8 protein-coding genes and 2 pseudogenes are annotated in these 41,367 nt (G+C 60.1%); all 10 read right to left on the reverse strand.

The annotated features are described in order from the left end of the window. Positions 1–474 precede the first annotated feature (474 nt). A pseudogene (locus BUB78_RS17130) lies at positions 475–798 on the reverse strand (transposase); the annotation flags it as partial. Between the two features lie 62 nt (positions 799–860). Next, on the reverse strand, positions 861–1,568 hold the full coding sequence (locus BUB78_RS17135; RefSeq protein WP_073200196.1) for an IS6 family transposase: 708 nt from the start codon (positions 1,566–1,568) through the stop codon (positions 861–863). A gap of 230 nt (positions 1,569–1,798) precedes the next feature. Beyond that, positions 1,799–31,588, reverse strand: a complete 29,790-nt coding sequence (locus tag BUB78_RS17140) for an LEPR-XLL domain-containing protein (RefSeq protein WP_073200198.1) — start codon at positions 31,586–31,588, stop codon at positions 1,799–1,801. Between the two features lie 349 nt (positions 31,589–31,937). Continuing rightward, entirely contained in the window at positions 31,938–32,750 is an 813-nt protein-coding gene (locus tag BUB78_RS17145) for an efflux RND transporter periplasmic adaptor subunit (RefSeq protein WP_073200201.1), read from the reverse strand. Next, positions 32,747–34,732, reverse strand: a complete 1,986-nt coding sequence (locus BUB78_RS17150; RefSeq protein ID WP_073200202.1) for a preprotein translocase subunit SecA — start codon at positions 34,730–34,732, stop codon at positions 32,747–32,749. Before BUB78_RS17150 ends, BUB78_RS17145 begins: the two co-directional genes overlap by 4 nt. A gap of 14 nt (positions 34,733–34,746) precedes the next feature. Beyond that, positions 34,747–35,550 carry a SapC family protein gene (locus BUB78_RS17155; RefSeq protein WP_073200205.1) on the reverse strand — a complete coding sequence of 268 codons (804 nt, stop codon included), beginning with the start codon at positions 35,548–35,550 and terminating at the stop codon, positions 34,747–34,749. 33 nt (positions 35,551–35,583) lie between these two features. Further along, positions 35,584–37,680, reverse strand: coding sequence for a peptidase M50 (locus BUB78_RS17160; RefSeq protein WP_245813558.1), 2,097 nt, complete (start codon positions 37,678–37,680; stop codon positions 35,584–35,586). 68 nt (positions 37,681–37,748) lie between these two features. Next, complete coding sequence (locus BUB78_RS17165; protein WP_073200209.1) at positions 37,749–39,617, reverse strand: GAF domain-containing protein; 1,869 nt, start codon at positions 39,615–39,617, stop codon at positions 37,749–37,751. Between the two features lie 527 nt (positions 39,618–40,144). Continuing rightward, a pseudogene (locus BUB78_RS17170) lies at positions 40,145–40,450 on the reverse strand (DDE-type integrase/transposase/recombinase); the annotation flags it as partial. Positions 40,451–40,507: 57 nt separating this feature from the next. Next, entirely contained in the window at positions 40,508–41,215 is a 708-nt protein-coding gene (locus BUB78_RS17175) for an IS6 family transposase (protein ID WP_073200211.1), read from the reverse strand. Positions 41,216–41,367 lie beyond the last annotated feature (152 nt).

Consider the following 41,367-nt stretch of genomic DNA (forward strand, 5'->3'; position numbering starts at 1 on the left):
TCTCACCGCCATCGTGAATGGGCATCGGCAAAGCCAGATCGGTGAACTCCTGCCTTGGCACTACGCACAAACCGTGTGATCGGAACACCGCTTACGCTGACATAATGTCCAGAAGATAAAAAGGCTGACACATTTTGGCACACTAGGGACACAGTATGTGCCAGCAATACCTAAGAAACCTCGGAAGTGGCCGTTAAGTGCTTGGTTTTATGAGGGAAAAGAGCGTGGTGGGTGATAAGGGATTTGAACCCTGACTTATATGAATGAAATCATTAACTTAGATGTATATTTGTAACCGTGTAACCGCCCTAAAATTGGACCAAATGACTTGGCGTAAGCTTGAATGAGAAAACCCGCCGGAATGATCCAGCGGGTTTATGGTGGTCGTGGTCTGGTGGCGAGTGTTAGGCGGCTTCCAACTCGGGAGTATCCGAAACTCTGTGTATGAGGCTTAGCCCATGCGTTTGAAACGGATCATTTGTTGAACCGTTCTGGGTATAGGATAGCGAACTGGTTGCGGGCGGCAACCCATTCCCTGACGCAGTGGCCAGCCTTCTCGAAGCTGCGGATCGCCAGATAGATCAGCTTGCTGGCGGCATCGTCCGTTGGGAAGCTGCCGCGCGTTTTGGTGGTTTTGCGGATGACCCTGTTGAGGCTTTCGATCTCATCCGTGGTGTAGATTATTTTGCGCACGGCTGGCGGGAAGGCAAAGAACGGGATGACCTCCTGCCATGCCCGCCGCCATGAGGGCGCGATTGAAGGGTATTTCTGACCCCACTCAGCTTCAAAATCATCAAGGGCTTTGGCGGGTGCTGTCAGACGGATTCGAACCCGTCTCTGGAAGGACAATGAAGCTGCCCTTATACCGCGCCAAGGACGCGCCACTCGGCGAGAGCGGCGGCACGGTTAAGCTTGAAATTGCCGCGTGAATAAAGGTGGCGCTCCTGGTTGAAATGATTGCAGACAGAAGAATGAACAGCGGCGAATTTCTGTAAACTGCGCATACTGCGCAACCATTGCATGGCCCGTTCTCGTCGTCGAAACGGCAGGTGCGAATTCTCCACCCGATTATTTTCCCAGCAGCCCGTTTCCTGCCGGTCAGCGTTGCCAACGACTTTCAGCGCAGCACCGTAGGATCGAAGTTTGTCGGTGACCAGAATATGAGGGCGGCCATGGCGCTTCATTGATTTCTTAAGGAATTTCAATGCTGCTCTGCGATCCCGTCGCTTAGTGACGAAGGACTCCAGCACTTCACCCTCGTGATCAACCGCGCGCCACAGGTAGTGACGCTCGCCGTTGATCTTCACGAAAACCTCGTCCAAGTGCCACTTCCAGTTCGAATAAGACCGCATCTGATGCACGCGTTTTCGGCGGATTTCAGCGGCGAACATCGGGCCAAATCTATTCCACCAGTACCGCACTGTTTCGTGGCTGATGTCGATGCCGCGTTCGTGCAGCAGATCCTCGACGTTTCGGAGCGAAAGCGGAAATCGAACGTACATCATGACCGCCAGGCGGATAATCTCGGGGCTGCTGTGAAAGCCCTTGAAAGGGTCAGTTTTCGTCATGAGCAAAGGCTACGAAATCACCCTGCTCGCCTCAACCCAATTTGTTCTGACAAAGCCGCCTGTTCAAATCAGAAATAAGTCTCAGCTTGCGACAGACTTTCAAACGAAATGGCGCTGTCGCTCTTGCCGAGTGGCGCGGCCTCAGCAAGGCATAGGGGACAGTACCTCTATCCTTGCTGAGACCGGCTCGGCTTTGCCTGACAGAACCCTTTGACCTAATGCAGCAGGTCTCAAGCAGTGCGACGGAACCATTTGGCCAGGCGTTTGGCCGCTGACTCGCGTGGTTTTTGCTGCTGCGCTTCAACCCGGCTGACCTTGGCCAATTTGTGGCTGGCCATTGCCAGTACACCAGCGGCGAGTGCAGCATCGTCGGTTTTCCGCGAGGCAAAGAGCTGTTGCGCCTCATCGCCATCAACCAGTTCACCGGTTGCCGCATCAAAGACCAAAGCAGCGGATTTCTTACCCTTGCCGCCGGTTGCCGCCGGATCGGAAACGGCAGTGCCGTCACCGGTTTCGCCTGTGTCAAAGCTTCCCGATGAACTATCCGGAGCAGCCTCGGTCACCGAAACGCGCGTGGCGGCGTCCAGCTCCCCGGACATAACAGCAAGCTCATCATGCTCCAGACCCAGCAGGTGGCCGATTTCGTGGCGCAGCACCGTCAGCAGATCGACACCGGAACTGATACCGCCGGACTGGTCGACATCGTCGCCCTCTTCCGGTTCGATATACCAGCCGGCACCGGCCGCGTTCACGTCGATCATGATCGTGTCAGGCTCGACCGCGCGGGCCAGTGTATCGCCCTCCAGATCGCGCACCACAAGATTGATCTCAGCCAGCGCCTCCGCCTCGTCTGAGGTGACATAGCCAGCTTCGATCCAGTCGGTCAGCGCTTCGTCATAAAGACGCTGCAGATCGGCCTCTTCCAGCGTTTCACCGGCGATATATTCATCGCTGGCAACCGCCGCTGCGCTTTCAGCCGCCAGACGCAGCGCATCCTGGAACTGGGCATCATCGGTCGCCAGGCGGAATTCTTCGAACTCGGCCGCTCCGGAGAGAACAATCAGGCCGAAGTCGCCATCGACCAGCGCCGAGTTGAACCCGAATGAAGCGATTTCAGCGCCATTGAGCGTGATATCAAGCCCTGCCCCCTGCATCGTAACCTGAAGACGTGCCGCCTGGTTCGGGTTGAGGTTCACCGCATAGCTCGCGTCTATCACCTGGCCGTCTTCGGCGGTCGTATGCCCCACCACGATGCGGTCATTGACCGTGTCGAGCGCCAAGAACTTGTAATCGAGCGCATCGTAGCGATCAAAGACAAAGCCCGCCATGCCATCGGTTTTGATGTCGGCATTCATCTCAAGTATCGAGTTGGCCAGAAGACCGACTCCCAGATCGACAGTCTGGACCGCCGGGGCCGTGCCAATGACGGTGCCGTTCAGCGTGCCCGACGACTCGACCCACTCGGCGGACTGGATGACACGGGGCAGTTCTGACACTGGCGGCAGGAAGTCATCTGTTTCCTCCAGCGTCCAGTCGGGTGGCAAAACCTGCACCTTGAAGTTGTCGATCCGGCCCTTGGACCCGTCCATGCCCACGCCCACAAGGCCACGCGACAGCGGCACGGGATCGCCATAGACATCAAGCCGTGGTGTGTAGTCGTAGCTGAACCAGTTCACGCCCGCGACCGCGACGGTGACGTTGTTGCCGTTGACGGCAACCATCATGTCATAGTTGCGGTTGGGTTTGAGTTGGACAGGCTTGTTGGATTGCTGGACATAGTGCCAGCCGGCCTCGTCGACATAGCCCATTTCGATCTTGTTGGTCGAAATGTTGATACCGGCGAATTTGAAATCCGTGTCCGAATAGTAATCGAACACGACATAACCGTTCGATTTCCAGCCGCCCGTGGGTTTGTCCATGTTGAAGGTCGCTTCGACCTCGAAATAGCTCGGCTTGTAATCGTCGAGCAGGAACACAGCCGAGGCAGTACTGTCGGACGTGTCCGAGCCGATCTCCATGACACCAGCCGTGGCGGTAAACTGCCCCCGATCCACTGCGAAGCCGTCACCTGAACGGTCGTTAAAGTCCGCCGTGCGCAGGATGTCGCGCCGTCCGCCTGGGATGTTGCCCGCCTGCGGATCGCTGGGGGGACCGGACTGGTCCTGCCAGAAGCCGCGGTCGCGTTGAGTCACAAGGCCGATCTCGCCATGCGGATTGCCCTGCTGCTGGATCACCGCCGAATAGCGGCTGTCCTGGTAGCTAAACGCGTTGGTATCGGCCGTGCGGGTCATGTCCACACCGTCCGAGGCAGCCTGCGCAGTCAGGAAATCCCAAAGCTGCGGCGGCACCTGACGGCTGACCGTGGCGATGCCGAACGGTGCAAAGGGCACGATATAGCTGTTAAATTCGCCCAGGTGGTCGATCAGGCGATCACCGCCGGTATTCCCGATCAGGATGTCCAGACCGGCACCGCCGAATACGCGATCCTCCCAGCTCAGATGCGTCTCTGGCGTGAAGTTCAGACCGCTGTCTCCGCCGGGATTATCGGCAGAGCCGAAATTTCCGTTGTCATAGGAGTTACCCGGCCCGCCCATCACGTCGTCGGCATTCATAAGATCATTGCCGAAGCCGCCGTAGATATGGTCGCGTCCCGTACCGCCAACGATCCAATCGTTGCCCATGTCACCGAATATCGCGTCGTTACCGTCGCTTTCCACGGCCACTTCATCACCGACCGGGGTGCCATTGGGTTCGAATTCAACATGGCTGAGTTCCAGGCGGCCCTCGTTGTCGGTCGCGTTCAGGAAATACTGCTTGATGTCTGCGGGCGGTGCTACCGGATTGTCGGCGTCGCCTTCTTTCCAGAGTGTACCGTCATCGTTGAACAGTATCACGCGGCGCGGGTCGTATTCATCATAAAGATAGAATTCACCGGTACGCTGCTGAACCGGGTTGGGTTCATTCCAGTGTTCATCGCCATCACCGAAGAGCAATATATTGCCCGGATTCCACGGACGGGTGAAATCAGTCCGCACAAGGATCATACCCGTGCCGCCATTTTCGGGATTGTCGACGCTGGAGGTCGGCAGATCGCCTTCGAACCAGACCATGTAGCTATCGCCGAGCGCCTCATGGCCGCCAATCGCGTCGTTGCCGGATCCACCATGCAGGAAGTCATCCCCCAGACCACCAAAGATCACGTCATCGGCGAAGGCCGGGTTGTGGCTGGTGGGATCGGCGGAGGTGATCGCCTCAATTGACGAGTCGACGATGTCGAACGGGCTCAGATCGACCGATTTGACTAGCTCGCCCGCCCGGTTGATCAGCGCGCGTTGAACCTGGCCGGGCGTGTAGATCTCCTCGTTGAGGACGATACCCTGGCTGGTGCGGTTGTCGGGATCGACTGTCAGCAGGCTCCAGATACCGAAGAGGCTTTCGGCATATTCAGTCGCCTCGCCATGATCACCGTAGTTACCGAAGGAACGGGTGTTGCCCTTGAGGCTGACAGAGCCGTTATCCAAGAGGCCGATGTTGCGGCTGGTGAAAATCCGGCCATCGTCGCCGATCACCCCGTCATTGCCGGTGCCGCCAGAGATCCAGTCATTGCCCCAGCCGCCGATGATGTCGTCATGATCGGCATCGCCGAACATGATGTCATCCCCGCCGCCGCCATAGGCGATGTCGTCGCCAGCGCCACCATGAATTTCATCGGCACCGCCGATATCGGTCAGCGACCAGAAGCCAAATGTGTCACGCCAGATGTCTCCCTCGACCGGTGAGGGCTGCGGCACTGTATCGTCCAGTACATATTGCCCGTCATTGCCCGCATAGTCAGGCCCGCCCGCAAGGTAATCAAGCGTGGTCACACCGCGCACGATGATGCGTTCTCCGCCTTCGTCGTTATAGCCGGTATCCCGAACGAACACGTTGACCTCGGTTCCGCTCAGTCCCTGGAACGCGTCGAGGTTCACATCATAATCATAGGCCAGATAAAGTCCACCAGTCATATAGGCCGTTCCATCCCCGGCAATTGCGCCGGTCGAGCGCGTCAGGTATTTGCTGCCGTAAAGCGCGCTATCCGGGCTCGAGAAAACGATCCCATGCGGACCGAAGCCGCCGCTGTCGATGTCGTTGTAGCCATCGGCATCGGTGTCGAGAACATCAATGCTGTTGATGCCGACGATACGGATGATGTTGCCGTTGTCACCGACGATGGTGTCGGCGTCGCGGGCGTTGCGGCCAGAGCCAATCACCTCGTCACCTTCCGGCGTGATACCGACTTCGAAACCGGTCGTTGTGCCGTCATCCAGCGTTTCTTCGTTGTTGCGGCTGATAAGAGCGCCGGTTCCGCCAAACAGCTTGTCTTCGCCATCCGGGCGCAGATCGGGATCGGACAAGCTGAAAAAGTCCGACGAACCGCCCACGATATCATCCTGGCCAAGACCGCCAAACACCACGTCACAGCCGCCGCCGCCTTCGATATAGTCATTTCCATCGCCGCTATGGCCGGCACCTTCGAACGTGGCCGCAACCACCTTCAGCGCACCGATCGGGTCGGTGGTTTCGGGCAGTTCGCGGGCCGCGCCGACATAGCGCGTCGGGACGATCAGACCGCCAAAGTTCGGGTTCTCTGGATCATCGCCAATCGCGGTCCCATCCCCCCTGGTGGCCACGGCGCCGTCGATGGTGCCGTCGCCCTGAATAATGTCATTGCCGAGCTGACCGAAGATTTGGTCACTGCCCGCGCCACCCGCGATGTAGTCATTGCCGAACGACCCTTCACCGGTCAGACCGTCATTCATATCGAACGTGTGATACTCGGCAAAGTCGATTGCATATTCGGCCCACCAGCTTGGCCCGTTCGGATCGCGATAATCACGGGCAACCGGGTTGCCAAACTCGTCGAGCGTCACCATCAGCGTGCCACTGTCGGGTCCGAAATTGCCCAGTTCCTCATAACCCTCGCTGAGCGCCCGATCCGAGCGGGAATACATCAGCGTCCCGGCCAGTGTCTGGAAGCGCAGGCTGGTGATGTCGCCACCATTGACGCCACCGCGGCGATCAAGGTTGACGTTATCACCAAAGATCATGTCATCGCCTTCGCCGCCGTCGATCAGGTCATTGCCGGCGCCACCGATCAGGATGTCGTCAATCTCGGACCCCAGGATGATATCGTCACCGCCGGTCTGCGGCTCGACCGAGTTGATCTCGAGGATGCTGCCCAGAACCGTCGTCTGGATCTTCTGCGGGATACCCGCAAAGACGATATCGCCACGATATTCCTGGCCTACCGGGTCGGGCAGGTTCGGATCGATCACGAACTGGATCACTTCGCCATGATCCCCAAAGATCACGTCGGGCGTGCCGTCGGCGAGGCCCGAACCATTGCCGTCGATCAGATCGTCACCGGCACCGGGCACCGCGCCAAACTCGTTGAATTGATCAAGCTGTTCCGCCCGGTCAGATACGCGGTCGCCGAGAAGGTCGGCAACAGGGCTGGCCGAGGGAGACAGAGTCGTGGTGCTCGCGGGATCGTTTTCATCCGCGGTCGGCGCCGGGCTGTCGTTGTTCGTGGCCACGTGCAGCGCACGGGTCAGAATATTCACGTTAAGGCCGCTATCACCATAGATATGGTCTGTCCCACGGTTACCGATGATGGTGTCATCACCGGAACCACCAGCCAGATGATCCCCGGTTTGCGAGCCGATAATCAGGTCGTTACCCATACCGCCATAGGCGGTGATGCCGACCGACATGGTCTGCGCGGCGATCGTGTCAGGCAGATCGTCTCCATCCATGTCATCAAACAGGGCCGAGGCATCAATGATGTCGTTGCCGTGAAGGTCAAACTCATTGGCAAGCGCAAAGACCCATTCGTCATCCTCGTTCTCGCCATCTGGCAGATCCGGGAACGGGTTGAACGGTTTCTGGCCGAATTCGATGCCACGGGCATTGTCAGACTGGCCTGAATACCACACGCCATCCTGGCTGGTATCGCCATAGATCACCAGCGGGCTGTCGGGCCCTGCCCCGCCGGTGACGACGAAATGATCGCCGCCCACGCGCTGTCCACCGGAGCGGGTGATGTCATAGCTGCTGAACCGAAGCGTCGCTTCGCCATCGTGGTTCGTGCAGTCCTCAATTGCGGCATCGCGCAGTTGCAGCTCGTTGCCATCAATTGCGGCGATCTGGAACCCACCGGGATAGCCCTCGATGAAGAGCACGCCACCTTCGGCATAACCCAGACCGGTCCATGTCTCACCGGCATCATCGCCGATCAGCGTGACATAGGTTTCAATTGTGTCGCCACGCTCCAGCACCTCGATCAGAACGTTGAGAACTTCGCTGGTCTCCAGCGCCTCGGCCACATGCAGCAGCAGATCGGTATTGGTGGCATCGCCCAGCACAACAACCCCCGGCGATGTTGCCAACGGATCACTCAGAACCAGGACCGACCCCGTACCCCAGCTTTCAAACGGGGCCGGATTAGTGTCCGGATCCGGGAAATAGGCCGATTGGTCGGCATTTTCGATCGCGAGGATCTCGCGGGTATGGGTCTCATCGCCCAGCTGGATGATCTGGCCAACCTCAAATCCGGCCTCGGCATAGTCGCGTCCGTCGCGGCGGGTCAGCTCATTCTCGGAGGTATCGAAATCGAAGGTGCCATCGGTGTTGACATAAAGGTTGCCGCCACCATGAAGCACGCTCAGGCTGCCATGATCGGCCTGAACCCAGAACGCCTCTTGCGAGAAGGTCTGCCCGTCGGTCAGCCCGCCATTATTGTCGTCAAAGGCTTTGATCAGGATGGTGTCGTCACCCTGGAATTCCACGATGCGGAATTCCTGACGGTCGTCCCCGATGCCGATCTGCAGCAGATGCCCTTCGAGGAAGAAATCATCCTCCCAGTTGCCGCCATCATCGCGCTTGAGCGTTATGGCGCCCGCCTGGGAAATCGCAACCGTGGCGTCGAAGACCTGGAACACGTCCTTGTCCTCGGCGATGAACAACTCATCACCGGTCAGATCCAGCGCAGGCAGCGTGGTCGTATCCAGGATCAGCATCGAATTGTCGTTCGGGTCGCGCAGCGGAACGCCCGTGCCGTCGATTTCCGGCTGCTCCGTCATCGGGTTGTAATACTCAATCCGGTCTTCGATCGCGAGCACGGTGCCGAGGAAGATCTGGTTTTCGCCCTCTTTGGCATAAATGTCCTGACCCACCAGGAAGCCCTGTGATTTCCAGTCAAATCCCGCGCGGGTGATCATGACCTTGCCCGCCAGCTCCGGGTGCTCGGCAGTCAGGAAACCATAGTCGCTGCCGTTGAAATAGTCGTCGTCGCCGAACAGGCCGATCTCTGTGCTATCCCAGTTGGTAACCACTTCGAAATCATTCTGGGCCTGCACGAAGGGTGCAGGGTTCAGCGTTCCCTCGACATTGATATCGTCGTTGCCAACGCCCAGCATGACATTCACGACCTCGACCGTGGACACCTGGGAGTCATTGCTGACGCCGCTCGAGCCGAAGTTGACCTTGCCGAAGCTGATGCCGCCCGGATAGGTGAGCGTCACCGGAGCCTGACCCTCGGCACCCTCGCCAAAGAGCGGAACTTCGACAAACGGGAAGACCAGATCGGGGCCCATGCCAAAGCCGGTCAGCGTGGTTTCGGTAAGTGTACCACTGGTGTCGGCCTGGCTGCCATCGTTGAAGATGTTCAGCACGTCGATCTGCTGGCTTTCCGGCGCCTGGGTGCCAATGGCAATCAGGAACTCATCGGTTTCGCCGGGCAGCTTCACGCCGTTGGTCAGCGACCGGTCGGCACCCGAGGGGCCACCTTCGACCGCCAGCGGGCCGCGAATATCGCTGAGGCGATGCGGTTTGACCGGGAAGATCTTCACACCTTCACGGGTGGTCGGCACCTCGTAATAAGGATCGGCGGTCAGTTCGATGGTCTGGAACTTCCAGTAGTTGTCACCGTCGAGCGCGTCGCTGTCACCGTCAGAGGTAAAGGTCGCCTGAACCGCCAAGCGGTTGATATTCACCTGGACCGGTGCGCCACTGGTGAGCCATGCGGCACTGGCAAACGCGTCATTGGTTTCGAAGGTGAATTCCAGGGTGTGGTCCTTGGAGGCATTGAACCCGCGGATGATCGATATCTTGGCATCGACGAACTCGGCATCATTGGCGGCATTGGTAATGCGCACGCGCATGCCCGCAAGGAAGCCTTCGTTAAGGAAGCCCTGAACATCGTAATTCGGGAAGTCTTCCAGAAGCGCGAGGCTGTCGGGATCGTTCACGTCGATCACCAGCGGATCGAAGGTGACAAAGGAGTCGGTTCGGATCAGCCGGTCGGCGCCATTTTCGCTATCCTCCCAACGCACTTCGCCGTTCCAGACTTCCTCTTCGATCATTTTCGACAGGATGACGTCGGTGACGTCGTCCTGGGTGACACCGGCGTCGGTCAGGAGCGAGATGGTCTTGCCATCTTCGCCGATATCCCCGATCTCGAAGGTCAAGTCTTCGAGCGCGGCGATACCGCTGTTGCCGATCTCGATCAGGTCACCGACGGCCCAGCCATCGGAAAGGAAGCTGCCCAGATCGGAAACCCCGGCGCGGGTCAGCGTCGTGACACCGCCATCGGTGGCAATGTTGAGCGTCCCGATAAAGAGCTGCGTCGGACGCAACCCTCCGATGGCTTTGTAATCGGCGGCGGTGATGACCTCACTCGCGTCACGGACACCGTCGCCATTGGCGTCGATCCAGGTGACATCCGCCAACCCATCAGTCAGCACAGAGATGGTCACATCCGCAGTCGGCTCCTGCGTCAGGCGCAGTTTATACGTGTCGGATTGCGGTGACCCGTTCGCCGAGATGATGCGGGCATACTGGCCATCGCCATTACTCAGCCCGCCACCCACAACGGTGATCGTGTTGCCAGAGATGGTGTCGATAACCCTGTCACCGGCAAAGATGCCACTGCCCTCGATGGCAATGGTATGACCCTCGTCGAAACCCTCGGCAAGCCAGTTGAAATCGTCCTCAAGGGCAACAATCGTATCGCCACCGACGACGTCGAAAAGACCGGCGGTCGCAGTCGCAGGTATCAGAACCGTATCGCGACCGGATTCGATAACCACGGCGCCCGGGGTGTCGTCGTCGATCACTTCGACATCCAGTAGCCCGGTGCCGGACCGCAGGTTGGGGAACTCGTAATCGCCCGGCGTACCGTTGCTGTCATCGGAAACCTGTTCACCAACAGCCAGTGTGCGTGTGGCGGTCGCCGCCGGATAATCCTGCTGGGTCACCGCGCCTGCAGCCACGTCGAGAAGCGCTGTCAGGCCCGCATCCTCGAAGCCCACGATATTGGCGCTTGTCAGACCGGTGATGCCGCTGATCGAAATTGCCTCGGTCGAGAAGCCGCCGGCCACCCAACCACTTCTGGACAGGGTCAGTTTCAGCTTGGCGGTGTCGCCATCTTCCGCGTCAATCCACTCGCCCAGGGTTAGATCGCTGACCGTTTCAAGGTTCTGACCGAAACTCAGAACAGCGGTTTGGGGATCTTCACGCACATCGTCATCAATCTGGATAATGCCGATCGCAACGGCGTTGTCCCAGTTGGTGCTGTCGAAGGTGATCGTGCTGTTGCTTGCATCAAAGCGGCCCTTACCGCCCAAGTCGGCAAGTTTGATGCCTTTGTCAGTAAGTTCCTTCAGATCCGGATTGCCGGTCAGATCGCCAAGGTTGATCTTCACCACGACCTGATCGCCCGGTTCTACCTCTTTCGAAAGCTGGACCAGAATGACGTCCGAGAAGCCGGTGACATTGCTGCCCTCGATGACCAGCGTGCGGCCATCCTCGACATAACCGTCATTCACATCGCCATTGGCATCGAACCCGACACCACCAGCGCTGACACCACCCGCGCCGGTAATGGCGTTGTCATCCGCGTCAAGCTGGATGCCATCCACACCCATGACGCTGAACACATCCGCCTCGGTCACCAGAACGCCCGGCGTATCATTGTCACGCAGCTCGACCTCGACATTGCGCACATCGATTGCGTCGTAATCCTCGGCGTTGGAAATCACCGAATGCTGCACCACGACCACGCGGTCGCCTTCCGAGCGGGCATCATCGACCGCCCAGAGATAGACATCCTGCGCGTCTTCCCAGTTGGTATGGTCAAAGCGCAGCACAACGGCGCGGTTGGCAACATAGCCATCGGTGCCGTCAATCGTGACGGCGCGCATGAAGGCCTCCTCAGCCGCCTCGAACCCTTCCAGATAGTCCACATCGAACATATCGCCCTCGGCCACGGTCGGGGCGGGCAGGTTCGGGTCATAGGTGGTCGAAACCCACATCGTGTCGGCCTCGCCGTCGGGCAGCGGTTCTGGATTGGAAAAGGCGTCGTCGCGCTCGTCCTGCGGCGAACGCGCGGCGGAAACAGTCACATAGACCGCCTCACCGGCAACCAGCTGACGCGCCAGACGAACCGTATAGCTGTCAACCGACATACTACCAATCTCGCCCTCACGGATGGCGGTAAAGCCGTCGGTATCCTGCGCCGAAGACGCTGTGGTGCTTTCATCAATGACCACGAGGCCCTCACCATCGGTGGTGACGTTGTAATCCAGCCCGTCAACAACCAGCCCGTCATAGAAGATATCGTCGGATTCAACCAGATGATCCGCCGCGCCCGACACGCCTTCAAGCTCGCGTGTGATGATGTCTTCCTGCACGTCGCCCGCGACATTGATGATATCAGAGCCCAGCCCGCCGATCACGCGGTAGGCCACGCCGAAGGCCGTCGAGCGGACATAGAACTTGTCATCGCCTTCCAGCCCGTCGACCTCGACCACTTCCACGGTCGTGTAGCGCACGTTCAGACCGGCGCCAAAGATGCCCTTGTCGGTGATCGCGATATCGTCGGCAAATTCCGTGCCCAGCACCACCAGCTTGTCAAAGCCGGTACCACCATCAACGGAAACCGGTGCGTTGATGTTGTAGCGTACTTCGTCCTGGCCGCCGCCGGCGCGGATGTCCGGCGCCTGCGCAACCGAGAATCCAAGTCCGATCTGCGGGCTGGCCACGCCCTCTTCGTCCAGCACGATCACATCGTCGGTGGTGTCGCCCTGCGTGATGAAGAGATCGAGGAAGTTGATACCGCCATCATCGTTGGTGTCGAACCGCTCGCCCCCGGTACCTGCGGGCAGCGCGGCATCCAGCGCGTTGCGATAGGCCGTGGCCTCGGTTTCGTCCGTGTCATCGACCTGCACGCCCAGTTCCAGCAGCTTGGCCGCATCAAGCGTCGCCATTGCACTGGCGGCGGTCTGGTCGTCACCGGTGCCAAGCACGAAATCCGCGCCTTCGACATGGTCATAAAGATGGGTCAGCAGCGCCCGGCCCACGTCAAGATCGGTTAGGTTGATGTCCCCGTCATTGTTCCAGTCGTAATCGGTGGTCGCGCCAATCGCGAAGGCGCGGACGATGAAGAGGTCATTGTTGTCATCGCCTTCCAGCCGCAGTTCGGACTGGTTGGAATAGACACGGAATGTGTCGTTGCCGGTGCCACCCTGTGCCAGCAGCGGCGCAGAAGACCCGCGCGACAGCCAGCCACGCGTTGTCGAAACCAGTTCCGGGAATTCGTCCTGCTCAAGCAGGTTGCCCTCGGCGATGTTGCGGTTCGCGCCAAAGATCTGGCCGATCTGGAAGGTGTCGTCGCCCTTGCCACCGTCATAGGTGGCGATCACGTTCACATCGTCGGAATAGAAGGCGTCATCGCCGCCCTGCCCTTCGATGGTCAGCCGCCCGTTAAGCGCGGTGTCATAGTTGATCCGCTGAACCTCGGTGCTGTCCTCATTTCCGGGAAGGATGTCTTCATAGGCTTCCAGCGAACCATGCAGCATCGCCACATACCCCGGACGGTCGGCCACTTCGTTGGGCAGGAATGCCGCCGCGCGCATCAGGAAGATATCGTCGATCAGGCCGGTATCATTGGTTTCATCGCGGCCAAAGATCGTCATCTCGTCCACGCCGTCGGTCTCCGCACCGGTATCCAGCACATTGATCACGTAGTTGCGCGTGTCGGGTCCCTGCGAGCCAAGGGTGTAGACCTCGAACGTGTCGGTATCCGACATCCCGTCAAGAGTCAGCGTGTGCTCGGCCAGCTGGCCCAACAGGAACGGATCCAAATCAACGTCACCGTTATCCGCGTCATAGACCACATCCGTTGCCGAATTCACCGCCGTGTAGGCAACCGTCGTGCCTGCGGGCGAGGTCTGCGTTGCCGTATCCTGCAGGAAGTAGACGCGGAACTGATCCTCGTCGTCATCGGTATCGTCAGCGACATCGTTCGTTGCACCGCCATAGGCGCGGGTCTTGGACCCGAGATAGATGAAACCCTCGCTACCCCATGTGGTGTTACCGTCGCTGCCACCGGTATCGCCGAAGGTGAAGAAATCGACATCAGAATTACCGAAAATCTGGGTCAGACGGTCGTCATACCCGGCAGCCCCTGCGGCCAGACCACCCTCGCCTGCGGCGACGTCGGGTGTATTGGGGTCGGTGCTCAGGCCCTTGGGCCGTGAAACACCTACCGGATTGGCACCGGATTGTGCCCCGGCCATCACCAGAACGGCGCCGGCAATGATCTTGCCGCGCAGATCCATATGGGTGCCAAAGCCGCCATCGGCATCGGTGCCCACGTTCAGCGCGTTATAGTCACCGCGCAGGATGATGCCCTTGCCGGCGACCGCTTCGGAGTTGGAATCGAAGTCAACATCGTCGGCCACGCGCAGCTCGACCGAGCCCATTTCCGCGTAGATCGAACCATGGGCAAAGATGCGATTCGCATCCGGGCTGCTGCCCCCGACGGCATCGTTATCCTCAGCAAAGCGCGCCGAGCCGTTGTCGATCAATTGCAGATTCTCGTTGGTCGAGCTGCTATTGCCCTCGTCTTCTCGCACCGTGATCCGGATATCGCCCAGATAGGTATGGGCAAAGGCCAGCCGCAGCTCGTTATCGGTCTCGGCCAGATAGATATGATTGAGCGCCTCAAGGGAGACATCCCTGTCGGTGCCGTCATTAAGATCGTTGTTCTGCGTGAGACCCTCACGGCTGTCGATTTCCAGGTCGTCACCAAACTCGCCGATGCTGCCGCCTGCGGCATCAAGATCAATGCTTTGGCCGATGACATTCGCGGTGTTGTCGTTACGCGCATCAATGATCGACCCGGCCTGCGTGCGCAGCGACACGTCATCATCCGAATGCACGGTATGGATCGGCATGTTGCCTGCGGTTTCGCTCAGGAAGATGCCGTCGGTGCTGTCCGACAGCGTGTCATAGGCGCGCAGCACGCCGCCGCCACCACCGCCGGAGATATTGGTGTCGATCTCCAGGAAGTTGTCGAACTGGCCAATGCCGCCATAGGAGAATCCGTTACGGGTCTCCAGCGTCGGGTTGGCAACCTCGCCTGCCACATCCGCATGATCCGGGTTAACGAAATCGGGGGCGCCGATCTTGCCCGAAGCCGCGATCATCGTGATGCCCACGCCCGCTACGTCCGGATTGACCGACACGCCTTCATCGTCATTGGCGTCGATGATGCGCTGCGGTGAATACAGCAGCACATTGCTGCCGGTGGAGCGGATTTCCTCGACGCGCATGTCGCCGTTCAGCTCGGTGACTGCAATGTAACCATCTGTAATAACGGTCAGATCCCCGTTCTGATAGGCAGGGGTAGCATCGTTACCCGCATCCGAATAGGTGATCTCGGTGATCGCCAGAACGTTGATCGTGGGATTGCCAATGGTCGTGTCTACGGCCTTGACGATGATGTCGCCCGCATTGTCGCCCACCGTGGTGTTGAAGCCCGAGATCAGGCCCGGCAGTTCGCGCTCATCGCGGGTTGGGTCAATGCCCCGGAAATCATAGGTGGTGACATCAATTGCATCGTCAGTGGTCGCATAGAGCCCCCGGCTGACGCCCTGCGCCGTACCGACCTTGTCGGGGCGGAAGAAGTCATAATAGACACTGTCGGGATCAACCGGCCCTTCAATCGGGAAGGGCGAATCCACGAACACGCCCCCGGCTTCGCCATCGCCTTCCTGGAAACTCGACGGCTCCAGTTCCACGTCGACGGTATTGCCAGCCGAAATCCGGTCAATATTGACGATATAGGTGCCGGAATTGACGCCCTCGCGCTTCAGCGCCTTGATGTTGAGGTCGATATTGTCCTCGGCATCTACTGTGAAGGTTTCCACCGCCACCAGCGAATGGGTATCGGTCACATCCAGACCCGAAGTGCCAAGATCAATCGCCGTTCCACCCGGCGTTGCCGACAGTGTCAGCGAATTGCCGTCTGCGGCCACGTTGGCATAGTAGAGATCCCCCGACGTCAGGCCATCAATCGGATCGGTCCCAAGCTGGGTATAGCGCAGCAGCTGGCCGTCGATGAATTTCGAGAACTGGCCGAGGAAGATCTCGTCACCGCCCGCCGAGACCTGGCCCGTGGTAAAATGCAGCGCCTCGGGCACACCGTCACTGGTGACAATATCCACATTTACCCGTTCGCTGTCCGAGCCGATGTCATTGACCGCCTCCATGTTCAGGATATTCGTGCGGATGATCGCATTGGCCGCTTTGATCCGGTAATCCGGGTTCGGGCCGGTTGGTTCACCGGCGGTCGCACCGCCCCGGTCTTCGGCCGACAGAATCGAACCGACCGCCCTGCCATCCAGAGAGGACACGGTTTCGTTCGACCGGTTGATGATCGACGTGGTGCCAATCGGGTTATTGATTGTTCCGTCGATGATGATGTTCGAATTGGCTGTCTCGGTATTGATGATCTCGATCAGCGTCGGCGCCACATCCGGCTCAATGTTGAAATTGATCGGCACGTCGCCCTGACCCAGGCTCGGGCGCAACCAGACGGTTGGCTGATTATTCACGCCCACATCGATGGAATTGATGATCAGATCCTTGTCGGATTCGTTGATGATCGTGACCCGCTCCAACGACTGGCGGAAGGTCCATGTGCCGGAGTTGAGCGTCGAACCCGGCGAGCCGCCATCAATGGTATCGGAATAGAACGCCACGTCGCCCGGTCCCGGGTTAACGATGTCATTCACGACAATGCTGTCGGATTGGATCTCGCCGTTCATCAGCGTGGCACTGCCACTGCCAGCACTGTCATCGACGGACACTTCGACCGCCTTGGTGATCTGACCGGTGCCGCTGATTGTCAACTCCTTGGTGACCAGTTCCGGCGAACGACCCGACAGGATTAGCACGTCACTGTCAAAGTCGATCTTCTGGGTTTTGACCAAGCTGCCCGGCTCGGACGATCCGCCGCCCGCAAGCGACCGTTTCGATGTGCGCGCATTCTTGCTGTAATCGATGTTGTCGCCGGTTTTCTGGTACAGGCCATTTTCCGTCGAGGCATAAAGCGCCAGACGGAAGTCGTTGTTCATGAACTGGGCAAGTTCGGTTGTTTCGCCGTTGCTGTTGGGCACCTCGATCCGCGGACCTGCGGTGACCAGTGCATCGCCACGTCCGAAAATGTCAGAGCGCAGCTTGGTGTTGTTCTCGGCATCGGAATTCACCCAGCCAAACAGACCGGACGAGCGCGAGAAAGCCTTGGACCGTGTCTTGACGTCATTGTAGCTGACGATCAGGTCCACACCCTGGAAGCCGGTCAGTTCAGCGTTGGCCTTCAACTCGACATCGGTGTCCATGGTCAGACGCACACGGCTGATGCCCTCGCCCTCCGCATAGAAACCGCCGCCGCGACCGTCGGATTTCGCAAGGATGTTAACGGCGCGGTTTGACGGGTCAACGACCCCGTCCGCGTTGCCGCCATCGTAGACATCCTGAACCGTGGCCGTCACGATTGCTTCGCGCGCTTCGACCTTGGCACCATCCCCGATGGTTGTTTTCGTGTCGGTATCTTCCGCATAGAACTGCGCCAGCGCATCGGCATTGCCGCCAAAGCCCAAACCGCGCGCCACTGCGGACGACGAGCCGCGCACCGCGGTCGTCGATCGCATTGTCGCCAGGCCGCCTACCAGGATCACGGAATTGTCCCCGATCATCACTTCAGTGTCGATATCGCTGACATTGACCTTGCTTTCGGCATCCGCACTGCCGACGAAACCACCAGTGGTCGATTTCGAGGACGCCTCATTTTGGGTGATCGTATCCGCCAGAATCGACAGGTTGCCACCAGCCACGATGTTGGTCGAGCCACCGATGGTCGATTTGCTAATAACGGTCGAATTCACGATCGCGTCGGTATTGCCGACCGCAACCAGCCCGCCAGAGCCGTTGGTGGCGCTGGTCGTGGTGTCGGTCTCGGCAAAGGTCGTGATATTGACGTTGCCGCCCGCACGCACTAGATCCGCCGTCACATTGGTTTGCACGTCGACATTGGCCGTCAGTTCGGCCTTGTTCAGCTTGACGCCGATGATAGCACCCGATGCACCCTTGACGGTGGATGACGAAATGCCATCGCCGGTTTGCGGTGCCAGCAGGTTAAGCGCAATGCCCCCGGGCCCGAGAATCGTGTCGGTGTCGGCATTGACGCCGTTCTGCGTGATTCTGATGCGCAGATCATGTGTGCCATCCGAGGCCGACAGATCGACAAAGCGCGCATCAATCAGGTGATCGGCAAAGCCGCTGCCGGTTCTTGGCACCAGGTCCAGTTTGGCCCCGCTGGGCGCCACACGCAGACCGATCTGGTCGTTGTCCATGGTGTTGGAATCGTAGAAGACATAGTAGGTCTGCCCATCAATCAGTTCGCCACCGCCGTTGATTTCAATCGGCAAATCCTGCGCCCGGATCAGGCTGTGCGTGTCGGTATTGCCCTGATCGAGATCATCACCGATCGTCCCTTTGTCGGGTGTCAGTGCAATCACGTCGCTCACGAAGTCGGCATCCACAGTACCGGATCGATCCTGCACATAAGCGTTGAGGACCAGGCCTGTGCTGACGCCGGTCGAACTCAGGTCGAGCTGGATCGTCGCGCCGCCATTGGTCACGTTCGAGATCGTGGCAGAGGTGCCATTTGTGACGCCGCCAATGTTGAACAGATATACGGTACCGGAATTGAATCCCGAGCTGGCCCAGGTTCCGGAATTAAGTGTCAGGGAAACCTTGTTGCCGCTGTCCCACGTGTCCACGGTCATTGTTTTCGCGATGCGCGTGACCTCATTGAGACTGGTCGACAGGAACAACGTGCTGTCAGTTGCCGAGGAAACTGTCTCCGAGAAATCTGAGCCTATAGTGTCGGAGATATCGACCGTGACGCCATTGGCGAACCCGTCGTCAATCCAGCTTCCGCCGTCAGTCCGGATGATCTGGTCACCGGAATCCGTGCGCACGAAGTAGACAGGGATGTCGTCGAGCGTCGCCGTCTGGCGCAGTTGCAGGAAGGAATTGCCGCCCGGGCCATCAAGTTCGACGAAATAGACCTTTCCGTCCTCAAGTCCACCGACCTCCTGGCCGACATTTCCATCAGCGTCGCGGACCCGGTAAACAACAGCCTCACCATCGGCAAAACCATGGGCAGCCGGATCGCCTTCATCGTCAACGAAATGGATGTTGTTGTTGGCTGGCACGTCGCTGGTTGGATGGGCCGGGATCACGCCGTCACCAGTGAATGTCGTCGTTACATCCACCTGCCGTGACGTGAACTCCAACGCGTCAGGCGCGTTGTATGTCACTGCCTGGTTGTTCTGCAGGTTATGGGCAAAGCCAAAGTTGATGAAATCATCACTGTCGATTTCATCGGGAGCGAACCCGTCGATAAGCGCGTTATCGACATCCGCTTCGTCCAGATCGGTGCCATTGGGTGCAAGACGGATCGTCACCGCATCGACCACAACCACGTTATAGGTGGTACCATGATTCAACCCGCCAACCTCGGTGCCGTCCACCAGGTAATAGACAACCTGATCACCTGTCTCCAGCCCGTGCTCGGCCGAGAAACTGATCGTCTCGCGGTCCGCATCAATGCCGGTGGCAACACCGCTTGCGTCACTGGCGGCGTCGCCAGAGAACTGCGCCCCGAAGGCAATCGTGTTGGTATTAATGTTAATCACCGCATATTCGCGGTTTACCGCAACGACTTCTGTCGTGCCGCCAGGGCCTTCCTGGGTCTCGTTCGTCGGGCCTTCCAATCCGCCTATAACGGTCGTGCCCTGTGCGTATTCGATGATCTGGCCCGTATCCAGACCGTGGTTCAGAACGGTAACCGTGTCATCGTTGCTTTGTGTCATGGTGATCCGGTAATCCGGGACATCGCCATCCTGCGGGGTCACGGCAGCCTCGACCGTGACATTGCCGCCTGCGTCAATCGACGAGCCTGAGCGGATATCCGCGGCCACGGTCGGATTGACCTTGGTGTCGGACTGGACGCTGCCCACATCGACGCCACCGCCGGACACACCTTTGCCGCGCGCGTCTGCCTCGGGTGTGGCGATCGCCGTGACACGCACATTATTGTCGGCCAGAACGGCGGTTTCCTGTCCGATATAGGCATAAACCTCGGAGTTGGCCCGGGCATTGGCTGTTGTTAGCCCGGCAGACACCAACCCCCCATTGGCGGTCTTCACGTTCGAGAACGCTGTGTCGGTGCCCGACGCCTCGACGATCAGGCCACCGACATTGATAACGGAATCGTCTCCGACGTCGGCGGAATCCAGAATATAGGCGCTGGCATCGCCATTCGCCTTGGCGGTCGTCGTCGTGATCCCGACCGCGACGATCCCCCCAACCGTAAAGCCAGTCGCCTCGGCGGTGGCCTTGTTCACGCCGGTGACGGTAATCCGTGTTTCTCCGGTTGTCGTGATGGTCGCATTGCCGCCGATATAACCGTCAACCGTGGCCTCGGCCGTTGCTTCGGGCGTAGTGTTGGAAACGGTGACGCCAAAGGATGCGCCAGCGGACGTACCACGGGCATAGGCCTCACTATCGGAGCCGTCGGCATTGTGCTTGGCGATGATTGTCAGCGACGCCGCATCAATCACGGCACCCGCGCCGACATAGGCATCGACATTGGGCGAGGCGGTCGCTTCTGGGTCGACATTGCCGACCGCCACGACGCCCGCGCTGACCGACTGGATGTCGGAATAGGCATTCGCATCGGAATCCGCCGTCACCGACACATTGCCGTCTACATCAGCGTTGCCTCCGATTCGGGCGAGGACAATCGGCGAAGCGATTGTTTTTGCGATAGGAACAGTCACATTAATGATACCGCCACCGGCACCGTCGGCATTGGCAATGGCATCCGCATCGCCGGTCGCGGTGACGATGACATCGTTGCCGGTCTTGACTTTCGCGTCCATATGCGCCCTGACCGATCCGCTCGCGGTCGCGTTCGCAATCGACGCACCGACATTGGCCAGCAGTCCGATCGAGAAGTTATCGGCATCGACCTCGGCGCGGTTGCGCATTTCGGCCAGCACCTCGACATTACCGGCCCCGGCTTTGACATCGCTATTGGCGCCACCCAGCATTTCGGCCAGCACTACGGCGTTGGCCTCGGCGGTCGGCACAGAGCCCTGGCCCGCGACCAGCCCCCCGCCTGCCGATTGGGTGATGGCCTTGGCGCCACGACCCGACAATGCGTTGCCTGCATCGTTGATGTTATGCGCCGCACGCACCTTCACCCCGGTTGTTGTAGCCTTGAGGTCGGTACCGGTCCGCGCTGTCACATTCGGATTCAGCCGCACCTGCGCCAAGCTGACGCCTGCGGCAATAGCACCGGCCGTTACTGTCAGCACCCGGGCCTCGGCCTTGTGATCGGTATTGGCATCGACCGTCACGACACCGGCGGTCATTTCCACATCGTCGCCGATCTCGGCCCTGATCACGGGCGTGACATTCACGATCGAAAAGTTGAACGATCCGCCAATCGCGCCGGCGGCGCCGGCAATGGTTTCGGCATCGATCTCGACCTTGCTGGTCGCCTCGACAGTGACCGCGCCAACTGCGGTGGTCTTGCCGATATCGGCGTTGTCGTCGATCCGCGCATGGGTATCGACCGTGTTGGCATCCTGATCGTCGGCATTGATCTTGGTGTAAGACGCACCAAGCGCCCCGGCACCCACCTGGAAGCCGAGCGTATCGGCGTCGATATATTGGTCACTTGTCGCCTCGACCCGGATCAGCGAGGCATCGTCGACCGAGGCCCCATCGGAAATCTCGGCCAGCTGGGTGGAGTTGTCGTTGATGATAGCGACCGCTGCCCCAAGTCCGACGAACCCGGCATTGCCGGTCAACGCGAAATAATCGAGCGAGCGTGCGCTGTCGGCATCGACGGTCACCTGGCCAGTCGCGTCGGTATCACCACTGAGCCGCGCGGAAACCTTGCTGGAAACGTTCAGGACACCGACGACAGCACCAATGCCGCCCAGCCCGGCAGTCACCGTGCCCAGCACGAAATCTGCTTTTACGTTCTCCCGCGCCAGCACATTCGTGTCCCCACCGGTCACGAGAGACGCACCGCCTTCAATAACCGCGTTCACACCGCGGATTGGTCCCATGGACAAATCTTCGTTGGTGATCGGCGCCGCATTCAGGGAATTATTGACTTCGGTCGTGCCTATCTTGTTCCCCGAGATCATGCCTGCCGCGGTATCCATGCCGTCAGCGGCACGGTCATCGGCCGAATTTTCGGCAATATTCGCGTTGTCCTCGCTGTGGTCGTCGTAAAGACCAAGGTTGGTGGCCGCTTCTTCCGCCGTATTTCCGGCCTGCTCGCCAGCCTCGGTGGCCGCCGAAACCTCACCCTGATCGTCTGTATCATCTGTGGCGTCGCCATAGCGTTCCTTGGTCAGCGCGCTTTCAGACGGATCTCCACCATCCTCAGGGTTGGAATTGTCATATGTGTCCGAAAATTGCTCGCCAATCGACCAGACAGAGATCGAGCCGCCCAGTGCAACCACCCCGGCCGAAGCCGAAAGGGTGAAACCGCGCAGGCTCTTGTCGGACACCGCCCGCATCTGAACGTCGTCTTGGGCATAAACCATCGCACCCGAACCAATCGAGGCATTCACGTCATTCTTGATCGTACCAAAGCTTACCGCACCGGCGATACCCGCAATTCCCGCGCCAAGTGCACCGGCAGCCTCCAGCATGCTCGCGCGGTTCGAAGCCACCACGACCACATCCTGTGCCGCATTGCTGGTCAGCGGAGTCAGCCTTTGGTTGATCATGGCGCCATCCCCGATCCGGGCGGTGGCGTCACTGTCGATCAGACTGACAGTCACAGCACCGGCGATACCGGCATAAAGACCGGCGGCACCAGCGACGGAAAGCGAAGTGATATCCTCGGTTGAGCTTGCACGCACGATCACACCGTGGCGATTGTTTTCAGTCGCCAGGAACCCGTCGCCGTCAAGATTGAATTCACCGTCGCCGTTCACCGCGCCGGTCTGAATCGCGTCGATCCCGTCGGCACCTGCACCCACCGCGTCAATCTTTGCGCCGTCGCCAATCTCAGCCTTGGTGTCCTTGTCGAACAGCAATACTCCGACGCCGGCACCGGCGCCCCCACCGGCTACGCCGATCGCCACCGCGCCTGACACGATGAAGACATCGCTGTCGTCATTTGCCAGAACGCCAACATCACCACCCGCCTGGATATCAGCCGAATTGCCGATGATCGCATGCGTGGTATTGTCGATGTTGACCACGGAAATGCCGCCGGCGAGGCTGACTGTACCGCTGCCCGCCAGACCGGCCGATATGATCAGCACCTTCGATTTGGCATTAGCATCGACAATGACGTCATCCTCGGCGTCGATGGTGACATTGCTGCCGATCGTCGCCTTGGTCGTCAGTTTCAGGATCGACACATCAACGCCGGGCGCGCCCGAGCCGGTCCCGGCCACGGCAGCCGCCGCGCCAACGCCGACATGGTTGAAATCCTGACTCGCAGCGACGATCACCGACTGCCCACTATTCGGGGTGTCGGCGGCCTGGTTGATTTCGGCATTCGCATCAATAAAGGCCAGGGTTTCGCTGTCCACAATGTTGACCGCCGCGCCCACGGCAATGGCCGCAGTACCACCGCCGCCAAAACTGACCGCGTAGGTTTCGATATCATCTGTGGCACTTGCCGAAACCGCGACGCCCCTGAAATCGGGGTTGTCGGCTGCAGTGATCTGACGGCGCTGTGACAGCTGCGGATCGGTCGGCGATTCATCGGCGTTGCCGGTATCCCCGTCGATATCACTGGGCGGGGCCACATCATTGGGCGTGCCCGTTTCCAGTCCCGACGCATTCGGTGCTGCCGAACGCAGGTCTGCCTGGCCCGTTGCACCCGAAGCCGTGTTAGGCGTCAATCCCGCCTCTGCTACACCTTGTGTATCGGCAAAGAACTGTTCCGTGAAACCGCCGGTTCGGGCCGAGACTGGCGCACCCACGTCATCGCCTTCACCTGTGACCTTGGCACTGGCACCAATAAAGGCATCCGTATCCTTGTCGACGGTCGCGACACCAACCGATGCACCAATCCCCGCCGTTCCGCCCACGGCAATGCCGCCAACGATCAAATCAAGCTCGGACTCGTCCACCGCCTGCACGACAACGCTGCCCTTGGCATGGACATCCGCCGCCGCTGCGGCATCGTCCAGCAAGCTTTCCGGATCGTCACCGATAAAGGCCCGTGTCGTCATGTTAAGCACGAACACATCAGCCGCAACCGTGACGCCAAAGCTGCCGCCTCCTCCGGCGGCCAGCGAGAATGTGCTGAAATCCTCGTCGCTCACCGCATCGACCACCACGTTGCCGTCGGCGTCGATATCGGTGCCGTCCGCGATGAAGGCCTCGGTCGTCTTGGTGAAGACATGCACGTTGACACCCGCGCCAATGCCACTCTGGCCCGAAATCGCAATCGACCCTGCGACCGCGACGATGTCGGAATCCCCATTGGCGGTCACGTTGACATCCGGGTTACTTGCCCCTGCCGACACTGCATCAACGGTTGTCCCGGTGCCGATAAAGGCGCGGGTCGTCTCGTTCATTACTGTGACAAGAACAGATCCGCCGACAGCCGCGCTAGACGTCGAACCCGCTCCAGCCGCCGCAACGATAATCAGATCCTCGCTGGAATCGGCAGTGACGTTCAGGCCATCCTCGCCATCGGTCGTGACAAGAGCATTGCCCTCAATCGAGCCGATTACCTCATCAGTATGCACAAGCACCGTGCTGGCAAGCCCGACGGACGCGCCGCCCAGCCCGATCGACGCGCCGCCGGCAATCATCATCAGATCGGCATGCCCGTCCGCATCGACCGAGATATTGCCGCCCGCATTCAGCTTGGTCCGGTCAACACCGAGGCCGCCGGTCAGGACGCGTGCGCGCGTGTTCGTCGTCGCCACCATGACACCAACCGACGCCGCCACCGCAGAGCCGGACGCACCGGCGCCGAAGGTCGCAGCGATCGAAGTGAAGGTATCGTCGCTCTTGGCTTTCACGGTGATCGCATCACCAGCGGTCAGTTCCGCCTCGCCGTTTACCGTGGTCAGCACATCGCGTTCAATCACATTGACGTCAATGGCGATCCCCACCCCGGAAGAGCCCAGCGAAATGCCAAGGCTGCCCGCACCGGTAAAGAGTTCCATCGTGTCGTCGGCCTTGACCTCGACATCATCCGCCGCGTTCAGCGTGGCGTCGGTGCCGATGGTCGCCTTGGTCGAGGCAAGAATGACATTGACACTGGCCGATCCGCCCGCCGCCGCGCCCGACCCGCCGCTCAGTGCGATACCGGCGGCAAAGTTGGTAAAGCGTAGATTGGTCGATGTGAGCTCATCGTTCAGCGGGTCATCATCGCCACCGTCATCCAGAAGCTGCAAGGTATCCGACATCGGGGTCAGCGACGAGGTTGCCAGAACCTTCACACTGCCGCCGCCCTGCGCGACCAGAGAGGCGCCCATATTGACGGTCGCCGCCGTGTCGTAATCGTTGAAGATGTTCACCGAAATGGCCAGGCCAACGCCGGTGCCATTCTTCAGGCTGATCGCCGCGCCACCGGCAAGGTTCTGAACCTCGTTGACAGAGGAGGCCTCGACGATCACATCGCCGCCGGTTCCTGTCAGGCTCGACGAGGTGCCAACCGTGGCGTCGGTGTCGAACTCGACATAGTTGACCGCGATGGACCCACCAACGGCAGTGCTGTTCGCCGCCGCGCCCGAAAGCGCCTGCACCTGGAATTCGTTGGGATCGTTGGCATCCGGTGTCACCGCGCGCACCTTCACCGACGAGCCTTGAAGGCTTGACGATGTATCGGTCCGCGCCTCGTTTTTCAGAATACCGATATTCACGCCGATGGCGGCGGCAACACCACTACTGTTCGTGCTCTTGATATCAACCGAGCTCGCATTGGCGATCACGCGGTTATCGATGGCCATCTCGGCTTCGACCTCTACGGCGCCCGTGCCGGTGATGTTGGTATTGGCCAGCACCGCCGCGACGTTGTCAGCATCCAGATAGCTGCCCGCAAGACCGGCAGAAACCTGAACGGACCCGCCAGTGGATTTTCCGCCGCTGGAGGATGAATTGCTGTCCGCCTGATCAAGCGACCCGGCCCCCACGTTCTGGGTCTCGTTGTCACTGGAATCCTTGACCGTCGGCGCGGCGGCATTCGGATCGCCGGACTTGCCGGCCTGGCTTTGAGCGACAGAGGTCTGATCCTTGGTCTCCGTGTCGGAATCCGAGCCGCTTTTCGACTGACCGCCCGCGCTGGCCGCAGCCTCGGCAGTGACGGTGTAATCCGAAAGCGCCTTGACGGTGACATTGCCCGCACCGGTCACGTCCTTGCCGATTTCCGCCAGCACGTTGGATTGGCCGATATTCAGCGCCAGCGCGATACCAACCGCTGCATTCGATCCTGCCGCCTTGGCGTCGCCGGTCGTGGTGATGGTGCCGGTGTGATCGGCCTTGACCACCAGATCTCCGGTGCCAAGCGCCAGCGCCGCACCCGTACCGGTGCCAACGCGCGCCTTGGTGTCGTTCTCGTTGTATAGCACGGCAATTGCCCCGCCGACCGCCGTGCCCGATCCCGCCTCAGCACCGCCTTCCGCGGTTGTGGTCAGAGTGTCATTGGTTGTTGCCGTCACCGACAGGCCCGAAGAGGTGCCGGTCAGCACGGTACCATCGAGGACTTCGGCACGCGCTTCGTTCAGCGCCACGCCTATTGAAATCGATGCGCCGACACCCACGGCACTGCCGCCACTGCCGCTCCCGCCGCTGGACGAGGCCGCGCCCGCAGCGGTCGCCTTGGTGATCGTCTCAGTGGTCGCTGTTGCGTCCATCGTGATCGCGCCGCCATTGACGGTCAGCGTCGCATTGCCTGTGGCCGCCTGATCCGCACGGTCTTCGCCCACCGCGGCAAGGGTTATCATGTTGCCGACATTCAGCGCAAAGGAACCGGCGATCCCGGTCGACCCTCCGCTGGCGCCAGAGATCGACTCGGCGTTCTGGTCATGTTTGCTGTCACCACTCAGGGCACGCATTCCGGCAGTCACGGTCACACCGTCGTCCGCCGTCACATTGCTGCCTGCGCCAATAATGGCGAGGTTGTTCATGGTCGACACATTGATCGACACCGCGACACCCACGGCGGTGCCCGAATCGCCGACCTTGGCGGAGCCGTCCGCCTTGGCCTCTGTCGTCTGGTTATTCGTGGTCGTGACCGACACGCCGCCGGTGCCCCCGCCATTGCCGGCAACCACCGTCACGCCGTCTTCGATTGACGCTTCCGCCGTAGAGGTTGCGATATTCAGGCCAAGCGCCGCCGCGACGGAAATATCCTGTGACCCGCCGCTGCCGCCGCTGCTGTTGGAGCCTTCGGCACTTTTGGTTTTCGAGCCGAGCGTATTATCGCCGGATTTGGATTCTGCCAGATCCGCCTGGTTTTTCTGCTGGTCGTTGGCGCCCGTATTGCCGTCGCCATCGGTGTCGGATTCGTCCGCTTCCTCGGCTCCTTCGGCCGAGGCCTTGGCCATGGCCGTGGATTTTCCGTCGCCGTCCACCGACAGCGACACATCGCCATCCGCAGTCACGTTCCGCGCGAGAATCGCATTGCCTTCATCATCCACGAAGGCCAGCGAAATGCCGACGCCCACGGCGGTAGATCCCTTGACGCTTGCATCCGACTCGGTTTCGGTCTCGCCAGAATGGTCCGTGCTCAGCGACAAATCGCCGGTGATGCTCAAGGCGCCGCCGGTGCCGATCCGCGCACGGGTCTCGCGGTTATCGACGGTCACAGCGATCGCACCGGCAATCGACGTGCCGACGCCGTCAGTGCCGCCCTCGGCCTTGACCTGGTTCTCGTGATCGCCTGTCGCCTTCAGCGCGACGTCGTCGGCATTGGTCAGAATTCCGCCATTCTCGACCTCAGCTGCGGCCAGATGTTTGGAAACGCCTATGGCAATAGACAGACCAACCCCCGTGGTCTGTACATCGGTCGATTTGGCAATAGCCGCAACTGCTTGCTCCGGCTGGTCCATCTCGCGCTCTGGCGCCTCTGACTTCGAGGTCGCCGTCATGGTCACATCGCCGCCACCCGCATTCGCGTCTGCACCTGCTTCGATCAGCGCAAACGTGCCTTCGTCCTGGGCCGTGTCACCGGCATTCACCAGCGCAAGCGCAAAGGCGCCGGAAACCCCCGTATCGCCCTCAGACGCGCCCGAAATGGCCGCCGCGCCGAAGCTGTGGGTGTCATTCGCATCCACCGTTCGCATCGTGGCCGAAATCGAAATCCCGCCATTGCCGGTGATGTTGACATCGCCGCCCGACAGGATCGCCGCCTTATTGGTCAGCGTCGAGGACGAGACCGCTACGGCGATGCCCACTGCTGTTTCGCCGGGCGCCGTGGCCGAACCGTCGGCGATGGCATCCACGTCCATGTTTGCACTAGAGGCCAGAGTCAGCCCCTGGCCGTTGATGGTCGAGGAGACTGTCGCAATCGCATCGAGGGAGGAGAAGTTGAAGGCCGCCGCCGCCGCTGCGCTGACGCTGCCTGAGGACGAACCGCTGCCGTCCTTGTTGGCCGAACTTTCGCTGGACGCAGCATCGCCATCGCCTGACTTGTTATTTGCCAGCCCGATCTTTGAGTCTCGCTGGTTGTCTGCCCCGCCAGCACCGCCGGGATCGCTGTCTTCCTCGGCCCCTTCGGCCGAGGCTTTGGCCGTGGCGACCGATGCGCCCGCAACCGCCGCTGTCAGCGACACTGTTCCGGTCGCTGCCGTCACGTTACGGCGCGCGGTTGCGTTACCGCGATTGTCGACGAACCCCATGGCCAGCGCGGCACCAATGGCAGTCGAACCGCCAAGCGCCTCGCCATTTGCCATGATCGAGCTTGACCCGTCATGGGTCGTGGTCGCTGCAATATCGCCGCCCACGACCAACGTCTCGGAATCCCCCAGATCCGTGTCGGTGACATTATCCACGACCGCAATTGCAAAGGCCCCGCCCAGAACGGTTCCATCGCCCTCGGCACCGCCCTGCGCCGTTGTCAGGTCGGTGTGATCCGCCGTCGCCATCAGCGTCAGGTCGCCGATATTCGATGACCCGTTTTCAGACGACAACGCATCGCCGCGCAAGTCCGCCTTGGTCGTATTGTCAGCAATCAGCAGTGCAAAGGACGCACCCAGTCCGAATTCCGCACCGCTATTGGTGCCGTCGGTATCGGGTGTGGCACTGGTCGTCGCAGATGTCGTGCTGTTGGCCGTCAGGATCAGGTTCGCACCGACCAGGTCAAGCGAAGCGCCCGCCTCGACATAGGCCTCGACCGTCGTCGTCAGGAAGGTCAGCGCAAAGCTGCCCGCCACGCCGGTATCGGCGGAATCGCCAGTGCCCGAAATCGCCGTGACCGTATAAGTGTCGCCCGCCGCCAGTGTCGAGGAGACATTGATCGTGTTCGCCGTGTAGGTTGCCGAACCACCTAGCCAGGCCGACACAGTCGTGTCAATGATGCCGGTGGCCACCGCCACGCCGACGCCTGTCGCGCCGTCGCCGGTGTTGATGCCGCTCGCCGAGGCGGTAACGGTTTCCGTCGCCATCGCGGACACATCCACCGTACCCGCCGTGGAGCTGGCAATCGTGCCGTCGGAATCGATAAAGGCCTGCGTTGTGGGTCGGTAATCGACCACGGTGACCGCCGCCGCGAACTCTATCGATCCACCGCCTGATTCCGTATTGGCGGCATCTTTCGTGTCGCCATCATTATTCGCGTCGTCCAGCCGCTTTTCCGACTGGTTCGTTCCGCCGCCATCTTCCGAGCCGCCGGAGGTCGAGGTCGACGCCGCGCTGATCACGCTGGTCAGCGTCGACGACACGGTGACCGCACCGCTTGCATTAATGCTGCCGCCATCGACCGAGGCCAGCGTCGCGCTATTGACCTCGGTGACACCCAGTGTCGCCCCGAAAACGCCGCCTGACCCGTCAGCGGTGGAGCTAACATTCAGGTCGGACACCGCCGTCAGAGCAACCGTGCCCGTCGTGGTCAGAGAGCCGCCGGTCATGGTGGTGCTCGCACCAAGCCCGAGACCGGCGCCAAAGAGATCCCCGACCAGCACCAGCGAAATCGCGGCATCGGTCGTCGTGGATTCGCCACCGTTCCCGTCGGCCGCGTCCTCAAAGGCGATGTCCACATCAACAGACGTGGCCGCCAGGATATTCGCCGCGCTGATGGTCGCCCACGCCAGCCCGATCGTGGCAGTCGGCATGATACCCACGAGATTGGCCGCAATGACGCCGCCGAATTCCGAGCGGGTAATCGTCAGGTTCTGCGCCGCTGCCATCGCGGTCATGGCCAGATCCCCTGCTGCGGTGATCATGCCTGACACGTCGATGGTCGCCTCGGGCAGAGCCACGAACAGTCCGTCAAAGGTGCCCCCTAGCGACCCGTTGGGCAGAATCTCCCCGTCATCCGTATCGGACGCCGCCAGAGTCACGCTGCCCACGCTGTCGCCATCGGCAACGGCGTTGATCGTACCGGTGATATCAATCTTCTCGGCATTGATGGTGACATTGCCCGCGGTCAGCGTGCCGGTGACGTTCACCACATCCTTGCCATCTTCGCCATTGATCGTCAGGTCGATTGTCCCGAGGTCGGTATTCAGAATGGTCAGTTGATCCTGCGACAAGATCGGAAGATCCAGATCGCCACCAAGGTTGATGGTCAGCGAATTGGTGGGCGTCATGAAAGTGACGGATTCAAATGTCGGAATGCCGATCGAGCGCAAAATGTGTTGTCCACCGCCCAAAGATTCCAACTCGGCGACATCGTCGCGGTCATCGCCCAGCAGTCCGACGTCAGTATCGTCCGGGACAACCGGCAAGGTTCCATTGGTCGAGATCACCCGGTCGGCCACCGTCATCGTATCGGTGATCGGCTCCAGCCCGGCATAAGAGATCACCTGACCGTCTCGAACGATAGAGCCGGAATGCGCATCGTCGGCCTGATAGGTGACGGACTCAAACGAGCCGCCATCAAGCACCATCGAGTCAAACCCGCCCTCGCCGCCGTCAAGCCCGCCACTCAGGCCGCCGGTTTCGGTCACGGTAAAGGTGTCTTCGTTGTCGTCCGCGCCCTGCAGGTTTTCCACGGCCACGAAATTGAGGCCTTTAACACTGCCGGAATTCTCGCCATCAATGTGCCAGAACGTGTCCTCTGCCGGTCCCATCAGCGTGTCGTCACCACCGCCGCCATCAAACAAGATCGACACGCCCGCAGGGAAATCACCTGCGACGTTTATCGTCAGCTTGTCGTTTCTGTCGGTGCCCTGGAGGGTCAGTTCGGTGGTGTCTGCCAGTGCCTTTTCATCAACCAGATCGCCGGTCTCGTCGTCGAATACCTTGAACGCCTGCGCCACCGTGTCGAATTCCAGTGTGTAGGACGCTCCGCTATCGTCGAGATCGGCCATGGGGATGATGTCGGCAGAGAGCAGGAAACGGGGCTCAAGAGCCTCGAGTTTGACGGCGGAAACCGATACCGGTAACCGATGTTCCTGCATCGCTCGAAACCTCGACATAAATCGATGTCGTGTCTCGCCGGAGAACCACCGTCTTTCATTTTCTCTGATGCGCGCATTAGGGCTCCCTACTGGGGATGCACCGATTCGAAATGAACTAGGAGCAAATGGAAATGCCATTTTACCCTCCCTTTTTCGACAGTTTTTTTTGCGGGAACTCAGTGCATTACATATTTCCGCGTTGCGTTCTTTTCGTCGCCGAAATTCAGAAAAAATATGACTTTTTAGCAGACTTCCCAGAAAATACTATAGCATGGGGATGTGATTTAAAGAGAACAAAAATTTAATTTACTTCTTTATCCCTCTCTGACAGAGGCAGGCGGGATTGGCGCTATCCTTTAACGAGTTCCAAACGGCAGCGATGCCCGGCGGGCAGAGTGCCATCAGGATTTGGCAGTTCCAGCACCAGTACGAAAGTGGCGCTCGCTGCATCGAAAACCGGATCAACCGAGATCACAACCGCGTTGTATTCACCATGCAAAGGCTCGGCAGGATGCACCAAAGCATGGTCTCCGACACCGACCTTTCCATATAGGGACACCGGCAGAAAAGCCTCGATCCGCAGCGGGTCGAGCCGCACCAGTTTCAGAATGTGATCATCTGCGTCGACATATTCACCGCCAACCAGAACCCGCTCGCGCACCAGCCCGTCAATCGGGCTGTAGATCGTGCGCTGTCCCAGGCTGATTTTTGCCCGCGCCAACTCTTTCAGGGCCAGATCGCGGTTGAGCTCGGCCTGCAACAGAAGGCTCTGGGCCGAGATCAGCTCGCTTTCGATCTGATCCAGCGCCTCCTGTGTGGTGATGCCCCGCTCGAACAAGGATACGACGCGCGCATAGCGGCGCTCCATCATATCTACTTGCCGCGCCTGCGCATCGACCACGCCGGTAGAATTGGCGCGCAATTCCAGGATCTCAACGGTACTTTCCTCGACCGCCGAAATCAGCTGCGCGACCTCCTGCCCTTTGGTGACCCGGTCCCCCAGATCGACCGTGACCGCCTCCAGCATGCCTGCCACGGGACTGGCCAGTTCGATCGCTTCTGACGGGTCCATCAGGCAATCATAGCTCTCCGCAGCAAGCGGCGCGGCCCAGGCCCCGAACATGGCCAGCGGCAGAGCAGTAAGAGACAGCAAGCGGATCATTCCAGACCTCCGGTAAAGGACAGTAAACGGTTCATGCGCCGGTCCTGACGCACCAGCTCGCGCCGGGCGCGGGCGTGGGCTTTTTCGGCGCGTTTCTGAGCCAGATCAAAAAGCTTAAGCCGGGCGCTCCACCCGAGCACGGGAATCCGCGCCAGCAGCCGCATGACCGGCGCGTGAATGACTTTCAGAATCGGATCTTCAAGCGACAGGATCACCGAAACCGACCCAGGCTCGCCGCGCCGCCCGGCGCGGCCTGCAAGCTGGCGGTCGATACGGCTCGCGTCATGGCGTTCGGTCAAGATCACATGCAGGCCCCCGGCCTCGCCGACGCCCTTGCCCAAGACGATATCGACTCCGCGCCCTGCCATATTGGTCGCCACGGTGATTTGCCCCGCCTGGCCCGCCTCCGCGACCACCTCGGCGCTTTCGTAATCGTTCTCAGCATTCAAAACCCGGTGTGGCAAACCATGCGCCTCCAGCACCTCGGAAACGATCAGCGAAGTCTCGACCGAGCGGGTCCCGATAAGCACCGCCCTGCCCTTTTCGGTCTCGCGTGCGGCGATGCCCGCCACCTTCTGCCATTTGGTCGCCGCACGGGAATAGACCCGCGGCATCCTGTAGCGCAGTTTCGAACGGCGATGCGGCGGGATACGTCGCGTGATCAGCCCGTAGACGCTGCGCATTTCGCCGGAAACCTCGCGCACTGTACCGGACATGCCCGCCAGTTTCACATAGCGCCGGAACAGGCGCTGATAGCTCATCCGAGCCATCGCCAGGTTCTGTCCCGTCACCTCGACCTCTTCCTTGGCCTCGACAAGCTGGTGTAGCCCGTCCGACCAGCTTCGGTCCGGCTGCAGACGACCGGTATATTCATCGACAATCTGAACCTTCTCCTCGCGCACCAGATACTGATCACCGGAACGAAAGATATGCAGGACAGACAGAGCCTGGGTGATCACCTCCTCGCGCCGGATCGCGCTTTTCCAGATTCCGTCCTCCTCCGCGACGATCCTGGCGATATGCGCTTTGCCCGCCTCGGTCAGATTGATCCTGCGTTCATCGCGAATGAGCTTGTAGTCGCGCCCGTCCTGCAACTGTCGCGCAACCTTGAGCGCGCGGTTGGCCCAGGCGGCCTCTTCCTCGGGATCAGTCTGGTGTGAAATGATCAGCGGCGTGCGCGCTTCGTCGACCAATACACTATCGGCCTCGTCAACAATGGCGAAATGCAGGCCACGCATAACCGGCTGGTTCTGCGCGTCCTGCGCCGCTGTCACCCGCCGCAGACGCTGACGCAACCCGCGCGGGCCCTCGGGACCGAAATGCATGCGGTCGCGCAGATAGTCAAAGGCCATCTCGGTATTCGACCCATAGGTGATCTCGGCGCGATAGGCCTCGCGACGTTCAGGAGGCTTCATGTCCTCAAGGATCACCGATGTCTGCAAGCCCAGACGCCTGTTGACCGGGGCCAGAGTATCGGCGTCCCGCTCAGCCAGGTAATTGTTGACGGTAATGACATGCACTGGCAGCCCGGCCATCGCGGCGGTGGCCGCGGCCAAGCCCGCAGTGATGGTCTTGCCCTCACCGGTATCCATTTCGATCAGCCGACCGCGCAGCATCGCCAGCGCCCCAAGGATCTGTTCCCTGTATTGCCTCATCCCCAGCTCGCGAAACGAGGTCTCGCGGGTGAGTGCAAGACCGGCGACAATAGTACTGCCCGTGAGACCCTGCCGCCGGATTTGTGTTCGCAACTTCAGGATTTCCACGTCGAAGGCGTCATCGTCCAGCCGCGCCAGCCGCCGCGAGACCCGCCCCACGCGCCACAGCGTCACCTGATCCGAAAACGGCGCGACCAGCCGTCCCGTCAGCCGCGCGATGGCGGCAACCGCCGTCTGACCGGCCTCGTCGAGCCAGCCGGGATCGTCATCTACCCGTTCGGGATAATACCGGACGGGTGGCGCGCTGATCAGATAGGTTACGCTCATCGCCTCATCCGGGATCAGGCCTCCTCGGCCTCGGACGCGGCGCTATCGGACGCGTCATCAGCATCAGGGGTAGCATCATCTGCAGGAACCGCGGAGCCGTCTCCCATACGCTGGATCATGGTCTGAAAATGACGCATCGAAAACAGGTGCAGATAGGCGCATTCCAGTTCGTCGGTGTCGAACATCCGCCGCAGGTCTTCGTCCGACAACGCCTTCAGCGCGTCACGGTCAATGGCCTGGAAACCCGAAAGTGATCGGCGCGCGCCATCGGGCATGTTGAACTGGGCCTGCATCGGCTTGAGCAGCTTGAGATTCTTCAGTCGCTCGCAAAAGGCCTCGGTGCGGCGGAACTGGCCCTGATACTCCTGCAGGAAGCGCAGGATATTCTGCAGGTAAACCGTCTGAGCGCCATCGCTGTCGAACAGCCTTTCGCCCCGGCCCTCCCGGTTGCAGCCGTCAAAGCTTTCGTCGATGTTCAGGATAAAGTTCTTGCCATCCTTGTCGGTGGAAAAGACGAACGGATAGCGCCGCACGAAGGCGGGGATATACGTGCCTTTCTTCCAGCCGCCACCCTCCTCTAGAAAGAGGTTCTCATTCTCGCTCACGCCAAGGATCACGGCCGGCATCACTTTGTCTTCCGTACCGGCGAACACCACCGGGTAATGCGCGGCAGCTGCGGTGAATTCGATGGCCGTTAGCGGGACCGAATTCACCTTTCTGGTAAACTCGTAGCTCTGACCGGTGCGAACACTAATATCTCCATGTTCCTTCGCGGTGACCATCTTGGCGTTTTCGTAGAAGAGAAGTTGCGTAGCCATTTCGATTTATCCTTTTCTTGGTTTCCTAAATTCTCAGACCCTTTGATCCTTGGTTACGAAATACTTGAGGAATACGCGTGTCCCCGCGCGCCAGAGCCTGTCGGCAAGAGGCGCATCCTCATGCGCGAAACGTACGAAGACGCGCGCGCCATAAACCGGGATCTCAACCAGATCATCCAGCCTGAGATCCATCTGATAGGTCGGCTCGAATGTCTGCAGCCGCTGGCGCGGCGCCGAGGGGTCAAGCACGGCGCGCCCGCCCCCGTCAGTGGCCAGCGCAAGTGATGGCAACGTTCTTGACAGTCCGGGCGCGGCGCGAATAACCGTAACCGGATGAGTGATATCGGGATCGTAGGCAAAGCGCACTTCCAGCCCACGGGTCTGGCTCCGCACCAGATCCGATTGCGCCTCGGAGACAGCAACCCGCACGACCGGATCTTTGAAACCGGCCACAACGGCCAGCAGATCGCCCCTGCGGACAAAACGGCCTTCCAGATCTTCGCCAAGGGGCAGGATCACTCGCCCGCCCTGCCCTGCCACAACGGTCTGCCCGGCGATGCGGGCCTCGGTCAGGGCCAGGTCCGCCTCGGCGGCTGCGCGTTCCTCCTGCATGATCTGCACGGCGATCTGATCACCTGCAAGCTCGGTAATCAGGCGGCGGTCGATTTCGACAATGCGTGATTTCAGCACGTCGCGACGCGCCATAATCAGCGGGTCCTCGATCCGCAGGAGCGGCGTACCGACGGCCACGGTCTCACCGGGGGTCACGTAAACTTCGCCTATCATGCCATCCCAGGTGGCGTTGGCATACGCCTCAGGGGGCGGGATAATGATGCCCTCCGATAAGGTGGCATGGGGCACGGGCACCGCCATCAGGACAGCCACCAGTGCTGCAACCGTTCCGCCGGTCACCGCAAAGGCCCGGCCCCTGTGACGCCGGATCATCGGCGAGGTGAAAAGCCACCACACACCCTTGAGGATCGGCCAGCCCAGCATCAGGAACATCGCCCACACCGCCAGTATAGCCCCGATCACAAAGAACCGCGTCGCCACCAGGCCGATAATCGCCAGCATTATAAAGAGCCGGTAGATATAGGCGGCAACCGCATAGCCCACGAACCAGGCGGGTTCGTTCGGTGCCGTCACCGGGTTTTCCGCCCAGCTCATGCCAAACGCATAACGCTGCACGAGATAACCGAGATATTTGTTCGCCCGCTGACCCAGATTGGGAATCTCGACCAGATCGCACAGCACATAATAGCCGTCGAAGCGCAGCAGCGGATTGCCGTTGAACAGTAGCGTTGAAACCCCGCTGATCAGCATCACGTTGAAGGCAAAGGCCCGCAGGATCCCTTCTTCCGCCCCAACCCAGATCATCATCGCCAAGGCCGCCATCAGGATCTCGACCAGAATGCCCGCAGCGCCGACAAGGGCACGTTTCCACTTGCTCGAAAAAGCGATGCTGTCTGAGGCATCGACATAAGGCACCGGCATGAAAACAAGGAACATGATCCCGATCTCATGCACCGTCCCGCCCCATCGCTTGATGAAATAGGCATGCCCCAGCTCGTGAAATGCCTTCACGAAAGGATAGGCGATCAACAACAGAACCAGGTTGTCGGCGGTCAGCGTGCGGTCCAGCAAGTTTTCCGTCAGCGGCCCCCAGTTCACCGCCGCAAGCGAAATGCCATAGACCACAGTCGCGATATACAACACCACGCCGAACAAAGACAGAAACGGACGCACCAGCGCAATCGTCGCATTCAGGAAGTCATCGGGATCGAATACCGGCAATCTGAGCGCCAGCGGGTTCATCACCGACTTAACCAGCTTTTGCCGGGCCGAACGCCGCCCCCGATCCGACAGCTCCAGGATGTCCGGCGGCACATCGCCTGAAAGCACATCCGCCGAATAGAGCTGCCCCACCAGACGCACGATTTCGTCTTGAGTGACCGCGTCGACTTCAAGAACTCTGACCGCATCCTGCCATATCTCGTCCAGCGTGCGCTTCCCGTCCATCATCGCAATCAGGCGGTAGGCCTCGGGCGTGAACCGATGGAATCGCCCCGATGTCCTGTCCTGAAGGACAAACCACAGATCACCACGATAGATATGACGGTGAATCCTCACGTGCGCCCGCAGGCGCGGCCTGAACTTTGCAACCCGATACCATGAGGCGCTGGACCAGCTGCGCGTCTTCATGGCAGCCACCGCCAGAGGGCCAGGCGAAACCAGTCGACCAGATCATGGCTCATAACCCAGGCCAAGCGGCGTCTGTCTATATCAGTGCGCGAGACGCCCTCCATTCCCGGACGCACCAGACCGGTATCCCCGAGGAGTTCCGCCTCGACCCGGAAATAATTTCGCCCCTCACCCTGCTGCGCCAGTGGCGTTATCCGGGTGACGCGATAGTATAGCGCCGCTTCAGGGAAGGCAGACAGACGCAACGCCCCCTCCTGTCCCGGGGAAATCTCGTCGATGTCACGCTCATGAATTTCCAGGGCAACACGGAACCTATCCAGCGGCGCGATACGGAACAGCGTCTGCCCGCGCTCTATTGAGCCACCGACCTGTTGCGAAAGGTCGCCTTCCACCACATACCCCGCGAACGGGGCGCGGATGCGAGTTCGCTCCAGCTGTTCCGCGATCAGCTTCAGCTGAGCATCGGTCTGGTCCAGCTGGGCACGGATGATATTGGCCTGGGCCATCTCCCGTTCGGCGATCGCCCGATCCAGTTCACGCGAACGCTGCGCCCGCGATGTCGCCAGACGCAGCTGTTCAAGGTTCAGATCCTTCTCGTCGAGCACCGCCATGATCTGACCGGCCTCTACACGGTCACCTGCCCGGGCCGATTGTGCGGCGAGATAACCATTGAACGGCGCGATGACACTACGCTGTACCTCACCCTCGACCCGCGCTGGCGCCGTGATCTCATAATCTGAGGACGTGTACCACAGACCCGCCGCCCCACATACAACTGCCAGTGTTGCCAGCTTTGCCCCGAAATGGCGTGGTCCGATCAGCGCCGCCAGAACCCAGCGCAGGCTCGACAGGATCTTGACCGGCAGCCAGCGGTTATCCTTGCGCCGGTCCTCCAGTATGGGCCCTGCGATGGCCGCCACCGCATCTGCCACTTCCACATCGACCGGCTGAAACGGTGCATCGGCGCGCCGCTCGAATGTCAGCGCCCCGGTGATCTCGTCCCCCGCCATCAGCGGCACTGTCAGGACCGAGGCCACCCCGTGCGAGCTTGCCAGTTCCGAGGAGGCGCGGGTAACGCGGAACTCCCAGCCCTCGGGCATCGGCCACAGGATTACCGCTTCCTGGTCCACGGCTTCATCCATGGCCAGCCCCACCTCGCGGATCAGGCTTGCCCGGCGCCCGAAACTGGCCGCCGAGGACACCGCCCGCACCTTGATCCTCTTGCCCTTGCGCAGGCCGAGACTGACGGTTTCGCAATCCATGCGCCGCGCCAGATCGGTCACGAGGGCCGCGGCGGCATCCGAAAGTCGGTCATGTTCCAGCAGTGTCGCCAGCATGTCGAAAGCGACCGTTACGCGCTCGCGCAACTCGCCATCCTTGGCCTCCTGCTCGCGCCGAACCAGAAGCTCGATCCAGGACGCCCCCCACTGCAAACGTCGAAATAGTGCCGCCGTGGGGGCCGCACTTGCCGGAACGCTGATTGCCAACGCCCCGAACAAACCATCGAAAATGATCAGCGGATATGCTAGGACCCGCCGGTCGGTCCCCTCGCCGAACACCACGCTCTGCCGGGATTTCAGCGCCTGGTCTGCGGCCTCGTTCAGGTCGGTGGCGGCCTCGGTGCCAACAGGCCAGCGCGCAACCGGTTCGAAGGGCCCGGAATCCGGCACCTCACCGGTTACCAGCAGGCCGGTGGCCATGCCGTGTACTTGCCGGACCATCAGACCCAGCCAAGTTTCCAAATAGGCTTCGACGGTCTCGGATTGCTGAAACCGAACCCAAAGAGATTGATCAAGAATAGCATAAGACACCGCAGGTGCAGCTTCCATCGCGTCAGACGGCGCTTCGCTGCGGTCTTCAGCCATGCATACCCTCCCAAATGGTTCAAGCACGCGAATTGATGCTGCATGCCATGTTTGCGGCGCACACAAAATCTCTACACAGAAAATAAGGCGCTCGCCTAGGTCTCCACCGATGGTAGTCCTCAGGCGGCGTCCGCCGCAAGACTCTTTTTGAATCATGCTGTTGCATCCGGCAGTCGGCGCACGCGTCTGCGGACAACTTTTCGCAGTATCACACTTTCGAACACATCATATTGGGCTCTGCCATGCCGGGATCACAGGAGATGAACTCAGCCAGCGGCCGGTGTTCGAAATGGGTACGCAGAAATTCTGCGTGAAAGCACTTCGGTATGCTCAGTTCCAGCCTTCCCATCGGGGTTGCATGAGGGATGAGCTACCCCCCGAAATTCGGACACTGACGTAAGCTGCGATTTGTTGTCTGCTGATCTTCAATACGAAGGAGATCAGACATGTCGAAACGGAAGCAACATCACCCGGGGTGCTGCAAGACGAATTCGAACCAGTCTCCGAATGGACAGTGACACTGCCTCTTATTTTGCGCAGAGGCCGCGCCACTCGGCAAGAGCGGCGGCGCGGTTGAGTTTGAAATTGGGTCGAGTTGAGAGGCTGCGCTCCTGATTAAAGTGATTTTAGACGGAAGCGTGAACGGCGGCAAATTTCTGCAAACTTCGCATGCGCCTGAAACGCAACATCGCCCTCTCCAGTCGTCGGAAAGGGAGGTGCGAATTCTCCGCCCGATTGTTCAGCCAGCGGCCCGTTTCCTGCCTGTTTGCGGCGCCGATCTCTTTCAGCGCGGCACCGTAGGACCGCAGTCGGTCCGTGACGACAACCTCCGGCCGAGGTGGTGTCAGACCAATTCGAACTCGTCTCTGCAAGGACAGTGAGGCTGTCCCTTATGCCGCACCCAGATCGCGCCACTCGGCAAGAGCGGCGGCGCGGTTGAGCTTGAAATTGTCCCTGCTGTAGAGGGCGCGTTCCTTATTGAAATGGTTGCAGACAGAGGCATGAACGGAGGCGAATTTCTGTAAACTTCGCATGCTGCGGAAACGTTGCATGGCCCGTTCTAGTCGTCGAAACGGAAGGTGTGAATTCTCCGCGCGATTGTTGAGCCAGCGACCGGTTTCCTGCCTCTGCTCGTTGCCGATTTCCTTCATTGCAGCACCGTAAGACCGGAGTTTGTCGGTCACCAGGATATGAGGGTGACCGTGACGCTTCATAGTTTTCCTGAGGAATTTCAACGCTGCTTTGCGGTTCCGGCGCTTTGTGACATAGCTTTCCAGCACCTCGCCCTCGTGATCCACGGCACGCCAAAGGTAATGCGTCTCGCCATTAATCTTCACAAATACCTCATCCAAATGCCACTGCCAGTTCGAGTATGCGCGCATCTGCTGAACTCGTTTGCGGCGGATCTCAGCCGCAAAAATCGGGCCAAATCTGTTCCACCAGAACCGAACGGTTTCATGGCTGATTTCAATGCCCCGTTCATGCAGCAGATCTTCGCCGTTGCGGAGCGAAAGCGGAAATCGAACGTACATCATCACGGCAAGGCGAATGATTTCTGGGCTCGTCTTGAAGTAGCGGAATGGGGAGCGTTTTGTCATTCAGCGAGGCTACGAAACCGCCCTGCCCGGCTCAAGGTAGTTTCTTCTGACAAGACCACGCAGAGTCCATTTGTGTAGACGGAGTCGCATCAGGCTTTTTCAGGAAAGAGCCACCCCGTGATCGGCACCACCGCTCGGCTGACAATCGGGAC

The sequence above is a fragment of the Roseovarius marisflavi genome (assembly GCF_900142625.1).
GTDB classification, from domain to species: Bacteria; Pseudomonadota; Alphaproteobacteria; order Rhodobacterales; family Rhodobacteraceae; genus Roseovarius; species Roseovarius marisflavi.

Bases quoted from the DNA above. Each gene is read 5' to 3' on its own strand.
- BUB78_RS17165 (WP_073200209.1), bottom strand. From the start codon at position 39,617: ATGGCTGAAGACCGCAGCGAAGCGCCGTCTGACGCGATGGAAGCTGCA.
- BUB78_RS17135 (WP_073200196.1), bottom strand. From the start codon at position 1,568: ATGACGAAAACTGACCCTTTCAAGGGCTTTCACAGCAGCCCCGAGATT.
- BUB78_RS17140 (WP_073200198.1), bottom strand. From the start codon at position 31,588: ATGCAGGAACATCGGTTACCGGTATCGGTTTCCGCCGTCAAACTCGAG.
- BUB78_RS17150 (WP_073200202.1), bottom strand. From the start codon at position 34,732: ATGAGCGTAACCTATCTGATCAGCGCGCCACCCGTCCGGTATTATCCC.
- BUB78_RS17175 (WP_073200211.1), bottom strand. From the start codon at position 41,215: ATGACAAAACGCTCCCCATTCCGCTACTTCAAGACGAGCCCAGAAATC.
- BUB78_RS17155 (WP_073200205.1), bottom strand. From the start codon at position 35,550: ATGGCTACGCAACTTCTCTTCTACGAAAACGCCAAGATGGTCACCGCG.
- BUB78_RS17145 (WP_073200201.1), bottom strand. From the start codon at position 32,750: ATGATCCGCTTGCTGTCTCTTACTGCTCTGCCGCTGGCCATGTTCGGG.